Genomic DNA, 57,671 nt, shown 5'->3' on the forward strand with positions numbered 1-57,671 from the left:
CGGAGAAGCATGATCAAGTGGATGGGGATATTGTACTCACGGAAGAGTTGCATGCCATTCTTCCTCCGAATCATCCGTTAGCTGGTGAGGAGACGATCGCGCTCGAACAGCTCAAGGATGATAAGTTCGTATTATTTAGCAAAGGTTATTCTCTTCGTCCTATTGTGTGGCATGCATGTCTGGAAGCTGGTTTTACACCCAAGATCGCTTTTGAAGGTGAAGAGACCGACACGATTCGTGGATTGGTCGCTGCGGGCATGGGGGTCAGTCTGTTGCCTGAGATGGCGTTGTTCCAGACGAACCCGTTGCAACCGGCACATGTGGCCATTTCTCATCCCAAAGTAACACGCACCATCGGGTTGATTCACCGTGCAGATGATAAACTGCCGCTGGTTGCCCAATCCTTTCGTTCATTTTTGCTTCATTATTTCGGTTTACAACAAAACAATACCCCATCCGATTGACGGTGGGGTATTGTTTTTGTGTTATTAAGTTTGAAATTAATCGCGGCTATTGAAGATTCCGATGTAACGGATCAATTCAAGGAGTGAGATTAGCGCTGCAGCGACATAAGTCAAAGCTGCGGCATTCAGAACTTTAGCAACACCTTTTTCTTCTTCATTGCGGATGTAACCTTCGGATACCATAATCTCTCTTGCTCGATTACTGGCGTTGAACTCCACCGGCAATGTGATGAGTTGAAATGCAACTGTAGCAGAGAAGAAGAGGATACCGAGCCCGGCGAGGTTCATGGCGCCGAACATGAATCCTGCAATCAGTAAGAAAGGGGCTAATCCGGATGCGAAGTTCACAACTGGGAAGATCCGGTGACGGAGTACCAGCATGGGATAACTTTCTTTGTGCTGAATGGCATGACCAACTTCGTGACATGCTACCGAAACAGCTGAGATTGAGTTTTCATAATATACTGGTTCCGATAAGCGTACAACGCGGTTGATCGGATCATAGTGATCAGAGAGCGCGCCGCGTACAGGCTCAATAGGGACATCATGCAGGCCGTTAGCGTCAAGCATCTGGCGAGCGGCATCGTAGCCGGTGATTCCGTTCTGGTTCGGTACATTGGACCAGCGTTTAAAAGTACCTTTAACGCGAAATTGCGCCCACAAAGAGAGCAAAAAGGCGATAATGACCAATACGAACATACCGTTATTAAAACTCATATTCATTCCTCCGCTTTCTAATAATAAGCTACATCATGGTGTTCTCGAGCAAGATTTTCAGTGCCTCCATTGTACCGGCACTTTTGGTAAGTAGTCCTGCCATCATCTTGCGTGCTTGTACAGGTTTCATCTCCCCAAGTAGCGGTTTGAGTTCATTAACCTCTCGCTCAAGTTGTTGCACGTGAAGCTCCAAAGTTGTCAATTTGCTGGCAACTTGTTCTTCCGTGCTAACCAGACGCCACTTCTCAAGAGATTGCTTAATCTCGTCGAGACTATACTTCTCTTGTTTCATCTGTACAATACGTTCAAGCCTGGTTAAAGTTTCATTACTATAGAGACGATAATTTTTTTGTGTACGTTCTTCGGGAGAGATTAGTCCAAGCTTCGTGTAATAATCAATCGTCCGTTCACTAACACCAGCGGTCTTGGCAAGTTCGCCAATCCGAAAAAGTTTCATATCCCCAATGATATTCACCTCGCTTGCAAGTTCAAATGTAGGGAATTGTAGTTTCCGCTTGCGAATTTATATACTACGCCCAATTTTTCTTACTAATAAGTATGATACATGATCTTTAACCGTACAGTCAAACGTTATGCTTTCGGTAATCAGCATGCTTCATTTCTATATCTATGTGCTCATAGAATGTGATTATGTACTTAAGTGCAAGAAAAAGACGTATGACTTTATTCCCAGAAATAATTTTCAGTTTTGATGAAAATACTCTTGTCAACTTTCCTCTCTTCTGCTTATAATGACATTAAGAGTTTCACGATATGTGAAGAAACTTAACATAAGAGGGAGTGGGGTATATGAGAAAGAAATGGTTAGTTTCCGTGTTAGTAATGCTTACTTTATTCGCTTTTCCGGTCAGTGCATTCGCAGCTGCGGAGGGGCCGACTAACATTGAACTTCAAAGTGGTTTGAACTCAGCCTTTACGTTTCTGGCTGTTGTACTCGTGTTCTTGATGCAAGGGGGATTTGCTTTACTTGAAGCGGGTTCAACACGAATGAAGAATGCAGGACACATTGCGGGTAAGACCATCCTGACATTGGGAATTTCAGTTATTGCCTTCTGGGCTTTGGGCTTCGGTCTCGGTTTCGGTAACGGTAACAGCTTCTTTGGAACAACAGGATTCTTCCTGAGCGGTGACAAGATGGCTGCTTCCTTCGAATCACTGGCTTTCTCCGATGTTCCACTGACTGTTAAATTCGTATTCCACCTCGCTTTTGCGGCGGTATCTCTGGCCATTGCCTGCGGTGGTATGGCTGAACGTGCAAAGATGAGCGTATATATTGTTTTCGGTACACTTTATACCATTATCATGTATCCGGTTGTTGCTCACTGGGTATGGGGCGGCGGCTGGTTGGCTGAGCTGGGTATGCAAGACTTTGCAGGATCGACGGTTGTTCACTTGACTGGTGCGACTGCAGCCTTGGTAGCGACCATCTTGTTGAAACCACGTATTGGTAAATACAACAAAGACGGCAAACCTAACATCATTCCAGGTCATAACCAAGTGTATTCCGTACTCGGGGTAATTATCCTCTGGATCGGTTGGTTCGGATTTAACCCAGGTAGTACGTTAACTGCCTTGGACGATGGATTCTTTGGTTATGTTGCATTGACTACTAACGTAGCTGCTGCAGCTGGTGGTGTTGCTGCACTGTTGATTTCTTGGGCAGTTCTTGGCAAGTCCGATATTCCTAGCATGTTGAACGGTGTGCTTGCGGCACTCGTTGCAATTACAGGTGCTTGTGCCTTCGTTGAACCTTGGGCAGCTCTGGTTATCGGTGCTTTGGCTGGTGTTATCACATTCTTCACAGCACAGTACTTCGATCGTAAAGGAATTGACGATCCAATCTACGCTTTCTCCGTACACGGTGTTGCTGGTATGTGGGGAGCAATCTCCACAGGTTTGTTCGCTACACCAGAACTTGCTGAGCATGCGGGTGTAGGTCAAGCGGGTCTGTTCTATGGCGGTGGATTCCACCAATTGGGCGTACAGCTTCTCGGTCTGGTAGGTGCTTTTGCCTTCGTACTAGTAATGTCCTTCATTATTCTGGGCGGAATGAAAGCGATCATGGGCATCCGTGTTACTGAAGAAGAAGAAACAATGGGTCTGGATATCAGTGAGCACGGTACTTACGGATACCCTGAACAAATGAAAAATGTAGATTCTAAATCCAATGGTGGTACGTTCAGCTCCTGAGGTGAATGATGCTGAATCATGCTTCAAGGAGGCTGGACATGATGGAACCTATCTCGTATACAAACTATTCCTGGTCTTATCAGGGAATCGATGGTGCGGTGTCTTCTCAAGAACTGCGCCAGGCACGTGTGATATTACAGAACGAGCTCCAGGAATTGTTGTCCGCTTCCTTGTCGCCGATCGAGTGGTACCAAACGGTAAATGAACTGCATGACCGGATTGCACGGAAAGCAGTAGAGTTATGCATTCAGGGGATGGTTGAGGAGGGCTTCGGCCAACCTCCCGTCCCCTATGCCTTTATCGTATTTGGCAGTTCCGGCAGGGAAGAAGCAACGTTATGGAGTGATCAGGATAATGGCATGATCATTAGCGATACTCCGCATGAAGATAAAGAGAAATATTTTGCTCAGCTCGGACAGCGGATGACGGATATGTTGGAAGAGCTTGGTTACGCCAAGTGCGAAGGCAAAGTCATGTGCTCAGAGCCGCTCTGGAGAAAAACGCTGGCGTCATGGAAGCAACAATTAGCAGATTGGAGCTCGGATCTAAATTGGGAGCCCGTTCGTAATCTGATCATTGCTTCAGACATGCGTTTTGTTGCAGGGGAGCAAAGCCTGGCAGAGGAATGGATCACAAGTTTTTATGAACAGTTTAGACTGGTTGCTGAACTTTCGGATGCAGTTCTTCGCAATACGGTTAAACATAAAGCGACATTAAATGTACTTGGTCGTGTGGTCACAGAGCGATTCGGTGAACATGCAGGTGGATTTGATGTTAAGTATGGCTTGTATATTCCGCTGGTGAACAGTGCCCGTTATTTGGCTCTGCAACATGGGATTAAGGAGTCGTCTACGTTAAAAAGAATGGAGAGACTGACATCCCTTGAGGCTGTTCCGTTTACATTACTGGATGCATGCCAGCGGGCCTTCATTGCTGCTCTGAAATTCCGTAGAAGTACACCAGTTGTCATCCAACGTGACTTGCAGCATAGCAGTGGGTTCCTGGATGAGAAACAGATGAAACAAAAACAGATTCATTATGAGCTCAGGGATACGCTCGGGTTGGTACGACGAGTGCATCGTGCTTTGCAAAGACAGTTGCGTTTTGCAGAAAGGAGACGTCCATGAGAGAGCCGGTAAGGGGCAATACAGGATTCTGGAATTCGCTGCGTCAGGGAGGGGTTCCTTCCGCCATCGCTTCCATCATGGGAGCCCCTACGGCGCAACACATGGCGTTTATCCGCTCGATGATGAGAGAACAGCGCCGACCTGAGGTGCTGCATACGCCTCTAAATGAGTTGGACGCGGTTGTATTTGATCTCGAAACGACGGGTTTCTCTCCCCAGCATGGGGATGAGATTATCTCATTTGGTGCAGTCCGTATACATGGTGGTGTAGTGCTGGAAGGAGAACAGTTCTATACGGTGGTGCAGTCCAAGACTGCGGTTCCGGAACATATTACTGAACTGACGGGTATTACACAACAGATGACGCTGGACGCACCAACTTTGCTGGAGGGGCTGCATGATTTCATGTCTTTTGTAGGTGGAAATGTTCTGATTGCACACGCAAGTGCGCATGACCGAGCCTTTCTGAATGCAGCTCTGTGGCGGACTTCCAAGGTAAGGTTGACGCATCGTTTAATCGATACGATGATGCTGGCCCGCTGGCTTGAACCAAGCAGGCCGGGGTACGGTCTGGATGAATTGCTGGAATCCAGAGGTATTCCAATCTATGGACGTCACCATGCGTTGGAAGATTCGAAAATGACTGCGCAGTTATGGTCCTGCTACCTGGAGGACATGACTCGTAAAAATGTGGAGACCTTGGGGGATCTGTATACCCAATTAAGTCACGCATAATGGAACGGGAAGCAGATTGTATGAAGGAACAATGTGGTGTGACTGATCTTGTTGTACCTTGGAGGATTCAATCTGATAACCGTTCAGATGCATATGAGATCGTAATCCGGCTGTAAGGTCAGGTGAGCCGATGAGGTACATCTGGAGTAAACCGGCGAAAGCCGGAAGCGCTTGGATGTCCTCTACGGATGGAACGGGCCTTGTATGCGGATGAGAATGGAAGATGCCAATGAGCTTAGGTTCGGAGAATACGCACCGAATCCATTCGGCATCGTCCAATGCAAAATGGTGCAGCGGGTCAGGTGCTACGTTACGAATGGGCTGAAACCGACTGATTCGTATGCCGCCCGCTGCGGTTTCACCCAGCAAAACCCCGCAGGCTTCTTGCGGCAGCGAAAGGAACATGTGCTTTGACATCTCTTTTTCTATGGAAGAAGGGATGTAGAAGATGTTTTGCTGCCCGTGAAGTGCTGCCATTTGTATTCACCCCTCTCTCTTTGGCTCCTGCTTAGGCAGGAGTCCTTTTTCATTTTATTTTGTGTGCTTCCGATTGTAAAATTTTAAAGGAAAAGGGTACAATATTAAAGAGAACAGTTGGGAATCATGTTTTAATGAACTGTCATAGAGCGTGATCAACATTTAGCATGCACAGAAATTATGGTTTCAGTTTCAATAGGCTAATTATATAAAAGGGTGGCGGGTTATGAAACGAAACATATACATACTCCTTGGTGTTGTCTTGCTGGTTGGTATTGCACTGGCCCAGAATGCGGGTGACGGCATTGCAGCGGTCTTTAAGCAGGAAGAACCGATGCCTACAGAGACGGGACCACGTGCGGGTCTTCTGGCACCTGCTTTTTCTCTGACAGCAATGGATGGAAAGACGTACAGTGTGGGCGGTGCCAAAGATAAGGCCACGTTCGTCAGTTTCTGGGCATCCTGGTGTGAGCCATGTAAGCAGGAAGCTCCGGAACTGAATAGAATGGCTGCGAAATACAAGGATAAGCTTGATCTGTATGGCGTTAATGTAACATCTTACGATAAACTCAAGGATGCCAAAGCTTTTGTGGATGAGTACCAACTGACGTTCCCTATTCCCTTGGACGAGAAGGGGACTGTATATGCTCAATATAATGGAGTGGCTTTCCCGACGAATGTTCTAATTGACTCCAGAGGGGTTATACAGGAGGTAATCTTGGGCATTTTGCCTGAAAAAGAGTTGGAACGCAAGATTAAAGAGCTTGTCGCAAATTAATTTTTAGTAAAAAAGGAAGCCTTTGCATCCATGAAAAATGGATACAGAGGCTTCCTTTTATTTTCCGGGAAATAAGCTTTAGTGGTTGCTTAACCCGTGAGCAGGAATAGGGAGTGTACCCGGCTCATCCTGCAATTTTTCTTGGAGTAATGCATAGCGGAAACTGTGCACGAGAGCTTCCCAACTTGCTTCAATCACGTTCTCGGATACACCAACAGTGTTCCATGTGTTCTCTGTATTTTTGGATTCAATCAATACACGAACTTTGGCAGCTGTGGCATCCTTCTCATCCAATACACGCACTTTGTAGTCCGACAGATGCATGTTGGCAAGTGAAGGGAAGTATTGCACCAGCGCTTTCCGAAGCGCATTATCGAGTGCATTCACCGGACCGTTTCCTTCAGCAGCGGTATAGACACTTGTTCCAGCCACATTAAGTTTGACAAAAGCTTCAGAAACAACGGATTTTCCTGCCGTTTTCTCCACAAGCATTTTGAATGATTCGAAAGTGAACAATTCTTTCATGTCACCGTTCGCTTCACGAATTAACAATTCGAGCGATGCATCTGCACCTTCGAACTGGTAACCCTGATGCTCCAGATCTTTGATTTTCTCAATAATCTGACGTGAATTGGCACTGCTTGGATCGAACTCAAGACCCAATTCCTGTGCTTTGGACACAATATTACTTTGTCCAGCAAGTTCCGAAACCAGCACACGCTGTTTGTTACCGACAAGTTCAGGCACAATGTGTTCATAAGTACGGGAATCCCGGAGGATGGCAGAGACGTGAATGCCACCTTTGTGAGCAAAAGCAGCATTACCAACATAAGGCTGATTAATCGGCATATTCACATTAGCAATTTCGCTGACGTAACGGGCCACGTTTGTAAGCTGTCTCATTGAATCTTCTGTAACACATTCATAGCCTAGCTTCAGTTGCAAGTTCGGAATGATGGACGCGAGATTGGCGTTACCACAACGCTCTCCATACCCGTTCATCGTTCCTTGAACCTGACGAGCTCCGGCTTGTACAGCGCTGAGTGTATTAGCGACAGCCAGCTCACAATCATTATGTGTATGAATGCCGAGATGTGCATGAGGCAGGCTTCTGTGTAGTGTAGATACGATCTCATGTACCTCGTTCGGCATGGTCCCACCGTTCGTATCACACATGACAAGCCAGTCCGCTCCAGCCTCGTGAGCCTTGGTCAAGACAGCTTGAGCATACTCCGGATTATGTTTGAATCCGTCAAAGAAGTGTTCTGCATCAAAGATCACTTCCATACCATTCTGTTTCAGATAGGCAATGGAATCATAGATCATGGACAAGTTTTCTTCCAATGTAGTCTGCAAAGCGGTATGCACATGGAAGTCCCATGATTTACCGACCAGGGTGGCAGCCTGTGCCCCCGATTCGATCATGCGCTTCAGGTTGGCGTCTTCACTAGCGATGCTGCCTTTACGGCGTGTACTACCAAAAGCAACGACCTTTGCGTTCAGGTTCAATTCCTTGACTCTTTTGAAAAACTCAATGTCCTTGGTGTTGCTGCCGGGAATTCCGCCTTCAATATAATGGACACCCAGGTCATCAAGCTTTTTGGCAATTTTGAGTTTGTCGTCTGCCGATAAGCTGACACCCTCCCCTTGTGTGCCGTCACGTAAAGTCGTATCGAAGATGGAAATGGCCTTTGACATGAAGATCCTCCTTTGAGATAAAGCGCTTTTTTAAAAGTTTGGATTGTAAGTTGGGAAAAGCAGTTAAGTACGTTAATGGACGAATCCTTCGATTCGGCAACGCTACACTGTGTTAAACTCGATGCGCTGATTTGTCCTAAAGTCGTCAATTTGTATAATTAATTATTATAGCACCATTATAGCCAAATGCTACATAGAAATCGCAGTTTCATGTAACAATTATCGGATTTTAGAGCAAAACGAAGGATGTTATTCATAATCCGGATGTATGTTATAATCTATTATTGAATTTTAATTGGAATATATGGAAGAAAAGGAGGGTTGATTTTGACTTTTTTATGGGAAAATACGATTATTGCCCTGATCACTTTAATTCTTTTTGTGAGTGTTGGTTGGCTGATTATTCGATCTTTAATCAATTCTCGCAGAAAATAAAAGCCCGTGACTGAATTTACATAACGGGTTTGATATACTATAGAAGAAAGCGAATTAGGTTTCATTAATTAGTGTGCATGAAAGGGCGGGGGTTCATGATGTCTTCAGAGGGCAATCCTCCAGCGAATGTGGATCAATATTACCCTACTGCCGGACGGGTGATTCTGCATGTGGATATGAATGCTTTCTACTGCTCTGTACATGAAGCGGAGGAACCGGATCTATATAGAGGAAAAGCAACAGCCGTTGCGGGCAGCAGTGAACTGCGCAAGGGTGTAATCGTCACCTGCTCATATACCGCCCGTAACCGAGGGATCTCAACAGGTATGGTTGTAAACCAAGCCATGAAGAAGTGCCCTGATCTCATTGTGATTCGTCCTGATTTTCATTTATATCGCAAATATTCAAGAAACTTCATGCAAATTGCGTATAGTTATACCCCTCTACTTGAGGCGACGTCCATTGATGAGTGTTATCTTGATATTACAGGTTCGAGGCAATTCGGAAATCCAATGGAGATTGCGGAGAGCATTCAGCGTAGAATCAAGGATGAGTTGGGGCTTCCTTGTTCCATTGGCATTGCACCCAACAAGTTATTGGCGAAAATGGCTTCAGATCTGAAAAAACCGAACGGTATCTCCATTTTACGAATGAGGGATGTCCCCCGGATTCTTTGGCACAGGCCATGTAACGAAATGTTTGGCATTGGCAAAAAGACGGCTGAAAAGCTAAAAAAACTGGGCATTGAAACGATTGGGCAATTGGCCAAATCAGATGAGAACATGTTGACCGAACTATTCGGAGTCAATGGAGCGTGGCTCAAAAATTCTGCGAATGGCATTAACCATTCCGCGGTTCATGCTGAACGGGAAGCCAATAAATCCATTGGGCATACGACTACTTTACCGGCGGATGTATCAGATGTGAATGATATTCATCGGGTTTTCCTCAATATAAGTGACCAGGTAGCCAGAAGATTGCGCAAGCACGAAATGTTTAGCCAGGGTATTCAGATTACGATTCGGACACCGGATATGAAGACGATCACCCGATCACGTTTGATGGAAGTACCAACGGAGGATGCATCGGTCATCTATCGTGAAGCCTGTCAATTATTTGCGAAGCATTGGGGCAGTGGTAAGCCTGTACGCATGCTGGGCGTGACACTCCAAAACCTGATTCCAAGAGAAGAATCTGCTGTGCAGATGGACTTGTTCGAATATGAGCAGAAGCCCAAGAAGGACAATCTGATTCGCATTATGGATCAGTTACGTGATAAATTTGGTGAGAATGCTGTTGTGACCGCAGGCATGCTTGGAGATGATCCTTCCGTGCTGCTTCGCAATCATAAAGTGCGGGGCACTTCCCTGCAAAAAGATAACTTGCAAAGTCTTGATTAAATAAGGGATAATAGAGACTTGTGGTTGGAAAATGATTTGTAATTATTCTTACTTTGTATTAATATGTTTCTAGATAAAAACACTGTACGTTTCGAATTTTAGGAGGAGAGAATGTAAATGAGTAAATATACTTGGGTTGAAAAAGACACATGCATCGCATGTGGCGCTTGTGGAGCAACGGCTCCAGACATCTACGATTACGATGATGAAGGTTTGGCAGAAGTTATCTTTGACGGAGATGCTAACCATGGTGTCAAAGCTATTCCAGACGATTTGTTTGACGATATGCAGGATGCATGTGATGGCTGCCCTACAGATTCCATCAAAGTAGCGGACGAGCCTTTCAATAAAGAAGGCTAAGTATTTCTCCTATGAACACAGAGCACTTTCTTTTGTCTTAACGACAAGGGAGGGTGCTTTTTTTTATGACTCCATTACACTGTGAACATATGATCGATGATCAAGGACGAACATTGTCGAAAACTCATTTTTTCACCGGGTACTGAAGTCCTATGGATTTAACGCCTGATTATGCCGATATATAATGATATACGCAAAAGGCGAAATAGTGGAGGATCGGATGCAAAATACTCATCTAAGAACATATGTCAAGAAACATCCCGACAACAAAATGGCTTGGTACTTGCTTGGAAAGGAGTACTTGGGCGAAGGGCAGGAGGCGAAAGCCAACTATTGTTTCCAGCAAGCAGGAGAAGTTTACGAGGCATTTGAACGTAGTAAAGCACCTGCTGACATCTGGGTGGACTATCAGGAGAAATTGGTGGAGATGTCTGAGCAAAAAGAGAAAAAACAACGTAGACGCAAAATGTGGCTTACGTTGTTAATGCTGCTTGTGCTGGCAGGTCTGCCACCTGCGGATGCTCCGGGCTTCAGTCGTGAAGCAGCTGACGCACTGTCAGCAGCACTGGAATCCACAGATGACATCGCAGCGCCTGTAGAAGCGGATAAACAGACTGGGACTGCATCCATTGCGCCAAGTAATGTGTTCACCGCTGCGGCATTTGGTGGAGGCAACCATGGAGAAGCTGCGCTCGCAGCTGCCTGGTCCGGATCAGGCCCAAAAGTAGCGACTTCGGCTGTATTGGGTATGCAAACCTCAGATGACTGGTCTTTATGGAAGCGAAATATGCCTGTGAAATACATAGTACAAACCAATACGAGCGGGAAATTAACGGCACAGAGTTATGATGCCAAGCAATGTAACTGTGAACCTCCTGAAGTCACGCCGAAAATCAAAAAGATGGCCTTGGCGTGGACCGCCAAGCAGGAAGCCGCTGCATCATTATCAAGTGCAATCGTTGCCTATCGCAAAAAAAATAACGCTTGGCCCAAGAGCGTAACGCAAATGGCCCAGCCATTTCCGAATAATATTCTGGGGGAAACTGCGCCAGGAATGACCGAGATGTTTCCGAAGCTGTTAGCTTTGCATCAAGGAAAGGCACAGGAAGGAAAAAGCGATTCGAGTGGTCAAGAGAATGGTTCAACGACTTCGAATTCATCTCAAGGCAACAATACCGCTTTTGCAGATACGCTGGGAGGTCAGCCTTTTTTGCAGGAACCGCTTGAGATTGTCATTGATAAGGATAAACACAAACTTGCATTAATCAGTGGGGATACCATTGTTCGTATGTATGATGTGGGACTTGGCGGTGATCGAACACCGGAGGGTTCATTTGTTATTACAGATAAAGTGGTCAATCCAAATGGACGCTCGAACGGGGAGTTCGGAAGCAGAGGTATGCAACTCTCGAATACGAATTATGCCATCCATGGAACCAACGAGCCAGACAGCATCGGACTGGATGAGTCCCTTGGATGTGTGAGAATGCGTACAGGAGATGTAGAAGAGTTATTCGCTCTCGCTCCGCAAGGCACTCCGGTACGCATTGGAGAAGATGTGCTGCCAGATCTAACGCTTGTTCCAGAAGCGAAGCAGCGTTATCAGCATACGCTTGTTCCTAAGCAGAATAATCCGAACAAAACGTATCACTGGCTGAATTAATCTGCTGGATATGTAGAATCAGATGGAATCAGCCTGAATCATCTACATGTTGGCAATAATGATAAGAGCACCAATGATGATGATCAAGCCGCCTACACTGGCTGCTGTCCATGCAATGGCTTTGCGATTCACTTCTTCTTTCTTTTGCTGTAATGCAGGTGGTTTACGTTTGGGAGCCATGAGTTATTCCTCCTTATTGGAATAGAACTGGTGTAGAGTAACCATGCTCTCATTGTAAAGAATTCAACTCGTCATTTCCAGTAGGCGGGTGGATTTCTTGTGAGCATTTTGCATCATTCGATTTGTGCTGTCTATGCGCAAACTACTTTCCTTTTTAATAAGAAACAGATAGACTTGTGTGTAGAGTGTTTTTTTACATATGAAAAGACGGAAAACGGCTTTTTGGCGTACCGGACCAGAACGGAGTGAGTGATTTGTTATACAGAAGTCTTGCTAAACCTTTGTTGTTCAAAATGGACCCTGAACAGGCCCATCATCTGATTATTGGCGGCCTTAGTGGCGTGGGCAGTATCCGTCCGGTTCCTTCCGGGCTGCGTGTGATGTACGGCGTTCGTGAAACGTCTGATCTGGCTGTTGACATGTTTGGTTGTCATTTCCCTACACCTGTCGGTCTGGCTGCGGGTCTGGACAAAAACGGACAGGCCGTAACGGGCTTTTCTTCCATTGGCTTTGGATTCATGGAAGTGGGAACGGTGACGCCACTTGCACAACCAGGAAACGATCAGCCACGGTTGTTCCGTTTACCTCCAGATGAGGCTTTGGTGAACCGGATGGGCTTCAACAATCTGGGTGCGGAAGCCATGGCTGGTGAGTTGGCGCGTCTTCAGGATCGTCGCATTCCAGTGGCTGTTAACATCGGCAAGAATAAGGCAACTTCTAATGAAGAAGCTCACCTGGACTATTCGAAGTGCATTCAGGCGCTATACGATTATGCTGACCTGTTTGTGGTTAATATCAGTTCACCAAATACACCGGATTTGCGTAATCTGCAACATGGGAATGAATTGAAGGAACTGCTCGCTGCGGTCATGAACGAGATGAACGTGCAGCATGCACGAGCGGGTGGAGCGATCAAATCCGTGCTGGTGAAGATCGCACCAGATGTGAATGATCAGGAACTTGAATATATGGTTCGCACGATTGCAGACAGTGGTGTTGCAGGCATTATTGCAACGAACACAACCATCAGTCGCGCAGGACTTTCCCACCAACATGCGAAGGAAACGGGCGGTCTGAGCGGTAGACCTTTACGTGACCGTTCAACGGAGATTATTCGCCAGATCTATCGCCAGACCGAAGGCAAACTTCCGATCATCGGTTCAGGGGGCATTTTCACAAGTGAGGATGCATACGAGAAAATTAAAGCCGGAGCAAGTCTGGTCGAAATATATACAGCATTGATCTATGAAGGTCCTGAGGTGAATCGGCGCATTCATGCCGGACTGCGTGAGTTGCTGCGCAAAGACGGTTATGGTCATATCTCCGAAGCGGTTGGTGCGGAGCATCGTTAAGAAAGAATGTGAATCCCCAGAATGAAAATATAGAAGCATGGAAGAGCGTAAAATGGTTCGGGACTCTTCCCCCCACCAAACATCATGTATAATGGAATAGAACAGGGGACGCTATAGAGACAGGAGGCATAAGCATGGACGGTAGAGACTGGGGTACATTTTTACTTCCTTATGAACAAGCGGTAGAGGAATTGAAAGTCAAGTTTAAGACAATGCGGGCGGAGCTGAAGAAACGGGAAGAGTATGCCCCGATTGAATTCGTTACCGGTCGTGTCAAAAAAATATCCAGTATTCTGGAGAAATCCAGACGACTGAATGTGTCGCTTGATGACGTGGAAACAGGCATTGAGGATATTGCAGGTATCCGCATTATGTGCCAGTTCGTAGATGATATCCGTCGGGTTGCCGAGTATATTCGAGGCCGTAAGGATCTCACGGTATTAATTGAGAAAGATTATATTACGAATTTCAAGGAGAGCGGCTATCGCAGCTTCCATATGATTATTGAATATCCCGTTCAGACGGCTCTGGGACAAAAGATCGTATTGGCCGAGATTCAGATCCGGACGCTTGCCATGAACTTCTGGGCTACCATTGAACATTCTCTGAGTTACAAGTTTCGGGAAAGCTTGCCGGATGACATGCGTGCGAGGTTGAAAAAAACGGCTGAGGCCGCTTTTGTACTGGATAATGAGATGTCTGCGATTCGACTGCAGATTCTGGAGGCCCAGAAGGCCTTTGAGGATGATTCCAATATTGTATCAAGAACATTGAATATCATTCATCAACTGTACTTCTACCACCTTGTCAGTGAAGCGATTGAGGCACAGAAGCGTTTTAACGATTACTGGGAACGACATGACATGGAAGGGCTCAAAGACTTGCTGGATGATGTGAAAGAACTTCTGAACAACGCCAGAAAGGGCGAAAATCCGGATGAGCAACTATGAGCCACTTTACATTGACTACTTAATCTACTTCAATCGGGATCAGGATTATTTCGAGTGCCATGAGGTGCTGGAAGAATTGTGGCTTGAGCGGGATCGGGATTCTCTCTATAAGGGATTGTTGCAGATTGCTGTTGGTTTGTACCACTTCAGGAATGGCAATCTCCGCGGAGGCATCATGATGTTACAGAGTTCGGTTGATCTTCTGGAACCTTATCCTGATACGACTCTGGGAATTGAGCTTGGGATTTTGGTACAGGAAGTAAAGGAAATCGTGAAGCAACTGTCTGAGCCCGACGCTCAGTCTGTGACTTATAGGGATTTGTCCATACGTATTGTTGATGAGGCACTGGAACAGGAGATACTTACAAGATCGCTTGAGCTGAAGCCTAATATTCCTCAGCGCCGGAGTCCTACCAGAGGACGAATATATGAAGAGAAGATGAAGGCGATGGATCAGGGGGAAAGTTGAACCGTAATCAGCGTTAGCATTCAAATGAGCATTCCATGGATCTGAAGTTCCATGTATATGAAACACCCCGACGATTCCTGTAAAGGAAAAGGTCGGGGTGTTTTTGAATGTTGCGTCATATTTCTATCCGTTAGCTTGCCGAAGGAGCGGCACTGCCTTTATATTTTTGGAAGAATTGTTTGTAATCATCCAGTGTATAGCCTTGGTCACTGCCATTCTCTTGCAGTCCGCCAACCATACGATCCTTCTCGACACCAGCCTCATAATACACGAGTGTAGGCGTGAATTCGATGTTGTAATCAGTCCATCCCGCTTCGAATTCGCGCAGGTTGAACTGCGGAAGTTCGATACCTTCACTGTCAACTAGTGGCATCAACTGAGGTGTTGTGGCACGGCAGTGTGAGCAGTCGGAAGCGAAGAAATACACAAAGAAGCTATCTTTGTTATCAATTTTGGCTTTGAGATCAGTGGGTACAATAATTTGTTGATAGTTCGGATCACTAAGTAGCTCCCGAGTAGCTGGATTGAGCTTGGAAGCAGCGATGCCATAAGCATTTTCCACCGAATCCATCTGCTTCTTGGATTGCTGGTCTACGACAACCAATGCTGCAATCATAATGATTAAAATACCCAGGAAAATCAGGATGGCAGCACTTTTCTTTTTCTTCTTGGACTTCATTGGACATCCCCCATCGATCATATCGAAATATAGTTTTGGCAAAAATAGAGGTTGGGATAATATGCATAAACACCCGAATTTTTGCTCAGGAATCAATCTACTTGCCATTATACTACATTACACGCTGTAGTGGAATAGATACGATATGATAGGAAAGCAAAGCTTGGTTATGATAAAATAAAACGATAATGCAATCTTACCAAGACAGGATGAGTGGGAATATGGGTGTAAAGCTACCTTCAATATTTGCCGAGCGAATGAAAAGTTTGCTTGGCGATGAGTTTGAACAATTTATGAAATCTTATGAGCAGTCTCCACATGCGGGGTTGAGAGTGAATACGCTGAAGATATCGATGGAACAATTCGATGAGATTGCTCCATTTGATCTAAGATCTATTCCGTGGTGTGAGACAGGGTTCTATGTACCTCATGGTGTTAAGCCGGGTTTGCACCCTTATTATCATGCAGGCCTTTATTATATACAGGAACCAAGTGCTATGGCTCCAGTTGAATTATTGCAAGTGGCACCTGGGGATCGCGTGCTTGATCTCTGCGCTGCTCCGGGCGGGAAAACGACACAGATTGCAGCAAAGCTGCAGGGCAAGGGCGTGCTTGTCACGAATGATATCCATGCCGAACGCACGAAAGCGCTGGCTAAGAACGTGGAATTGTACGGGGTGCGGAACGCCGTTGTGTTGAATGAGTCGCCCGAGCGGATTGCGAATGCATTTCCTCATTATTTTGACAAAGTATTAATTGATGCGCCTTGCTCAGGTGAAGGCATGTTCCGCAAAGATGAGGACATGGTGAAATCGTGGGAACATCATTCGGTGGAAAAATGTGTGCTCATGCAGCGGGATATCTTGGAGACTGCGGCACGATTGCTGGCTCCGGGCGGCACAATCGTGTACTCGACATGTACCTTTGCACCGGAGGAAAATGAAGCAATGATTGCGGAGTTCTTGAATGTAAACCATGATTTCTTTGTCAGGGACATTCCTGAACAGAAAGGATTCGCTCCAGGACGTCCGGAATGGGTACGTCAGATGATGCCAGAGAAGGCAGAAGAGACGGAAGCTGTACTGGATCAAACGCGTGGCACCGCAAGATTGTGGCCTCACCTTTTGGAAGGAGAAGGGCATTTTGTCGCTGTACTACAGCATCGTGCAGGGCAAGGATTGGAAACAGATCAATCTGGAGTAGTTAAAGAAGGAGCAATGGAGTATGGACAGGTCGTGGATGTGTCCAGGATTGAAGTAGAGGGGAACAAGGATCACTCTATTGCTGCTTCTTCAATTGCTATGACCAAGGCTGATCGTAAAAAGGAACGTTTGTTGCGAATCGAATCCAGAGAGTCCCATGACCGACAGGCCGGTGGCGGCAAGAATTCGGGCAGACAGGGCAAAAAAGGTAAAGATTACGGTGGACGTAAATCGGAACGGGGTCAGGGACGCGGAGTTGATCCGGCAAGTATTGATCCGGTTGCGGTTTATACTCAGTTTATGAAAGAACAACTGGAGGTTGAGTTAGCCGGAGAAACGGTATGTTACGGAGACCGGGTATATCAATCATCGGTTGGTGCAGCTCGGTTGGAGGGACTAAAAGTCATTCGTCCAGGCTGGTTTATGGGTACGATCAAGAATGGACGATTTGTTCCGTCCCACCCGCTTGCGTGTGCTTTGAATGCATCTGAGGCACGGCGAAGCGTGAATCTGTCATCCGCTGATGGCGAAGCCGTGAGGTACCTCAAGGGTGAAACGTTGAATATTGAAGAAGAACGAGTGGTGCTCAAGGCGGACACAGTTGCCAAAGGGTACGTTCTTGTATGTGTAGATGGTTATGCTGCTGGCTGGGGAAAATGGCTGGATGGTGTGCTGAAGAATGAATATCCGGCAGGCTGGAGGTGGACATCGGTATGAGTGGAAAAGGCAAACAAACGCTGCGTCTGGACAAAATATTGAGTCATATGGGTGTGGGAACACGAAGTGAACTCAAAAAAATGGTGAAGCAAGGCAGAATCCATGTGGATGGCAAGGCAGTGAAGGACAGCGGCGTACAGGTGAATCCGGAGGTCAACGTCATCGAGGCTGATGGAGAGCGAATTGTGTACCGGGAGATGATCTACCTGATGCTGCATAAACCTCCAGGTGTCGTGTCTGCTACCGAGGATAACAGAGATAAGACGGTGCTGGATCTGTTGCGCAAAGAGGATCGGGTCTTTAATCCGTTTCCTGTGGGACGACTGGATAAGGATACAGAGGGACTACTCATTCTCACGAATGATGGTCCACTTGCCCATGATCTGTTATCTCCACGCAAGCATGTGCCCAAAACCTATGAAGCCCGTGTACTGGGTAACGTGGATGAGGAGGATGTACAACGTTTCAAAGCTGGGGTACAGCTGGATGACGGGTACGAAACACTGCCTGCCGAGCTGACTATACTTGGTCGGGAAGAGACAGAAGAAGGGACGATCTCGTCGATCTCACTTATTATTCACGAAGGAAAGTTTCATCAGGTCAAACGTATGTTTCAGGCTGTGGGCAAGCGAGTGATCTATCTGAAACGCGTAGCCATGGGTGAGCTTGGGCTGGCTTCGGATCTTGAGATCGGAAGCTATCGTGAATTAACCGCAGATGAGTTGAGCCTTCTGCGGAAGTAAAAGCTCCCGACCTTCGCGAAGCGGAGCAGGGAGTCGTGGAGGGAAGCGAAGCCCCGATACTAACGCCGAAGGCGAAAAGCTCCCGATCTTCACGAAGTGAAGCAGGGAGCCGGGCAGAGAGCGAAGCCCTGCCCGTAATGGTCCCGGTTAGCTTGGGCGGGAGCGCCGCTAACCAGCGGTGTGCCCGGCAACAAGCGTTCCTACGACAACCGTGACATAGCAAGACCCGACCTAACACCGTTGAGCAAGACGGGAGTCCAGAGGGCAGAGCCCTCTGGGGCCCTCCCTCGGAAGGGAGGGTTTGGGTGGGTGCGACTACTAACAGATGAGGATGAAGTCAAAATGACCTATAAATTAATAGCGCTTGATGTAGATGGAACACTGCTGAATGATCATCATGAACTTACCGAATGGACTCAGGAGACCTTGATCCGTGCTTCCCGTCAGGGAGCAGAGATCGTTCTATGTTCAGGCAGAGGTCCTGCGAACACGATTCCTTTTATGGAGCAGATGGGACTGGATGGATATGTGATTACACATAATGGTGCCGTAACGGCACAGGTGGATACACGTGAGGTGGTTCATCATTTTGCATTAGATGGACAAGGCCTGGAGCCGATCATCGATTACTGCCGGACTAATGGCGTGCATTTTGATATCAATACGGCTTTTGGTCTGTACGTGGATCAACCGGAAGGTTTGGGGTTGCAGGTGCGTGAGATGTACTACAACTTTTTGGCGGAGCCGCTGAAGCTACCCAAGTGGGTTGACATGACAGAGCCACTGGCCAAATTCACTGCATTTGGTCCGATTGAACAGATGGATGCAGTACTGCAGGAGTGGTCTACCTGGAATTTGCCTTATTATATGACACGGAGTGGTGACTTTTTTATTGATCTGATGCATCCCGAAGCGTCCAAAGGCGCTGCGCTCAAACGGCTTGCCGAATCCAAAGGAATCTTGCCTTCGGAGATCATGGCGATTGGCAACTATTTCAATGATATTACGATGTTGACCTTTGCTGGTAAAGGCATCGCCATGGATAACTCACCGGACGAGGTGAAAGCTGCTGCGGACGAGGTGACACTGTCCAATAACGAGCAGGGTGTGGCACACGCAATCCAAAAATATGTGTTATCCGTCTAACTTTACATCTTATATTTGAAATGCACACTTCCCTCATAATCTACCGTCCTCAGGGGTATCCTAAGAGAATAACGTTAGGAATGGAGGAGGACAGGTAATGAAACATGATGTGGAATTGGTTACTGACCTGCGTACATCAGGTGGAGAAGTACAGGATGTGATGGTCAATGGTCAATATGCAGGCTCACTGTTCCTTGTATATAGAGAAGGAGATCGCTTATCTGGTAGTCTTCAGATCGAGCAGGAGTCTCTGCCAGATGATACAGAACAACGTATCGTGGAGAAAGTGCATGCCTATGTCCGTTCTCTTGCAGATGCGTTGGAGGCTGCATATTATGAAGTGTTGGTCAGTTGTGGCTCACTACACTCGGTTCTGCACAAGCCTGAGTCAGAGAGCGCATGGTCGTCCGAAGACATGGTTCATGACGAGGAACGTTATGACGATATAGACAGCAGTGAAATTAAGGTAATCCCTGGTTCACAAGCCGAATCGTTTACATATGAAGATCGGGATCATGTTCTGGAGATGGAAATGGTAAGTGCCGGACGCAGCATATCAACGTATATATTCAATGATGCCGATGGGCAGGAACTTGCGGAAGCTTCCTTAAAACAATATGGCGCCGATGCGCAAGGTGAAATACACTGGTATGACGAGCCTGAAGAGAATCAATTGGAAGCCGCGGCAGAGTTGCTGGTCAGAGAGCTGGATGAGGATATCATCGATACGATTACGATCCGCATGTGGCATCAGGGCAACGAACTCGAGGCGTTAGAGTGGATACATCGCGATTTCTCCGAGGAGTTTGAGGATACGAATGAATCGCATCTGGATGAGTTGGAGGCTGCCGAAGAAGCAAGTTATGTCATGCTGAAACGTAAGGATCGGGAGTTCCGGGTATATGAGCTGTTTCTTCAGGAGCGTGGTGGATTGCCTGTGGGAACAGCAACCATAGACACTTCTCAATCCGATCTGACGGGATACATCGATTATGAGGTTCCTGGAACGAGCATACAGCGAAAGAGCCTGGTCGAAGTGCTAATGCAGGAGTTGGACAAGGAAATGGAGTTTGATACGCTGCACCTTACGATGTTATATCGAAATCAGATTATTGATGAAGCCAGAATAGATGGGTAAAAGGCAGTCGCCTTTTACCTTTTTTTTGTTTTCATTTTGACGAAAAATTCATTTCCCGGTATAGTACCATTAGTTTAATAGAGATCAGGAAGTGGAGGAGGACAATCATGCACTCATTCAGGATTAGTAGCGAATATATTAACGATGGTTTTCAAGCCGTTCAGGCGAAGCCTGAGGATACGGAGGATGTGATCTCACTGCTGGTGGAGACAGCCGAATGGCTACAGAGTCAAGGCTCTTCTCAGTGGAACGGCTTGCTTAAAGGAGAAGATTCACATGATACGGCAGGGGCAATTCGACGTGGGGACGTGTTTGTTTTCAAAAAAGGTGCGGACATAGCGGGCATGGTCATTCTCATGGTTCAGCCCAGCCCGTGGGATGTTCATCTCTGGGGTTCAAAAGCTCACGCTGAGGATGGCGCAATCTATCTGCATCGGCTGGCGATTCGAAGAAAATATGCTCAGGGCGGTCTGGGACGATCGATATTGCAATGGTCCAGTAGCGGCATACAGTTCGAAGGCAAACATACGGTCCGCTTGGACTGCGGAGCGAGCAACGCGACGTTGAACGCCTTTTATGCGCGGAACGGGTATACTTTTTTGGGGGAGACCGATGGTTTTAGCACATATGAGAAGCCAGTGGAGTTGCTGAACTAAATGCTGGGTATGGCTATCCGATGATTACGTTGCAGTCAACCGTGAGATTGATGGAGGGATTGCGGCTTTTGCTTCTGAGGGGCACAGTTCGTGAATATGTTGTATATACGACTTGGATGTTCCGGCTTCCCTATGTCATAATGGACAATAGAGCAGTACGTAGACAAAATAAAGGGATGAACATTCAACATGGGATAGGGTAATTGAGAGAGATTCTCATTTTAGATCTTTACTGAACATATGTTCTGATATATCATGGATGTAGATGCATTGAGAGAACTTAAGCTAGAAAGGGGGAAACTAACGGTGAAATTGCTGCAGGCGCTTTTCTTTCCTCCGGAGCAGCCCGGAGGTGTATCCTCTATGATTCCGTATATGCAGGAGAGGTTTACAACCCCGAGGTGGGAAATGGATCTGTTCTCGTTGCCGAAGCGAATTCGCAACAAGGGCAGAGAGGAAGTTCAATTTCAAACGTTTGATTGGACCGAATATCAGGATAGTCCTGTTGTCCAGAAATATATTCAAACCTATCGTGATTATCTATGGTGGACCAAACTGCGCATTCAGAAGCCCTATGATCTGATCCATGCCCACCACCCGATTGCAGGACTCGCGATGAAAACGGTTTTCCCGGATACCCCCCTCATTCAGACGATTCACTCCAGTTATGAACGAGAATTAATTCTTAATGGACGCATTGAACCGGATGGACCAGAGCATCGATTCCTGCTCGCGATATATGGGGAGTTGGAGCACCAGGCAGAGCGCCTCTTGACGGTGTCGGATTCGTTCCGTCGTTATTTGGCCCCCTACGTGAAGGAACCGGATGTCATCGGTGTGATTCCCAATGGATTCGATGAGAAGCGGTTTAAGCCGATTCCCCATGATAATGCCATACCACAGCTGGTCACGGTATGTCGGCTTGTTCCGGCGAAAGGACTGGATATTCTTTTCAAAGCCTGTGCGGAACTGAAGGGTCGAGGTCATGATTATGTGTTACACATTATTGGAGACGGACCGATTCGTCCTGATCTGGAAGAATTGGCGCAGCGGTTAGGGATCTACAATGAGACGATCTTTTATGGTTATACACTGCACCCTGAGGAATTCATGCCATTCTTTGATATTTTTGTACTTCCTTCACGGGCAGAAGCATTTGGTTCCGTCTTCGCTGAAGCGGCGCTGAGTTGTCTTGCCCTTGTGGGTACGGATGTAGGCGGTATACCGGAACAGATCGAGAACGGTAGCAATGGGTTGCTAGTACCGGCAGAAGATCCTTCTGCACTGGCTGAAGCTCTTGAAAAAGTGATGTTGGACCCGGCTTACCGTTATGAACTTGCCCGTTCGGCGTGTGAAAAAGCCAAAACACATTACTCGCTTGGCAGATCGGTGAATGAGCTGAAAAAGATGTATCTCCAGTTCCCTAGCCAAGCCTAAAACCGAGAGTAACAAGTGCAAGCCGCTGTGCTATACAGCGGCTTTTTTGTCATTTCTAAGGAAAGACTACGCGCGATAACTTGTGGTCATGAATCAAATGATGCTCATATTCATGAAATACATAACCGTAAAGTTATGTATTGTTGCGTCCACGAAAGGCACCCCAGCGGTTCAGCACCAATTTGGCAGCCCAGATTAGCGCCATACTTCCGAAGATGGGGTACAGGATGGATAGCAGAGAACTGAATCCAAACTGGCTGAGTGAGTAACACAACAGCATAATGGTTAATGTAATGAAACGGGGATGCACACGTATATGTTGTCTGAGTTGCAAGGTCATTCCATAGATATCGGCTACAAAAGTACTGAATATTTCCATGAAAATAAGGGATACATATACGGATTGCACTGCCCATCCAAGTTGAAAAGCAATGCTGCCCATCGGGATCTCGAATTGGATGATGCCGGGCATCTGTGCTGACATGGCAAAGTGAGCTGCCATCAGCATGAAGCCTACGCCAATGCCTCCCAGCACGCCGCCCCACTTCAATACACTCCGACTGCGGATTTGGTTACCTACAGGCACAAGGACGGCTTGAGCCAACACCAGATTGAACGAAGTGTACAGCAGTGGAGACAGCCACACCTGAATGGGGTTTGAGTCTGTCGTCAGTGTGATGAATCGCGAAGCACCTGGATGATGAATGGTGCTGGTAATCATGAGCAGGGATAACAGGAGCATCATGGGAACGACGATGCTATTCATTTGAAGGATGGCCTGGATGCCCCGACCAAGAAGCAGATAAGTCCCTACCAGTGTGACAATCAGACCCGTCTGATAATGTAAACCCAGATGTTCAACAAAAACGGAACCTGCTCCGGCAAGCATGACACTGTTCACGCCAATGAGAATGAGAAGGGTCACCCAGGTAATCCATTTGCCTGCCTTGTGGCCGAATAAATGTTTGTTCAGATCCTCATAAGAGCGGGAGCCGGTATCGTGAGCAATCAGCATCATTTTGGTACCTAACCAGACAAAGAGCATGGTGGATAAGCCTATGGTGATGGTGGCCCATTTGCCATACTGGGTAAAAAACTGCAAGATTTCCTGCCCTGTGGCGAAGCCGGCTCCGACAACCGTTCCGATGTATGTAAATGCGATCTGCAGCACCCGAAATGCCTGTTTCATGTGTTTCCCCTCTCAGGCCCCTGTATAGTTTGGACATGCGGGTACCATGGTACAAGGTATGCTTGACCCACGAAAGACATGACAATCGATAGCAAGCTCTGGCTTGAAATGCAGCTTAAGGACAGCCCTCGGGCAATTTCGCTTGAACTTATAGATAGATATATGATACTTTTACCTCATAGGATAGGCTTGGGAGGTCAAATCATGGAAGTATTGAAACAACGAATTTTACAAGAAGGTGTTGTCATCTCGGATCAGGTATTGAAGCTGGATGGTCTGTTGAACCACCAGATTGATCCTGCATTAACGATGGAGATGGGACGGGAGTTTGCTGCCCGGTTTCGTGAAAGTGGAGTAACTCGGGTAATTACGGTAGAATCCTCAGGGATTCCGGTTGCTTTTGCCGCAGCTCATGAACTTGGGGTGCCGCTTGTATTCGCCCGTCGCAAAAAAACGCTTCTGGCTGATCCTGATGCCTACTGTGAACGTGTGCCGTCCTTTACCAAAGGAATCGTAACAGACATTATGGTATCCCGCGAGTTCATTCATGAGAATGACCGTATTCTGTTCATTGATGATATCATTGCCAATGGGGATGCTGCTCGTGGAGTCATCAAAATTATTGAGCGTTCCGGTGCTGAACTCGTCGGATTTGGCGTTGTGGTCGAGAAAAGTTTTCAGGCAGGGGCACGCACGATTCGTGAACAGGGTATTCCGGTGGAAGCCTTGGTACGTATTCGTTCTCTGAACGATGGAACGGTACAATTTGACGATAACGAAATGTGACATTTTAAAGGAATAGGGCCTATTTTTTGAACTATGCCTTTGCATGACCGCGGATTTCATTTATAATGGGGTTATGTTAGGGAGAGGAGGCAACACCATGGGGAACCAACCGGCAACAGAACAATTTTTTATTGATAAGCTGGCGGAATCGAAAGTTCATTTTGAACGTGCCCTGGATTGTAAACATACGGAATTCGATGACCTTTATCCCTATATGATTGAACATCCTCAATTTTTCTGGTACAAACGCTATGTTGCCTGGTCAGAATTACTGACGATTGTAGGCTTGTGCGAAGAGTTGTCCTTCTCTTGGAAAGAACAATTTACACCGCATCAAGTGGAGTACCTTGAAGAACGTGTGATGTCCGCCAAAGTGCTTGATTTTTGGTTCGAGAAGAACGACAGCAAAGAGCACGCGCAGCGGTAACTTTCAGTCGGGACATAATTTCGAATGACATGACAGTCCAATACAGTCACGTGAGACCTAAATGACATTTCATTTAGGTCTCTTTTTGTAAATAAATTTGGAATATAGGAGCCAAGAACATGATCAGTGATACAGAATTGGATGCCCTGCGTCTGTCAGGTGAGAAAGTAAGAGTAGTACGGGACGAGCTGGAGTCAAACGATGTAACCGGGATTGTGGTTGCCTGGGATGGCGAGCAGGTACTTATCCGGCGGCAAAATCGACGTGTCGTCAAGCTGGATCGCAGTTACCGATATCAGCTGTTCAGCGAGCCGCGCCAGAGTCCACTTAGTGAGTAGCAATCGCTAATAATGTGGCAGAACCATGAGCGTTTATATGTTTGGAATTACCATGATTTCTTGGCATAATTGGCTCACTCGGGAGAGAAAATAGGTACAGTGAGAACGATCTGTAACTATAGCTGAGAGGGTGTGCTACAAGACATGACATTGATGAATGATAAAGTTCATGCCTACAAGGATCAGATTGGAGCATTAAGCGATGTGCTGCCAGGAGTGGTGAAGTCGTATCATGAGTTTACCGGAGAATGCTTTCAGCCTGGCGTGATTGATGCGAAGACAAAACAGCTAATTGCCCTCGGAATAGGACTGTTCGCCAACAATGAGGTGTGTACTTTCTACCATGTAGAAGAAGCTCGTGCCAAGGGTGCAACTGACCAGGAGATCATGGAGACCGTTGCCGTAGCCGGAGCTGTAGGAGGCGGACATGCCCTGTCTCAGGGTGCGATGCGAGTGCAGAAGGCGTTGCATTAAGTCTAGGTAAGGGTAGTACTAGGATTAGTCCATAAATGTCTAATCAAACAAAAGAGGAGGTTCCGGGTGATCCGGAGCCTCCTCTTTCTATATCATACTTACATTTTCCCCAACATTTTATCGTACATAAATTGTCCAGTTACCCGACGTGCTGTCACGTAACGATCATTGAAGTATGGATTCGATAACTTCGTAATACTTACACCTTTACTACTGGAAGCATGTGCAAATTGTCCGCCGCCAATATATACACCTGTATGTGAAATGCCTTTGCCCATCGTATTGAAGAACACCAGATCACCTGTGCGAATGTTACTTTTGGATACCGGAGTACCTGCTTTGGCTTGCTGCTGCGAAGTACGTGGCAATTCAATGCTGTATTTGTTGAAAAGATATCTCATAAACCCGGAACAGTCGAAGCCGGCCAAAGTCGTGCCACCCCACTTGTAAGGTATACCTGTCATGTTGTTCACTACGGAGTTGATACTGCTTGCCTCTGTGCTTGTTGCCCCGGATGTAAATAGTACAGCTGCTCCAAAAATGGAGATTATCAGTTTTTTCAAAATCAATGTTCTCCCTTCGATGCCTACGGAGTTAGCTAAGGGTTCGGTAGAAGGTTCCCTATATTTCCTATGTATAAGAATAATTCACCCAAAATGGTTCCCCCGTTTTCAAACATGAAACTCGGCAATGAATAATTAAGTTTTTGTAACTATTTGAAACTATATTGCATAAATGCGTAATTGTCAAACCCATTTAAACCCCTTCGTAATACCTCAATGTTAGCGGAATTACGGTTTTTATATGAAAGAAGGGATCAAGTTTGGGTATCATTCATGACAAAAACGTCATTATTGATTCGTTTAAGACGATTTTGGACAAATAAATAGGTTTGTCATGAGTTAAAAGAACTATTCCGTAATGTTCAATTTGAGAGATTATATTCATTAAGTTGCATATATTGACAAAAATCGATTTTTTGCATATCATCTTCTTATCCAATCCACATATTGGATGAAAATTGATTTTATTGTGTTATAAATTCAAATAAAGGAGGTTAAGGGACTAATTTTATAAGTAAGGTAGAAGTGGGAGATTTATAAAAACAAACATAGGAGAGTGTTATCTTTGAAAGCAAAAAAAATAGTTACTTTTATTCTGGCATGTACGATGGTCTTCTCAGCAGTTGGTATAGCTGTTCTTCCTGTAACAACGGTATCAGCCGCTGATGCAACAGGTACAACAGCAAGTATATCTGATATTCTGAAGAACCAGCTGCCAGATGGAGGTTGGAGAAAAGACTATAAACAAACAAGTGGAGAATGGGCGAAGTCCACCATTGACAACAAGGCTACATACTCAGAAATTAGAAGATTGGCGAAGGAATTCAAAAAGACCAATGATCCGCGTTACTCCACAGCTGCAATCAAAGGAATTAACTTTTTGATCAACATGCAGTATTCAAACGGCGGATGGCCACAAGTCTATCAAAGCTCGGGATATCACAAACACATCACTTACAATGATGATGCGATGATTAATGTAATGATCATGTTGGATGAAGTAGCAACGCGCAAAGGTGACTTCTCGTTTATCGACAGCACACTTGCTAACCGCAGTAAAAATTCAGTTGCCAAAGGTGTGGATGCGATTCTGAATACACAGGTCGTTTCAGGCGGTAAGCTGACAGCATGGGGACAACAACATGATTCCAGTTCCCTTAAACCAGCAAGCGCAAGAATCTATGAAGTACCATCGCTGACGGCTGGAGAGAGTGTAACGATTGTTAAATTCCTGAAAACCAGACCTGCTAACGCTAAAATTACAGCATCCATTAAAGGAGCTGAAGCTTGGTTTAACAAAGTCAAAATTACGGGTTACAAGTATGAAAGAGCAAACGGAGACAGCAAAATTATCGCTGATTCCAAAGCTGCACCGATCTGGGCTCGCTTCTATGAAGTGGGAACAGATAAACCGATCTTTATTGGTCGTGACGGGGTAGTTAAATACAAACTAAGTGATATTGATAAAGAAAGAAGAGGCGGTTATGCATGGTATGGCAACTGGCCTTCCAAGCTGTAACTCGTAACATGCCTAAGGTTTCATAGAGTTAATCCCTAGTAACGATAAGTAAAGCCCGAATCAGACATGGACGTCTGGCTCGGGCTTTATTGTTATTATTTTCAGTGTTGACATGATAGATTGCACATGATATATTATTTCTTGTCGCCGAGATATATATCACGGAGATATACAATATGCGGTCGTGGCGGAATTGGCAGACGCGCACGGTTCAGGTCCGTGTGGGCTAACCCCCCGTGGAGGTTCGAGTCCTCTCGACCGCATCAAACAAAGGTTCCTCGTTAGGCTAACGCCTTTCGGGGAACCTTTTTGTTTTGTACCATAAAATCGTCTAATAGGTTACTGAGCGGACACGTGGATACTATCGATATTCGGACCTTCAGTACCGGTCGTTACCACTTTAATGGTATTGGTTCCCGAGTTCATGGGCATCTGAATTGTTTTTTCACCCCAGGTAGACCAGCTTCCCGTTGCAGTAAATGGGGTATTGCTGATTACTTTGGTCCCATTTACGAATACATCGAGGTTACGGGTGCCACTTTCCAACGCATAACGAAACTTTACGTTTTTGGTGCCACTTATCGTATTGTTGATGTTATTCCATTGAATGCCCGAGTTCGTCAACGCATTGAAATTAACATATCCTGAGCCTGTGTAGCCAGGATAGATCGTCTCAATTGCAGCATCGGAGAGAGTCGTTCCTGTCTCTGCTTCGTACGTAGTGCCACTCCCCGTATTACCTCCACCGCTGCCCGTAATATTAGCGACAAACGTAGTTACACTTTGAGCAGGGAGTTGAGCAGTAAAGGTTGCATTGGACACCGTAATTGGTGCTCCGCTTGCCAGATTGCGACTGCTATCGGTTACCCATGAGGATACCGTGGAAGCATTACCGTTTTGCAAAACAAATTTCTGACTCGTTGCAGAAGTGCTTCTGTTAATCGCCACAATGACAACCTTGTTATCCCCTTTGTAGGCAGAAACGAATGTGTTCGTATCCGGGTTCTTGGTTGCATCTACTCTAAGATAGCCTGGACGTACAAATTTGGAGAAGTGAGCCATATTATAACCGCGTTTACTAATCGTTCCGTCTTCTTTCATCGGACCATACTGTCTGCGGATGTACCACCATACATAAGCCTGGAAATCACCCTCGACCATAGCACTGTGCATGTGATAGGAAACGTCAAGCGCTTCGGGCCAGCGGTCTGCTGAGTTACTATCGCTATTCGGATAATAGACTTCAGTCATCCAGAGTTCTTTACCGGCTCCTTTTTGCTTGAAGAGCGGATATGCGAAATCTTTGATCTGGGTCCCGTACGTGTGTGCTCCCAGAATGTCCATATTAGCGAGCGCCTGCGGGTCATTCAGAATTGGGTCAGATATGTTTTTGAGATACTGGAAGGATTCGGGTGCCATCACTTTTGTGCCTTGAATGGAGCCTGCATTTTCTTTCATAAAACGGAGGATTTCCTGAGGCGTCCACCAGGTCCAGTCATGTGCATAGTCCGGCTCATTTTGTACCGAAATGGCATACAGGTCCACGCCGTTATTTTTCATGTAGGTTACAAAGTCATTAAGATGCTGTGCATATGCAGTATACTTGTCGTACTTTAGGCGTTTTGCATTGGTATCTCCATTGCGGTTAAAGGTTTCAACCATGTCGCTCGGAGGATTCCATGGGGATGCAAATACGATAGCACCCTTTTCAATAGCACGTTTGGCTGTGGCAACCTCACGTGACCAGTTATTTCGGTCTGGATCAACGTAGATTCTGAGTACAGAAAAGCCTAACTGGTTCTGATCATTGCCAAAAGCAGTTTCTCGTTGCGCTGCTGTCAAGTCACCGATCCATGCCGGATGGTTGATACCACCAAAACCGCGAATGAGTTGTTTTTCAGAAGATAAATTAATGGTGGCATCACTTGCTGCCGAAACTTGTGTAGGACTGAGCATGAGAGGTAGAGCTGTTAAGCAGGCCAATAAAACGTTAATCGTCTTTTTTAATTTGAATTTCACTACTTTCATCCTCCTCAAATAGCAAATAGTAAAATAGCTGATGGTCTGGCATTTTATTTATGTAAACCCTTTCAAAACCTCCTTCCTTAAATCATAGGAAAATATAAAGCACTTTAGCTTCTTTCAATTGTTGATTCTACTAAATTATTCCTGAACTGAAAACCTGACAAATTACAGTATTTTTTCTAATTTATTTCTATTATCGATATATTCAATGACGGTTCTTGTCTGAAAAGAAGAAGGCCGAATGGAAAAACGATGCTCATTTGAAAGTGGAGTTGTCCAGTGGGGGATGTCGATATTTAAGGAAGGCTTTGGCTTACATATAACTCCCTTCATTATCAAACAATGAGAACACAGATCTACGGGGAGGGAATCATGATGAAGGAAAAGAGAAAGCATTATCGATTTTTGGCCAGTTGCATGACATTTTTGATTGTGATCTACGTCGGTGTTTCGGCAGGAGGGTCTACAGCCGCAGCTTCTGAGTCCCCATCGAATCATAAACGGTTAGCGATCATCATTGATGACGTTGGTAACGATATGAAGGGAACGACAGAGATTCTGGCAATGCCAGTCAAACTGACGGTAGCGGTGATGCCATTTTTGCCAACAACGAAGAAAGATGCGATCGCTGCACATGAAAAGGGAATGGATGTGATCGTACACATGCCCATGGAACCCAAGAAAGGAAGACCTGAGTGGCTGGGCCCGGGTGCAATCACATCCAATCTAACCGATGAAGAAGTACGGGAACGCGTGGAGAAAGCGATTGATGATGTACCCCACGCCATTGGCATGAACAATCATATGGGTTCTAAAATCACTTCCGACAAACGCATCATGTCGATTGTGCTTGATGTATGCAAGGAGCGAGGCCTCTTTTTTGTAGACAGCCGTACGAATTTTCGCTCCGTGGTAGGAGAACTTGCGATATCCAAAAATATGCCACCTGTAGGTAATGACGTTTTTCTGGATGATCAAAACTCCAAGCAGCACATTCGCAAGCAAATGGATCTGGCTGTTCAGCGCGCAATTGACAAGAATATTTGTGTTGTCATTGGTCATGTGGGCCAAACGGGGTTAAACACATCTGCTGTGGTTCGTGATTCCGTTTCCCGTCTCCAGGGTCAGGTTGAGTTTGTGGGTATAGGTGATCTGGTACGCGAAGTGTGGAACTGGCATGCTGCTCCTACACTACCGACAGGTAATAAATAATGCCGTTGGCAATGGATTGGGCGATTCGTTTTTGCTCAGCGGGATCACTCATTCTGGCACGATCTGCCGCATTACTCAAAAATCCGGTTTCGACAATGACGGCAGGTTGCTTCACGTAATTCAATAAATAAAAGGGCTTGCCCCATACGACACCATGTCCAGTCCGATACAATTCGTTCATGGCGTTCTGAATGGATTGGGCTAGCAAGTAGCTCCTGCCTTCCTTCTGGTGCAGTACCACGGGGCCGTGTGCAGATGATCTGGGACTCCAGTTCGCATGAATACTGACTACGATATCTGTACTCACTTCTTCGCTGAGGCTTTTACGCTGGGCAAGATCCCGGGTATGACGGGAGCGGCTGTTCAGCCAGCGGTTCTCATCACTAAGTGCATAATCCCCAAGTCGGTTGATGATAACGGCATAACCTTTGCTGCGAAGCAGGAGATACACCTTTTGGCTAATGGCGAGGTTAATATCTTTTTCCAGCACACCTTGGGCTGACGTTCCACCGTCAATTCCTCCATGGCCTACGTCAAGCAGGATAACCGGGGCTGCAAAGGCATGATGGCTGGAACGATAAGCATCTCCATCGGTCACCGGCAGCATGGATGGACTGTTCTGGGACGGAGTGGACTGAGCTGAACTTTGAGATACGGCAAAATCAAGATAGGCTGCTTTTCCATGAGCGACATGGTGGGGCAGGATGGGGAGGCAATGGAAGCTGATTAGCAACGCCACCGAAGCGGTCAGCAGCTTATACATGGGAATACACACTCCTTCATGAAATAGGTATCGGATGCAGTTTAATGACTGTATGGATACCTTTGGCATTAGACTGTGCATTCTGAGGGTTTTCATACTTCTTTCAACAAAAAAATGTTTAACCATTGCACATCCTGCACACAATAGAACTATCGTAAGCTCCGTGAATGAGCAGGAGCGAAGGAGGCAGAGGTTATGGCCAAAAGTGATGAGTTGGTAAAATACATTACGCAGCGTGTTGTTCATTATATCGATACACCCAAGGATGAGCGGAAAGGCCGCGCCAAAAAGAAAGAGCCGTGGGCAATGAAATGGTTCGGTATGATTCCGTTTGCTGTATCCCTGTGGGTGGGGAAAAAGGAAAAAGCATTGGAGTCACAGCCTCATAAACGAAGTTCTTCGGGCAAAGGGTGACTACCGCTAACCTGATTTCGCTAATGTAAAACCAAAAGAAAGACGCAGTCCCTTTGAAACATGGGAAGGCGTCTTATTTGTTGTTGTCTTAAGAATTTCCTGTTGATCAAGGCTTCACGATGTAAAAATGACCATCTTGTTGCAATGTGCTCAAAGGCACAAAGCGTTGAATGGACGTATTGCCGCCAATCGCTATATACGGAATGGACTCTGAATCCTGATCGCTATGCCATAGCTGATAACCGCTAACCGGTAAAGGACCGCCGTACATGACATTACGATGATCTGCTGAGAAAACAATCTCTTGATTCTTTTCATGCTGTATCACATCTTGTACACGGTCAGTAGGAATAGGCTTGGATGTAATCCACAACAGATTGTCAGCTGGATTGAATACAGGTCGCAGATGCAGTGGATCAACTGATAAAGATGAAGTTGTGGATAAATCAGTTATGCTGGCAGAGACCTGTTTGGACTCAGTCTCTAGCCGGTCCAGGAACTCTGACGGTAATACATCTCCGTTCGTAGCATCAATATAAAGTGCCTGATGATTCCGTTGTTCCACTTTCCAATAAGCCAGCAGGGGGAGAGCATAACGAAGATGAAGCTCTCCTCCGCTAGCAAGTAACGTCTCAAGGTTGACAGCTTGTCGATCCAAGGCTTGTCCAAGAAGTTCACTGTTGTACGGTGAGGACTCTCCTTGACCATATTCACTAAGCAGCAGCTGTCCCTGATCTGTGGCGGTGATAATCATATAACCGATCGGTTTGCCTTCAAACTCAGCTTGCACGAGCCAGCTATGTGTACCCGGACCCAGAGGGTAGAAGTCCAGTTCGGCGTTCTTCCAATGTGCTTCGGCGTTAGCCGTACCAAGTGCAACAGCTTGTTGCTCTGCAAACCGTTGTACAGCTGTGGGAGCTAATTTGTCATTCGCAGAGGCAAGATGTTTGGTACTGTCACCTGTTGGCGATGCGAGCACGAGTGAGGTTATTTTTTGTTGTTCAGCATTTGCAATCGACCATAAGGAGAATAGGGCAACACAACTGAGTAAGCCCAAGGTCATACATGTTGTTCTCCGAACACTGTTCCATCGTATATGAGAGAATCGTTTCAAGTTAACACCTTCTTTTCCATTATCCATTGCCTGGTCGGTCCTAATTTCATTCTAGGGGACAGGCTATGCAAAGGTTGCTGCAACCTGTCGGGCGGCTGATCATGAATAAACACTACTTTTGCCAGCATTTGCAGGAAAAGTAGTGTCTTCGTCTATCTTTCGTCTATCTTAAGTGAAACATGCCGCTACTAATCGCAGTCACTTTCACTTTGGGCTCATATTGCCAGATCATTTCGGTTCGGCGTGTCTCATATTGCAGTTTCATGGCTTCACGATCGATAACCGCCTGTTTCGCTTTCTCTTCTTCGGCATCTGTCTCGGTGTCGATCTGTAATGCGGCCTCTGCCGCCAGTTCTACATCTGCTCCAATGGGTTCAGCGTTAGTTAATGCAATAACGGGTCTCAGGGGTACAGGTGTCGTGCGATCAGAATGTCCGGTCTCTGTGCCGGAGGTTAAGTTCTCCGTGGATTCTACTTCAGGCATATCTTCCCGGAGTACCGCTTCATAGTATGTGTCCAACACGTCCAGCTCCAGATCAAGTCGCTCTTGAGCTTTCTCTGCCCAGCTGTAATCGAGTTTCTGCAAGCGATTCGTCAAATGAGATTCCAAAGCAGCCCCTGCATCGGATAACGAAACTTTAGCTGTCTGCACATGCATGTTCTCCGCGAGCCTCGGACTGAGGTCACGTCGATTCAGCTTCGTGCCGAATTTCTCTATAATTTCACCTGAGCGAAGGGAGATGCCGAGAAAATGCAGTTCCTCCCGTTTCAAGTCACAGGCAAATTCAACTTTGAAACAGACACCGAGCCAAGGTTCATATACGGCTGGCGCTGTAGCGCGCAATTGCCGTTGGGCTGCCTGTTCGAACAGATTTACGAAGGCACCGCCTTCACGGGCTGCACCGAAAATCTGTTGAAGCCTGCGACTGCCGTACACCACATCTTCACGCAATATACGCCCTGGTCCCAGCTGGGGCAGAGATGGCGTGATGCCGAAGTAACGACCCAGAATGGTATCCTTCGGTGGCTCACTTGGGGTATTTCCGTTGGTTGCACCATTCGTACCCGCAGGTGATGTTTGCGCCGCTTTGGCTTCTACTGCTTCAATGGCCTGCTGATAGCTGTCAGGATCGAATATAAATGTGAAAGACATGGTCTCAGCTGGTGCTCCGGTTCGCTCCACAAACCCCCAATAATAGGGGCGGTTCGTCAACGCTTTGTCCGCTTCAGGCGAGAGTTTGACCGTCACATGGGCAGGGGAACGCTCCATAATCTGACAATCAAGTGATTCCAGATAGGTCAGAACATAAGCCTGCACTTCATGGGGGGACATGGTCATGGATCAGCTACCTCCTTTGCGAAGATCTAACCCGGATACAGCAGGGCCCTCATCCGCGACTTCACGCTGAATGGAGCTCAGCGATTGTCCAAGTGAATCCATCTTGCGGCGAATATCTTCTTCATTTTGTGATTCCAGCATGATTTTGTACAAACTTTTCTCAATAGACTCCTTTTTCTCCAGCCGTTCCAGAATGACATCCAGCCCGCCGATCACCATCTCGAACATATTGATCTTCTCATGCAGCAGATTCAGAATGTGTTCCTCTATGGTTCCGGTTGTGGACAGGTTGAAAATGTTCACGTCATTCTGCTGTCCCAGCCGATGCACCCGACCGATCCGCTGCTCTACCCTCATAGGGTTCCAAGGCAGATCGAAGTTGATCATATGGTGACAAAATTGCAGATTAATGCCCTCACCACCCGCTTCGGTTGCAATCATGGCCTGCACACGCCCGCGGAAGAGATCCATCATCCAGTCTTTTTTGCCCCGATTCATGCCACCCCGATAGGGGACAGCCGTAAGCCCGTTGTTGCGGAAATAGTTTAGCAGATACTCCTGCGTGGCCCGATATTCGGTGAAGATAATCACTTTCTCATTCATGTTCCGAACCAGTTCCATCGTTTTCTCGGCTTTGGTATTCTCCTTGATCGCTTTAATATGGGCAACGAGTTCCCAAATCTTGTCCCGAAGGGGCGAATCCAGCGGAAGTTTCTTCGACAGATTCACCAGTGTTACGAATACAGCATCCCGACTGCTGCACACTTCCCGTTGTAATGTGACAAGGGAGAGCATGCTGCTCAGGTTGCCTCCGGCTTCCTGGTACTGGTCTTTAACAAAGGAAGTCACGCCATCGTACAACGCCTGTTCTTCAGGCGATAGTTGCAGATTCACATTGGAGACGTTTCGTTTGGTAAATTGAACGGGGCCTTCGCCTCGGCGGTTGCGAATCATGACTTTGGATAACTCGTTCTTAAGCTGTTCCTGATTTTTCGGAACCCGCTTGTCGACGACAAAGTTGGCTGCAAAGTCACCCTGACGACCCAGCTGACCCGGCTTCAGCAGGTTGATCAGATTGAACAACTCACTCATATCGTTCTGCACAGGTGTAGCTGTGAGCAGCAGGCAATACTTTTTGCGCAATTTCAGCATGAATTGATAGTTGGTTGTTTTCTTATTTTTGAGCTTGTGGGCCTCATCAATAATGATCATGTCGTAATCGGTATTTAGCAGCATATCTTTATGCGGATCACGTTTGGCTGTATCCATGGAAGCAACAACTACTTCATTCTGCCAGGAGTAGGCCTTTTTCTGGGCAATGGCAGGGATGCCGAATTTCGAATTCAACTCTCGTACCCATTGCAACACAAGAGAGGCTGGCACGAGAATGAGTACCTTGGATACGAGACCCCGAACCATATATTCTTTCAGAATGAGACCGGCTTCAATGGTTTTGCCCAGACCCACCTCATCGGCGAGAATGGCCCGGCCTGACATTTCAAATAATACTCTGCGAGCAGTGTCCATCTGGTGAGGGAGTGGGGTAAGGCCTTGTAGATGCTTGAGACATTGGATCTCGTCAAAATTGGGAATCAGGTTGGTCTCTTCGGCTTGAATGCCCAGTTGGAAGAGTCGATAATCTCCCCAAGGACCTCCTTTATCCAGTCGTGATTCCAACTGATTGATCCAGCTCCGATCAAATTCCAACGGAACAGGCAGCTCGGCTACAGGTTGATTTGTGTGGTGCGGGTTTTTCCGGTTCATGTTGCTTCCTCCCCTGCCATACGTGATGACGTTTTATTCGTAGGTAATAGTATGGACGAATGAGAGTCAGTTCATAACTCAACCTTCCGATCGCTGTTATCCCCAGATTTTTTCTGTCCCAAAAAATTCACAGATGTCGTATTCATGCGTATGAGGGTGTGTGAAGAAGTTTGTCCGAGCAGGGGAGTCTATGAAGATGGACTATGATAAAAGTTGCATGGAAAATCAATATATGGTGTTATATACTGATTTAATATCACTATATGTGGTGTTTCATCATATTTTAGTTGTATAGTGAAAATGTAGCTGTTATTCCGGGGAGGTTGAATGTAGCGATGAAATCAAACCAACGATCGTACCAATTAGAAGGACTCAGCGAAAAAATATTTCTGGACCGATACGCCTGGAAGGACGCTGATTCGAATCATGCCAAGGTCGGGGATGTTGTATTGGTATTAACGAAGGATGATCCCAAGTTCCCAACCAAGGAAGTGGGCGAAATCATTGAACGTCAGGGTCAGCTCGTACAAGTGAGGACTCGAAGCGGAGAGTTGATCGAGACAAACGTGGAGAAACTGACACTCAATATAGAGAAAACACCGGAAGAGATGTGGAGCCGTCTTGCCAAAGCGATGGCTTCTGTCGAATCCACAGCTGATCAGCGTGCAACGTGGGAGTCCAAGTTCCGCTCCGTGTTGGAAGATTGGAAGTTAGTACCCGGAGGCCGCATTGCTGCGGGTGCGGGGGCAAGCGATGAGCTGACACTCTTCAATTGTTATGTCATTCCGTCTCCGCAAGACAGTCGGGGTGGCATCATGAGAACCTTGACCGAAATGACGGAGATTATGGCACGAGGGGGAGGCGTTGGCATTAATTTGTCCTCTTTGCGTCCTCGCCGGGCGGTGGTCAAAGGTGTCAACGGATCATCCAGCGGTTCCGTATCGTGGGGTGGCTTGTTCAGTTATACGACTGGACTGATTGAACAGGGAGGAAGCCGCCGGGGTGCGCTCATGCTCATGATGAATGACTGGCATCCGGATGTGCTTGATTTTATTACCGTGAAACAAACGATGGGGCAGGTGACCAATGCCAATCTGTCTGTATGTGTGAGCAACGCATTTATGGAGGCTGTCAAGCACGACGGAGACTGGGATTTGGTTTTCCCCGATACGAACGATCCGGATTATGACACTGATTGGAACGGGGATATGCAGCAATGGAAAGCCGCAGGTCATTCGGTGGTGCACTATCGTACACTGAAGGCTCGCGAAATCTGGCATACCATTATTGAATCAGCCTGGAAATCGGCAGAGCCTGGTGTGGTATTTATGGAGTACTATAACCAGATGTCCAACAGCTGGTACTTCAATCCGATCATCTGTACTAATCCTTGCGCGGAACAAGGCCTGCCTGGCTGGGGTGTATGTAATCTGTCAGCAATTAATTTGTCCAAATTCTACGATGAAACAAATCATGATGTGGCATGGGATGAACTGGCAGAAACCACTCGTATCTCGGCTAGATTTTTGGACAATGTCATCGATGCAACACCATATCATTTTGAGGAAAATAGACTGAATCAGCAGCGTGAACGCCGGGTTGGGCTTGGCACAATGGGACTGGCAGAGCTGATGATTAAGCTGCGTATACGATACGGCAGTCCTGAATCCCTTGAATTTCTGGATAAACTGTATGGATTCATGGCAAAGGAGGCCTATCTGGCATCAGTAGAGATTGCAGCAGAGAAGGGTGCTTTCCCAGCATTTGAAGCTGAACCGTACTTACAGAGTGGATTTATGAAAAACATGGTTGCGACCTACCCTGAAGTGGGGGAGGCCATTCGTAAAAAGGGCATTCGAAATGTCACACTGATCACACAAGCGCCAACGGGCAGTACAGGTACGATGGTGGGCACATCAACAGGTATTGAGCCGTATTTCGCCTTCAAGTATTTCCGTCAAAGCCGTCTAGGTTATGATGAACAGTTCGTACCGATTGCACAAGATTGGCTGGATGAACATCCGGGTGAAGCTTTACCCGACTATTATGTGACGGCGATGGATCTGTCGGCTGAGAATCATATCCGCGTGCAGGCAACGATTCAGCAATGGGTGGATAGCTCCATCTCGAAGACGGCCAACTGTCCGGCTGATTTTACGGTAGAGGATACAGCTGAGCTGTACGAACTGGCCTTCGATCTTGGCTGCAAGGGAGTAACGATATATCGCGACGGCAGCAGGGATGTGCAGGTGTTGTCCACGTCGAAGAAGGAAGAGACCAAGGCTGGAGAGCAGAACACGGCGGAAGCTGAAGAGAAGACAGTCGTATCTGCAATAGAAAACCCGAATAATGCGGAAGGGCAGGCAAGTGATGGAACTTCCAATAGCCAGGTTGGGGTTAGAACGCATTCTTCCGATCAAATCCCTTCCTCTTCTACAGTGCTGGATAAGCAATACAGAAGCCGTCCTCAGGTACTGCGCGGTGCGACATACAAAATCAATACGCCATTCGGGATGGCTTACATTACGATCAATGATCTGGAGGGAACGCCGGGAGAAATCTTCCTGAACGTGGGCAAAGCAGGATCGGACGTATTTGCCATGGCTGAGGCCCTCGGTCGGGTATGCTCACTGTTTCTGCGATACGGAGATCATGGGCACAAGGTGGAACTGCTGATCAAACATCTCAAGGGTATCGGCGGTACGGGTGCGATTGGTTTCGGAGCTAACCGGGTGGAATCGATTGCTGATGCAGTCGCCAAAGCATTGGAAAGTCATGTACAGAGCAATGTGCAGGAGAATGAAACTGGAGCTTTACAAGAACAGAACCAAGTGAAGAGCGCATATCCACAAGTGGAGGATCAGAAAAACTTTACCGAATCGAGAGATTTATGTCCTTCATGCGGCTCGGCATCCCTGATGAATGTGGAAGGATGCAAAACATGCAGCAACTGTGGGTACAGTAAATGCAATTAAATCTCAACTAGAACGACAATTAACGACATATATTTTGTTTTGGTTATGGTACTGTAGTTTGGTAATTAATCGAAATACAGTACCATAACTTGATATTTTACATAATGGTCTAATATTTTATTGGGTTATAAATAAAGGTTAGCTAATCTCAAATACTTAATGGGATAAATACAACTTACTTAGTTATTCTCGTGTATCAACTCTGTAAATCACGTTGATACAACTATTCTATATGAACCATTTAAATATGAAGCTCGTTTGATATTGAAGTTTTAGGAGGATTTTATGTTTGAAGTAAACTGGAACAAATTTAATATTAAAAATGCTGATAAAGAAGAGGCGTTTGAAAGAATGTGTAGGCACTTATTTATGCGTAAATTTAAAATAAGCGGGTATGAATTTTCTGTAAATTATAATCAGACAGGTCTTGAAACAGAACCTGTAAAATCAGGTGAAAAATTCTATGGGTTTCAATGTAAATATTCTACAAGTCATAATTCGACTTTATTTTATGACCAAGTATATAATTCATTGAAAAAAGCTTTCACTCTCTATGAGGGAAAACTAGATGAGATCTATATCTATTCGAATCTAAATATTAAACCAGAATGTACAAGCGAAGAACTGTCAAATGATAAATTAACAACATCAAGAGTTATGATTCAAAAGGAAGCTAGAAGAATGAATATAACTATACATTGGATAAAGGAAGAAAACTTTACCCATATACTTAATGAAGTTGAGAATCATGATATATATCGTATGTATTTTTCTTCGCAAAATGAAATTGCATTTATTGATTCTTCCGTAACAGTTGAAGAAAAAACTTTTTTGAAATCAAACTCTTTTTTGGAAATATCTATTAATGGCTTTGAGTATACACAGATTGAGAAGGAAATTCTAAAAAACAATTTCAGTGTTATTCTGGGATATGCCGGTACTGGAAAGACAGAAATATTAAAGAAAATTTATGTGTGTAGTTCGGAAAAATTTTTAGAAAACTACTCCCAAAATAATAAAGTTTCAATTGAATCTATTCCTATACCTATATATATCAGATTAAGAGAATGTGTAATGGGTGATTTAGAATCACTTATTAGAAACAGATTGAAAGATTATTCAATTCCTTTTGGTGATAATGGACAAAAATGCTTATATATTTTTGACGGGCTAGATGAAATTAGTATTTCAGATGTTGATAAAACTATTTCTTTTATTAAAATGTTAAAAAGAAGAAAAAATACTGAAAATATCATTGTGTCTTCAAGACTAAATTCTCCTAACTTGACGTTCTTATATAGGGAAATGGATCCGAAAGTTTACCAAATTGATGCTTTAAATCATGAATTTATTGATAAATACTTTGTTGCTAAAGCAGTACAGTCTAAAAGCGAAAAATATGAAAGTGTCAAAAGTAAGATCAAGAGTTTGCTAATAGAGATTGATGACATATTTTCAGTGAATTTATTATGGGAGTATATTGAAAATGTTGATGACTCTACAACTAAAATTGATTTGATTTCTCATACTTTTTATAGCTTATTGAATAGTTCTAAAAAAATAAAAAATTTGAATTTGCCTGAAGTGAAGATTACTAGTATAGAGGAAATACTTCAAGAAGTCTCCTATTTTTTACAGTTAAATAACAGCCTCAATTTAACCGTAAATGATTTTCAGAATATTATTAGTACGTTGTATAGCAAGCTCACATACTATGAAATAGATTCGATAATTAATTCTCTAACTGAATTGTTTTTTGATGTAGCCCATGGTGAGAAAATTCAAATTAGATATTCATTTAAGCATAAACGTTTTCATGAGTACTTTCTGTATAAGAAAATAAAACATAATTTTTATAATGATCCATTTTTATTGAGAGATTTGGGCTTGTTTCCAGACAAAGACTTTGTACTCAATATTTTTCTTTTCCAAGAATTGAAAGAAAGCATTCGAAATAGAGATATTCTCAAGAACTTGTCTCTACGTTTCTTTGAAGCTTACTTAGGGAGAGATTACTGGTACTATTTTGAAAATGGATTAATTGGCCAGAGGAGTGATTATGGTGTTGGTGATGAAAGCTATCTACAATCAGACAAATTAGTAGATGTCATTTGCACTAAAGAATACAAAGATCTAAAATCGTTTATCAATAACCAAGGAATCGGGATTAAATCATTTCTTTCTCAAAATAATTATTGGGATTTCATTAAAAAATATATTCTTCGTCAGAATGTAGATATTCGTTTATTCCTAAAAGCGGAATACAATTTAAGTGATGATTTTGAAGAAGAGGCTTATAAATTGAATCCTTGTGCATTTTGGTTTTACAAATGCAAACAAGATAAAGCTTCATTCAAAAAAATATATACTAATGTGATTAGTAAATTTAATCTTGAAAATGTTGACTCTGAGCTAAATTATCTATATAGACAAAATAGTGCGATGAAAACTTCTGGTTATTTCGAAATAGGTCTCGAATTTTACGTGGATCAATTGGAGAAAATTATACCTGAACTAGGTAACGATCTTCTAGAGGTATTATGCTTTACACTTCTAAGAACCCAAAATATATACTATTTATATGGAGAAACGCTTCAAAAACTAAGGAACATTTTGAAAGAGAGACTCAATAGTTCTACAAAACCAAGCTATAAGCTCAATTCAATTATTGTTCATAATTTGTTAGCTGGAAGTAGAACTGAAGATAATAAATTTTTGATGGAAAGATTCAATGAAGTAAATAAAAATCATTACGGAACATGGGAACGTAATCTTGAGGCTAATAGCTATATTACGATTTTGTTAGAGAATGAGGAGAGACTATGTTCTCGTGAATATGCTCTCGGTGTTGAGATCAGAAAAACTATTATTGATTTTCATACAACCAAATCGGGTGCTCTGGAATTAATCATAGATTGTGTGAAAAAATATAATTTCATTTATGATAATAGGTTTTCTTATAACAATTCTCAACTGATAGGAGAGATAATATCTAGATTTGAGTTTGATGAGAATCAGCTTAAAAAATTCATAAAAAATTTGCTGGACTATAAAAGTGTGATTTCTATAACAACAGTTCTATACAATGTATTTCTAAGGAATAAAACCTTGTTTAAAAGTATAACCAACATCAAAATGTTAGTTAATATCAATGAAGAAGAACTAAAGAACCTATCCTATTATGATATTAACACCGATAGTAATTATCTTTTTGCAGCAATGATGTCCTGCTTCGATATGTCAAAAGCTGACGAGTTTTTGCTAAAAGCAATCAATAACAGTATCTATAGACCTGCTTTCAGAAAAGACGATATCATATCATATTTACTACCAAGGTGTATTTTTTTAGGACATCAAAGTAATTGGTTTGATGAGTATGAATTAAAAGTTTTGCTAAATGACACGTATTCAATGTTAACGATTATGAAATCAACAACTGATCAAGGAGGAAATCTTGAATATTTTAAATACGTTTTAGAACTATGTATTCCCGATTCGCCTATATTAAATGATATTTATAACGTAATATCAGTTGATATATTTAGTCATTTTGAAACAGATTCACCTACAGTAGATTTGAAAAACATCTCGCTTAGTGAGTTGAATGAGTACTATAGTTGTAAAATTCATGGGATAAATTATTCTAAAATTAACACATGGAAAACTCTTGTGGAGATTGAAAAATCTGTGGATAGTGAATTGACACAGATCTTTGAAGTATTGAAAAAAGCGTCTTTCCCTGAACAACATGGTGGTAAAATTAATAACTATTTTCACATAGTCACATCTGCACTATTAGATGATGATAGTACAAAAGAGCAAATTATTACTTTTATATTAAAACAAGGTGGAAGATATGGTCTAATCAATATGATTTCTGCATTTTCCATCCTTGGAAAAGATGATCTGGCTCGAAAATATATCCATCAATTATTTTTATTATGTAAGGCGCTAGTATATCCTAACAAGGACTATTATTTAGTTAATCAGCTTCAAGAAAACGAAATATCTGAAATAAACAATTTAGTTGTCAATAGTAAGAAACTTGAATGGATATCACATGATGAGAAACAAGAAATGATTTATCTAAAAAATCCAAATATCAAAATTATTTGGTTCGAAATTGATAAAGATTACCCATTTGATGAGCCGTGGGCAACAAAGCACCCTGATTCTAATGCATTTAAAGTTGATTATACAATAGTGAACAATGGAATAAATATAGACAGTTTTTCATTAGTTTATGTGGATGGATATCGTGCGTTATTACCTCTGCCACAAAACAATACTAATGTAATCCGGAGAAAAAATTATCGACTTAGCCTTTTGTTTAACGATGAGAAAATTCTGCATAATTATATTAAAAGAAGTGGGTTAATTGTCGAATAATGAATATTTTAATTAATTTTTTATACCAAGAGATGAAAATAACTATATTTTATTATCCTGTTATTTTTCTCATCCAAATTAAAAAGGAGGGGATTAGATGCGTCAGCCGATAGAAGAACCTATATTTTATTCTTATCCTGGAATGGTAGCGGTGGTGACTTCACGTCATGAGGGAGTCCAGAATGTGATGGCGTCCGGATGGCATACATACATCGGATCATCACCAGGCGTATATGGCATCTCCCTTCGTAAGGAAACATACTCCTATGAACTCATCGAGAAGAGTGGCGTATTCGGTGTTCATTTCCTGCCGGGTCATCGATCGGAGTGGATTCAAGCTGCAGGAACGTTCAGTGGAAGAGATACGGATAAATTCACAAGATTCGGCATTCCATATGAGGAAGGAATCATGGTAAGTGTACCCATTTTGACAGACGCTTATTTTGCTTATGAATGCAAGGTTATGGACATGACGACATATGGTGACCATGAATGGATTGCAGGCGAAGTGTTGCAGCGATATCAGGATCAGAAATACATTCTGGAGAATGGAATGGTTGATCTGGAGAAGTTGCAAATCCCAATGTACACAGGGCGTTCAGCATACCGGATCATGGATGCGAGGACAGAAGAAAAGATTCACCCGTTCCACCTCTAGGGTCCTAGGCAAGAAGAAGCAATTATGAGCAAAACTTTCAATCCGGTCTGACATAGGTTTATAATGGATATTGGCTGCTGAGCAAGTCGGCAGCCTTTTGTTATGAATTCAATTGTTTCAATCGATGTGTGCGTGGGTATGCTGGTTTGCGCAAGCGGGACAGGTAATTTTAGCCACTCGATGAAAAGTACTATATTTAACGACAAAATTAGAGTATGATTTTACAGCTATATGAGCTGGCAGGAAAGGTTACATCGGTTTAATCGTTTGTAACTATTGCTGTAAAGTATGAGGCTTATTTCGGGCGTATAATGCTAAACGTGAACTCACGAATGAATATAAAGAATATTTTAATAATTAAACTTAATGGACAGGCAACTCGTCTTCTTTAAGATGATAGAATTCACACAGAATGTAGCATCATCGGATAGTGCTTCGAACAGAAGCTTTTCTTATGTTGTAAATGAAAGATGGAAGGTGCAATACGTATGTTAATGACAACCAGAACGATCAGGAGTTCCTTTATGCCCCCAACACCAATGTTGTTGACTCACAGTAACAAGGAGGGGCATGCATGTCACAATCTTTAAATAGTAAGAGACATATGAACGGACTTGACGGCTTGCGAGCCATCGCGGTACTTGCGGTAATCGCGTATCATCTGAATTTGGATTTTATTCCGGGCGGACTGCTCGGTGTAGGTATATTCTTTGTTCTATCGGGATATTTGATTACAGATATTCTCGTGTCACAGTGGCAGGAACATGGACGCATTTCTCTCGGTGATTTCTGGGTAAGACGGGTAAGACGTCTGCTTCCAGGCATGCTGACCATGACAGCTGTGGTGATGATCTGGTTGGCCTGTTCAGATCCATCCCGGCTCGCTGCGCTTCGTGGTGATATCGTTTCGGGTGTATTATACATAAGCAATTGGTGGTATATCTTTCACAACGTTTCCTATTTCGAAAGTTTTGGCCCTCCATCTCCGTTTGGACATTTCTGGTCACTGGCTGTGGAAGAGCAATTTTATCTCTTATGGCCTCTTCTACTGATCGCAGCAATCGTAGTGTTCAAAAGAAAGGGATGGTTGGTCGTCTTCATTGTCGTCGCAGCTGAATTGTCTGCTGGCGCAATGGCCATCATGTATAATCCGGATCTGGACCCGAGCCGTGTATATTATGGAACAGACACGCGGGCATTTGCACTGCTGGCAGGTGCTGCTCTTGCCGTGGTGTGGCCTAGTCGCAAGCTGTCGAGCTCTCTGCCTGGCATGAACCGGATTGTGCTTGATGTATCGGGGCTGGCTGCACTCGCATTGTTGATTTACATGATGCTGAATAGCAGTGAATATGATCCGTTTCTGTATCAAGGGGGTATGGTGCTTCAGGCTATCGCAACAACGTTGCTGGTAGCGGTGTTGGCTCACCCTTCGTCTTTCCTGGCACGTATTATTGGAGCGAAGCCGATGCGCTGGATCGGAGAGCGATCCTACGGATTATATCTGTGGCATTATCCGATTATTATTTTAACGAATCCCGCGGTGGATACGGGAGGAGCGCATCCTGTACGGATCATTTTACAGGTTGCTGCAACGGTTGTACTGGCCTCATTGTCCCTTAAATATATTGAAAATCCGATTCGGTACAACGGATTCCGCGATTCTTGGTCCCGTTTATGGGGAAGAGGGCGGTCATCGATCGGTATACGTAATGTATGGTGGAAGCGAGCGGGTCTGTTGGTGACGATTCTGCTGTTGTCTTATACGGTATCTCAGATGATGGTCTCCCATGCAGCCAATTCCGACTCCCATTCGGTATCGATGTCCAACACATTGAATGGAGAGAATTCTGTAGCAGAGGAACAGGGCCAGGATGTTGTACCAGCAATTACAGCGACGTCAGGCTCTGGCCAAAAGAACGATGCTCAGAGCCATAAACCGGAAGCGGGAACGAAAGATGATCCGGGGAAAAATGAAAAGCCGACAGGAGAGTCTACTCCAGAATCGAAACCTGGCGACCAGAACGCTTCTGCAAATCCGGGCAAGGATGGTCAGTCTGATGATAAGCCGGCTGGTGACTCTGTGACCAACGAGAATGATGCTCCGGACGACGCTGAAGTGAACCAATCTGATGGTACGGATGATGCACCTGATTCAGCTCAGGCAAATGAAGAAACAGCTCCTCCTGCCGAGGATGGAAAGGTTCATTATACGGTCATTGGAGATTCCGTGATTTTGGATGCAAAACCGTATCTGGAGCAAAGCATATCGGGAGTATACGTGGATGGACATGTCGGCCGTCAAATGTGGCAGGCTGGCGATGTATTGGAAGGCTTGAAGCGAAACAACCAAATGGGCAGCAAAGTGGTGCTGGAGCTTGGGACAAATGGTTCTTTTAACTCCAAAAACTTGAATGCTGTGCTTGATTATCTGAAGGATGAAGATCAGGTATATCTGGTTACTGTGCGCGTACCTCGTCCGTGGGAACGAACGGTGAACAGGGCTTTGAATGAGGCTGCATCCAAATACAGCAATGTCTCGCTGATTGACTGGAACAGTGCAAGTGAAGGACATGACGAATATTTTGAAAAAGATGGCGTGCATCTCACTACGCAAGGCTCCGAAGCTTTTGCAGAACTGGTGAAAAACAGTATCCAATAATCACTATCACTAATCCATTTACAATAAGATTTAGCACTTATACATTATATATGGCCTGGGTGTAAGCTACCGATGGCTGCAACAAGAAAGAGCTCTCATGGTGAGGGCTCTTTTTATATGTTATGAACAATAAATCGGCAAAGCAAGTTCTAACAGGGGAACCGATATTTTTCACCCCTGCATCCGTGTATCGTCACCTTACGATATGATAGCGTTACCATTTACAATAAGTGTAATCAAATCGCCAAGGGGGAATATAGAGATGTTGAAAAAATGGCTTTCGGGTTTCCTGGCAATCACATTGTTCTCCATTGTTCTTGCTGGCTGTGCTGGCGGGGATACTTCAGAAGGAGGCAGCGGCAATGACAAAGTAACCGTCACTCTCTGGCACAACTGGACTGGACAGGATGCAAAGGCGGTTGCGATGCGCAAAATTATTGAAGATTTTCGCGCGGCGCATCCTGATATTGAAGTCGTGGATGAAGGCCTTCCAACCGATGGTCTCAAAACCCGGCTTCGCACGGTGGCAGCTGCCAACGAGATGCCAGATCTGTTCGTGATGTGGCCGGATGCCATGACCAAGGAATTTGTGAAAGGTGACCTGTTACAGCCTATTAATGCAGAGCTGGACGCGAAGCCGGAGTGGAAAGACAACTTTATCCCGAATGCACTGGATGGATACACCCTGGACGGGAACATCTACTCCGTGCCCATGAATCTGGCACCAAGTTCCTTCATTTATTACAATGAAGCACTCTTCAAACAGTACAACGTGAAAGTACCTGAGACGTGGGCGGAATTGGAACAGGCGATCGCCACATTTAATCAAAATAAAGTCATTCCCATGGCACTTGGTAACAAGGCCAACTGGGTAGCGCAATCGACGATATTCAGTACACTGGCTGACCGGATCACCGGCACAGACTGGTTCTTGAAAGCGGCAGCACAAGAGGGTGCAAGCTTTACCGATCCACAATTTGTTGAAGCCCTGAACAAGATGCAGGAGCTGGGCAACACCAAAGCATTCCAGGATGGATTCAATAGTATCGATGAGACGCAGATGATGCAGCTTTATTTCCAAGGTAAGGCAGCGATGGTCATGAACGGTGGATGGGCGTTGGCGAACTTGGTGAACAATGCACCTGAAGAGGTGTTGAACAACACCCATATTACGATTCTTCCTCCAGTGGACGGAGGTCAGGGTGAACCAAGAACAACATCTGGTGTTGTAGGAACCGGGTTGGGTGTAAGTAAAAAGCTGAGCGGTGCACAAAAAGAGGCAGCGATGGAGTTATTCTACGCGCTCGCAGGACCGGACGGTCAGAAGGCCACATTGGATAGCAGCACATTGGTGAGTTACAAGATTGATCTGGACAAAACCAAGGCGCATCCATTGTTCGTTGAATTATATGATCTGATGCAGGAAGTGAAGATTACGCCAGTATACGATTCCAAGCTGGGATCGGCAACGGTTGAGGTGATTAATAATGCTTTGCAAGAGTTGCTTATGGGAGGTAAGGCCGAAGATATTGCGGCCAAAATACAGGCGGCTCAAGCCAATGCTGTTAGTCAGTGACATTCGTTAAACTAGACAGCGATTGCGATTGTACATCTTGACGATGAATTAACAATGAACTTATAACATCACATAAGTGGCTGGTTAATCGTTAAAACCCCTTCCCGGCAGGGGAGGGGTTTTAAGTATAGATGTAACTAGCTCGTCGCAGGTTGGGAAAGGCATTCATGGAGGGGAAGTGAACAGATGAACGCACTGCGCAGTCGGCGTTTTATTATGCTGGGGCTGGCCCCGGCAGTCATCATTTATGCATTGTTTGTATTTGTACCGGTCGTGTGGTCAGCGTACTACGGGTTCTTCAATTGGTCGGGCATCGGGGCATCCAAATATATCGGTGTGGATAATTACATTGAGATCTGGCATGATCCTGTATTTTGGCGGGCACTGAAAAATAACGTTATTTTTGTGCTGGCATCTGTATTTGGACAAATTCCGCTAGCGCTGATGCTGGCGGTCATCTTACACAAAAGCAATCCATTACAGCGGTTTCTGCGCTCAGCGGTATTTCTGCCGATGGTGTTATCCACTGTAGTTATCGGTATGATCTGGCAGTATATCTATCATCCACAGATCGGGATATTGAACTTTCTGCTGGACGCTTTGGGGCTGGAAAGTTGGAAGCTGCAATGGCTGTCCGCTGACAAAATTGCAATTTTCTCGTTGGTACCGCCGCTGCTCTGGAGCTTTGTGGGGTTGTATCTGATTATCTTCATCTCGGCGCTGCAAAATATTCCTGGTGAAATTCATGATGCTGCCAAAATAGACGGTGCTTCAGGAATAAGGAAGCTGGTTTCGGTCTCTTTGCCCATGATCTGGGGGACGGTTCAGGTTGCGATCATTCTATGTATTTCAGGCAGTCTGAAATCATTCGATCTGGTCTACATCATGACCAAGGGTGGGCCGGCTCATGCGACAGAACTGCTCGCTACGTATATGTATAATTCGACCTTTACAACATACCGTTATGGTTTTGGTAGTGCCATCTCCACAACCATCGTACTGATCTCCCTGCTGCTGATCGGAACAAGCCAGTGGGTGACCAGTCGCAAACGAAAAGAGAATCAATAGAGAGGAGGAGCTATCATGCGTGTGACACCTGTATCCATGCCATCACCACGAAGTGGCTCCGGCCATCCGATTCGCCGCCTGCGCAGCGGAATTGTTTGGACGCTGCTGACGGTCTATGGTATTTTAACATTGTATCCGTTCTATTGGCTCGTGATTAGTGCATTCAAAACGAATGAAGATTTCTATAGCAGGCCCTTTGGTCTGCCGGAAAACTGGAACGTCGCCAATTTCAGCAATGCATGGGAAAGTTCCAAGCTGGGAACCGCTTTTGGCAATTCACTCATTGTATCGGTTGGATCACTTATTCTGACGCTGTTTATTGCAGCGCTGGCTTCATTCATCCTGGCCCGTTTCCAGTTTCGCTGGAAAGGGTTAATCATGACGTTTTTCGTTGTAGGCATGCTCATTCCGATCCATAGTACACTTGTCCCTTTATTTATTCTAATGAAACAAATGTCCCTGCTAAATACGTACTGGGCATTAATCTTACCGTATACGGCCTTTGCCTTGCCTACGGCTATCTTCGTGCTTACTGCCTATCTGACAAGTGTTCCACGTGATATTGAAGAGGCGGCTTTCATTGATGGAACGGGACTGTGGGGGCTGTTTACCCGAATCATGCTGCCTATGTCTGTCCCTGCGTTGTCGACGGTTACGATCCTGAGTTTCCTGCATGCGTGGAATGACTTTTCGTTTGCGCTTGTGTTCATCAACAAAACTGGATTGAAAACGCTACCGCTGGCAATTGCGAACTTTGCGGATGGATATCAGACCGATTATGGATTAACGCTTGCTGCCATGACCCTGTCGGTCATTCCAACCATTATCTTGTATCTCATATTCCAGGAACAGGTCATGAAAGGCATGACAGCCGGAGCAGTCAAAGGGTAAACGAAAGCGCATCCAGAGGAGGAGAAACGTTTGGCACGCTGGCTCACATCTTCGTTACAAAGGAAGCTATCGGTCGTCGTGACGGCTTCAATGATTGTGCCATTGTTGGCCTTGGGCCTGTTCGCCTTTCTGATCTCTTCCCGCATCACAGAGCAAAAAACAAAACTGTCCGGCATGGATACGCTGAAGCAGGTGGAAGCGAATCTTCGTTATATGCTGCAGGATGCCGAGAACCTGTCCATTTTCCTGATTGGAGAACGGGATATTCAGCACTATCTTAGCCAAAATGAGGACCATGAGCTGGACCGGGTGGATATCCTGGGCAGGATGACCAATCTGGCTGCTTCCAAGAAATATATCGCCAACATCGCCATATATCCAAGCCGATTCGATGCCACATTGTCTACTGCTACCTGGTACGAATCCAATAATTCAAACTTATCTTATCCACCTGTACCGAGCGGAGAAGAGGTAAAAAAATGGACGGGGGTATATCCGGTTCAGAATTATGCGGGGATACAAAATGTGATCACATTGGTTCGACCGATCCGTAGTATTCATGATTATCGACCTATCGGCTGGCTGGCCATTAGTCTAGACGAGAAGGCAATATCCAAAGGATGGGCCGCTCTGGGATTGGGTAGAGGAGTAGGCAGACTGGAACTCATCGGCAATACGGGAGAGATCTTGTCCTCGATGGACAAATCACGGCTTGGGCTTAAGGTGGAGGATGTTGAACCAGGGGTCACACCTTTAATTCAGGATGTTGGTAGCGGGACAACCACGTATGGCAGTGGTGAGGATAAACGGACATTGCTCTATTATCCGGAAGAACTGACGGGTTGGACGTTGGTTGGAACGGTTCCATACGACCAGTACAAGTCCGAGAATCGCTACATCCTTATTCTAACCGGGTGTGCCGTTGCTATGTCTGCTGCGATCAGCGCTGGACTGGTCTGGTTTACCGTGCGGCGTGTGACGAGGCCGCTTCGTGTACTTACCCGGCATCTGTCCCGAATTGATCCGGAGCGCCCACTTCCTTTGTTTCGGTCTGAAAGTGATGACGAGATCGGCAGGCTTGGGGAGAGTTACAATTTGCTGGGTGCACATATTCAGCTGTTGAAGGAAGAGGTTATTCGAGGTGAAGCTCGCAAAAAAGAAGCGGATCTTCGAGTGCTTCAGGCGCAGATTAACCCACACTTTCTGTATAACACCCTTTCTTCGATTCACTGGATTGCCCTGATGTCTGAAGAGAAGAGAATCGCGGATATGGTTGAGGGCCTGAGTGATTTTCTGCGCATCAGTTTGAATAATGGTCAGGATTACTGTCCTGTGGAACAGGAGATTGCTCATATCCGTCATTATGTGCGTGTGCAGTCGATTCGTTTTCCGGATCAATTCGTGTTGCATTATATCGTAGATCCAGCGCTTGAGCAGCGAATGATGTTGAAGCTGTTGCTGCAACCGCTCGTTGAGAATGCGATGATTCATGGCATTCAGCCCAAAGCAGGCATGGGCACGATCACCGTTATGATTCGCAAGGATCCGGATAATGAACGGATGAATGTGCTGGTGCTGGATGATGGTATGGGCATGGAGTCGAACAGGCTGGACCAATTAAGGATAAGCATTAGGGAATGGAAAGGAAAACAGCCGGAAAGACACCTAAACCAAGGAGGTTATGGACTCTGCAATGTCAATGAGAGACTGCTGCTCCATTATGGACCGGATGCACAGCTCGAAGTGGACAGCAGGGTTGGTGGAGGTACCCGGATTTCGTTTTCCATTCCAATCTTGGAGGGATCGCCATGAGACTATTAATTGTTGATGATGAAGTGATTATTCGTACAGGGCTTGCCAGCGTCATCGCTTGGCCTGAACTTGGAATTGAACTTCTTCAACCTGCTGCCTCGGCAGAGGAGGCCTTAACACGCATGGCTGAAGAACGCCCACATATCCTGATGACGGATATCCGGATGACAGGCAGATCAGGTCTGGAACTGGCAGAAGAGGGTCTGCAATTGCTACCTGAGCTGGAGGTCATTATTTTATCCGGATACGATGACTTTTCTTATGCCCAGCAGGCAATTCGCCAAGGTGTTACAGATTATCTGCTCAAAACAAGCAAGCCGGAAGAGATCATCAAGACGGTGTTACAGGCCAAACAGCGGATCACGGAACGTTGGGCAGAGAAATCCAGAGAGGGACAGCTTATGCGGGAGAATCGAGAACGGCTGTTTGCCGGATGGATCATTGATGGTGATATCGCATCTGGTGCTTGTCCTTCATTTTTGCAGCCTGATGCTCTGAAGGCAACAGTTGATGGTCTGCATGATGCACAGATGCTCAGACAAGTCCTTGTTCTTCGCGCAGAGGGTTGGGATCGATCCTCGGATGCACTATTACGATTTGCGGTGCAAAATACCCTGGAGGATGTGCTGCCTGGTGCCATTGCTCATGTAGAGAAACAGCAAATTATCTGTGTAGTCTCATGGCCGCCTGTAGAACAGGAGTATCTGTTCAGGCTGGAGAGTGCATTACGTCGGGTGGAGCAATTATTGAAGTGCACCCTGCGCGCAGCAATAGGTTTGTCTGTTTGTGGATCTGCAGATCTTCACGAGAGCTACAGAACCGCTTCAGCTGCATTCCGATATCGAGGTTTAATAGACTATAAAATGTGGCATTATGAGCACGTTCAAGATCGCCAAGGTGGTAAAACCATACTTACGCACGAAGAGGAGACCACACTTGGTACCTTGCTGCTGGATAATGATTCGGTCACGTTAACGACATGGACGCGGGAACTTGTGGCTAATCTTATGGCAGAACCGGAAGTCACGCCAGAATCGTTCAGTGCCTGTCTGCACTCTGCCGTCATTGCAGGTCATCGCTGGCTGACCCGCACGATGCGAGCCATAGGGCGGGAAGAATCCGCAAGGCTCGAACCTTGGCAGCCGGAACCGGATGCCGAAGCTGTGGACCTCGGGGATATGCTATTCCACCATCTGTATGGTCTGATGCATGTCTATCATAGCCGAATGGGGCAGGGACAGGCTGCACATGTGCAAAAGGCCATTGGTTATATTGGATCTTCATTGGCACAGGATATTAATCTACAGCAGGTAGCTGGACATGTTCATTTGCATCCAGGCCACCTCAGTGAACTGTTTAAAAAAGAAATGGGTGTGACCTTCGGTGATTTTGTCACCGATATGCGTATACGCAGAGCGATGGATATGCTCGCGGTGTCTCCAGCGAAGGTCAGTGAAGTCGCTGCCATCAGCGGCTATGAAGACGTAAAATATTTTAGCAGGCTGTTCAAAAAACATACTGGCAAGACCCCGAGTGAATATCGCGAGGAGGCATTGTCGTTCAAGCCTTCCGGAAGTTAGAAGTGAGCAGATAGCGAAGCCTGTTTTGTATTTCTGCAAACGTTTTCGATGTGACATTACTCAGGGCTCTTGGGGAGCGAGGGCATAAAGATGAAGATCCATAGTTCAAGTCAGGATTTATCGGGACAATGGAAGATACAGCATTTTGAAATTGGGGAAAAGCGGGCAATGGATGTGGCAGCTGCTGCGCTGGATGATCGTTTCTGGATCGGGGCTGAGGTGCCCGGCGATGTACATTCCGCACTGGTGGAGCGCAGTATCATCGACCCGCCCTACTACGGTCATAATGATGCCAAAAGTCGCTGGATTGAGCAGAAGGAATGGTGGTACCGTACAACCTTTAATCTGGTCAGAGATGCAGAGACGGAGGAGCATTTTGAACTGGTGTTCGAAGGATTGGATACGTTTGCAACGGTCTACGTGAACGGCCATGAAGTTGGAAAAACGGCCAATATGCTTATGTCACATGCATTTGATGTAACGTCTCTGGTACGCAGCGGCTGGAATGCAATTGCTGTCAAGTTTGATCCGCTTCACCTGCATCACCGGGACAAAGAGACCTTCGACTGGTCCTCGTATACCAAGGAACGGCCATGGTTGCGCAAAGCGGCGATGAATTTTGGCTGGGACTGGGGTCCACGTATGGTTACGGTGGGTATTTGGGGTACGGTAAGGCTGGAAAAACGAACGATCGCCAAACTGGAAAGTGTGTATGCTCGAACGGAGTCAGTCAGTACAGATCTGGCTGTCTTACGTGTCACGGCGGATGTGAAGTCGGTCTTGTCTTACCGTAGCAGACAGAAACGTGAGCAGGCTGTGGTTGCGTCCTGTAAGGTTCGTCTGCTGGATCGCAGCGGAAACGAGGTGGCAGGTGCCACTGAGCTGCCTGTAGAAGGTGGCAAGGCGGATACCACATTGAACGTTACGTCACCAGAGTTATGGTGGACTCATGATCTGGGTGAGCCATATCTGTATACGCTGGAGGTTACATTGTATGCAGATGGCGTTGAGGTGGATCGGTATAGCGAGCCTTATGGTTTACGAACGATTGAGTTGGCTCTTCACAATGAACGGGGTGAAGATGCATTTGCTTTTATTCTGAACGGAGTCAAAGTATACGCCAAGGGTGCCAACTGGATTCCGGCTGATCATCTGATCGGGGCCATCCCGAATTCACGGTATCGTGAGCTTGTCGAGCTGTCGGTGGAGGGGCATATGAACATGCTGCGTGTCTGGGCCGGTGGCATATATGAGAAGGATGTTTTCTACGATGAGTGTGATCGGCAAGGGGTGTTGGTGTGGCAGGATTTTGCATTCGCCAATGCGCTGTTCCCGGATTTCAATCGTGATTTCATGGACAATGTAAGGCAAGAGGTTGAAAATAATGTCCTGCGCCTGCGCAATCGTGCCTCTCTTGCCCTCTGGTGTGGGAATAATGAGATAGACTGGCTCTATGATATGAAGTCTGCAAGTGGAGATATTACCAGTCCGTTCTACGGTGAGCTGATCTATCATGAGCTGATCCCTGAGATGCTGGAACGACTGGATCTGTCTCGTCCGTATTGGCCTTCTTCTCCGTTCGGGGACAGCAATGGTCAGGATGCCAATGATCCGGATGTCGGGGATCGTCACAACTGGCAGGTATGGCACGGTTCGGTCTATCCGAGGAAGCACGGAGAGGTACCACTGCTTGACTACAGTATCGAAGGTGTGACGTTCAAAAATTATAAAAACGATCATGCGCTGTTCAGCAGTGAATTCGGTATGCACGCCTCGGCGAATCGTTACACGCTGGAGAAAAATATGCCCACAGGGCAGTTTTACTGGGGCAGTCCGGAGATGGCCTACCGTAACAAGGATACCAACCACCAGAAAGGCATTCTGCTGATGGAAGGTTACACAGGCATTCCGCAAAATATAGAGGAGTACATGAACTATTCCATGCTGACTCAAGCAGAAGGATTGCGCTATGGGATTGAACATTTCCGACGCATCAATCACCGTAACAGCGGAGCGCTCGTGTGGCAATTAAACGACAGCTGGCCGGGAACAAGCTGGTCCATGATCGACTATGAACTGCTGCCGAAGGCATCCTTTTATTATGGGAAAATATTCTTTCATCCTATCCTTTTATCATTGGAGCATGAGCCAAGTGAGCCGCTTGCGTTGTGGGTTGTGAACGATACACGGGACGTCTTGAAAGGCCAGTTACTGCTCAATGTCTATGCATTGCATGGAGAGAAGATCTATTCGAGCACACATGCTGTTGAAGTAAATTCACAATCCTCACTGTGTATTGCTGAATTAACTGAAGCAGAGGTGCTACAGGGCAGACGTGCGGAGGAAGTAATGGTTGAGTTGGTATCTGAAGGGTTTGCGGCGCCGAACAATCGGTACTTCTTGCGTGATCCTAAGGATGTGACTTTGCCTGAGTCTCAATTGAGTGTACATGTGAACGAAGAGGAACAGTCTGTAACGGTTACAGCCAGTGGTGCGATAGCACGATTGGTGAAGCTGGAGCTTCCCCTTGGGCGTGTCCGCTTCAGTGACAACTATTTCGATCTGCTCCCTGGTGAGAGCCGGACAGTGAGACTCCGTCATCCGGAGCGGTCGTCTCTGCCGCTGACGGAACTTCGAGTTAGTGCCATGAACGGCAGAGAAGGGTGAGAAAACAGACTTTGATTCTTTTTCCAGGTTTAAGGTGGTATTCCTGATCAGGGATGCCACCTTTTTTGCTTTTGTATCAGGTGAGATGATACTGTCCTCGTTTCAGGCGCTTTTCCCTACTCCATAAGCGAAACTTCCAGTCGGGTTCACAACTTGGTACATTAAGGTTAGAATAATATAGAGAAATCGTTTTCAAAGGAGGTGGATTCATGTCATTTATCTTTTTTCCGGAGATGATTATATTCATTCTGATGTTAATCTTGTTGATCATTGGTATTGTATATATCGTTCGTAAAAGCAAACAAGTCCTGCGCCGCTTAAGCAATTTGGAGAAAGCGATCTATGAAAAAGATAACATGTCTTCCTATCCGAAGGACGTTGATGGTAATCAAGAAGGGGCATCCCGAGAGGACTCATTTGCTCCACGCAAACGTAAATGAAGAAGGATACGGATTACATAAAAAAGAGTTTCAACAAGCCAAACAGCCGATTCTTCCCCACCAGGGAGTGATCGGCTGTTTGGGCATTTGGGAGGTATTTGTATCCCATCTGAAGCTTTATAGGTTATTTTATCTGGTTTAACGGGTTTTAAAGAAAGGATTCATAGCGTTGCTGGAAAGAAGATTCCATCTCCACTTGTCGTGCAAGTTGCTGTTGTACCTTTGCTCCGCGGATTGCCTGAAGTTCCTGAAGTTGTGCAGTGGACCCGAATTGATCGGCAGCCATTCGAACAAGC

Annotated in this window: 49 protein-coding genes, 1 tRNA gene and 1 riboswitch (2 of these 51 running past the window's edge); of the genes, 36 read left to right on the forward strand and 14 right to left on the reverse strand. The window is 45.5% G+C overall.

From position 1 onward, the window contains the following. Positions 1–464, forward strand: partial view of a LysR family transcriptional regulator gene (locus NYE45_RS09970; RefSeq protein WP_062833647.1) — the 3' portion only. It extends 448 nt beyond the left edge of the window; only the last 464 of its 912 coding nucleotides appear in the window; the start codon falls outside the window, past its left edge; the stop codon is at positions 462–464. A gap of 36 nt (positions 465–500) precedes the next feature. On the opposite strand, the gene NYE45_RS09975 is transcribed toward NYE45_RS09970, so the two are convergent. After that, the gene (locus NYE45_RS09975; RefSeq protein ID WP_340016539.1) at positions 501–1,181 is read right to left on the reverse strand and encodes a zinc metallopeptidase; all 681 of its coding nucleotides are present in this window, start codon (positions 1,179–1,181) and stop codon (positions 501–503) included. Positions 1,182–1,209: 28 nt separating this feature from the next. Continuing rightward, positions 1,210–1,638, reverse strand: coding sequence for a MerR family transcriptional regulator (locus tag NYE45_RS09980; protein ID WP_076209500.1), 429 nt, complete (start codon positions 1,636–1,638; stop codon positions 1,210–1,212). Between the two features lie 353 nt (positions 1,639–1,991). Between NYE45_RS09980 and NYE45_RS09985 the strand changes: the two genes are divergently transcribed. Genes NYE45_RS09985 through NYE45_RS09995 form a run of 3 tightly spaced genes read left to right on the forward strand, consistent with a single transcriptional unit; the run spans position 1,992 to position 5,253 of the window. Beyond that, positions 1,992–3,392, forward strand: coding sequence for an ammonium transporter (locus NYE45_RS09985; RefSeq protein WP_340016540.1), 1,401 nt, complete (start codon positions 1,992–1,994; stop codon positions 3,390–3,392). Positions 3,393–3,430: 38 nt separating this feature from the next. Then, positions 3,431–4,519, forward strand: a complete 1,089-nt coding sequence (locus NYE45_RS09990) for a DUF294 nucleotidyltransferase-like domain-containing protein (protein ID WP_340016541.1) — start codon at positions 3,431–3,433, stop codon at positions 4,517–4,519. Beyond that, complete coding sequence (locus NYE45_RS09995; protein ID WP_062833651.1) at positions 4,516–5,253, forward strand: exonuclease domain-containing protein; 738 nt, start codon at positions 4,516–4,518, stop codon at positions 5,251–5,253. Before NYE45_RS09990 ends, NYE45_RS09995 begins: the two co-directional genes overlap by 4 nt. Here NYE45_RS09995 and NYE45_RS10000 read toward each other — a convergent pair. Continuing rightward, on the reverse strand, positions 5,239–5,730 hold the full coding sequence (locus NYE45_RS10000; protein WP_340016542.1) for a M67 family metallopeptidase: 492 nt from the start codon (positions 5,728–5,730) through the stop codon (positions 5,239–5,241). The genes NYE45_RS09995 and NYE45_RS10000 overlap by 15 nt on opposite strands. A 226-nt stretch (positions 5,731–5,956) precedes the next feature. Here NYE45_RS10000 and NYE45_RS10005 point away from each other — a divergent pair, with 226 nt between their 5' ends. Further along, positions 5,957–6,508 (forward strand): TlpA disulfide reductase family protein, encoded by a 552-nt coding sequence (locus NYE45_RS10005; RefSeq protein WP_340016543.1) that lies wholly within the window; start codon positions 5,957–5,959, stop codon positions 6,506–6,508. A 78-nt stretch (positions 6,509–6,586) separates the two neighbouring features. Here the strand turns inward: NYE45_RS10005 and cimA are convergent, their stop codons facing one another. Then, entirely contained in the window at positions 6,587–8,206 is a 1,620-nt protein-coding gene (gene cimA / locus NYE45_RS10010) for a citramalate synthase (protein WP_340016544.1), read from the reverse strand. Positions 8,207–8,739: 533 nt separating this feature from the next. On the opposite strand from cimA, the gene NYE45_RS10015 reads away from it, so the two are divergent. The 3 genes from NYE45_RS10015 (at position 8,740) to NYE45_RS10025 (ending at position 12,064) form a co-directional block, all read left to right on the forward strand. Next, entirely contained in the window at positions 8,740–10,041 is a 1,302-nt protein-coding gene (locus NYE45_RS10015; protein ID WP_260986575.1) for a DNA polymerase IV, read from the forward strand. 117 nt (positions 10,042–10,158) lie between these two features. Further along, positions 10,159–10,401, forward strand: a complete 243-nt coding sequence (locus NYE45_RS10020) for a ferredoxin (RefSeq protein WP_017689369.1) — start codon at positions 10,159–10,161, stop codon at positions 10,399–10,401. Between the two features lie 220 nt (positions 10,402–10,621). Further along, complete coding sequence (locus NYE45_RS10025) at positions 10,622–12,064, forward strand: L,D-transpeptidase (protein WP_340016545.1); 1,443 nt, start codon at positions 10,622–10,624, stop codon at positions 12,062–12,064. A 42-nt stretch (positions 12,065–12,106) separates the two neighbouring features. Here the strand turns inward: NYE45_RS10025 and NYE45_RS10030 are convergent, their stop codons facing one another. Then, positions 12,107–12,244 (reverse strand): hypothetical protein, encoded by a 138-nt coding sequence (locus tag NYE45_RS10030; protein WP_017689367.1) that lies wholly within the window; start codon positions 12,242–12,244, stop codon positions 12,107–12,109. Between the two features lie 254 nt (positions 12,245–12,498). On the opposite strand from NYE45_RS10030, the gene NYE45_RS10035 reads away from it, so the two are divergent. The 3 genes from NYE45_RS10035 (at position 12,499) to NYE45_RS10045 (ending at position 15,015) form a co-directional block, all read left to right on the forward strand. Then, entirely contained in the window at positions 12,499–13,596 is a 1,098-nt protein-coding gene (locus NYE45_RS10035) for a quinone-dependent dihydroorotate dehydrogenase (protein ID WP_340017347.1), read from the forward strand. A gap of 134 nt (positions 13,597–13,730) precedes the next feature. Then, a complete protein-coding gene (locus NYE45_RS10040) occupies positions 13,731–14,546 on the forward strand; it encodes a GTP pyrophosphokinase family protein (RefSeq protein ID WP_062833658.1) in 816 nt (271 codons plus the stop codon). Further along, positions 14,533–15,015: a DUF309 domain-containing protein gene (locus NYE45_RS10045; protein ID WP_340016546.1), complete on the forward strand. Its 483-nt coding sequence runs from the start codon at positions 14,533–14,535 to the stop codon at positions 15,013–15,015. The genes NYE45_RS10040 and NYE45_RS10045 overlap by 14 nt, the downstream gene beginning before the upstream one ends. 130 nt (positions 15,016–15,145) lie before the next feature. On the opposite strand, the gene NYE45_RS10050 is transcribed toward NYE45_RS10045, so the two are convergent. Then, positions 15,146–15,694, reverse strand: a complete 549-nt coding sequence (locus tag NYE45_RS10050; RefSeq protein ID WP_047842389.1) for a thioredoxin family protein — start codon at positions 15,692–15,694, stop codon at positions 15,146–15,148. A gap of 221 nt (positions 15,695–15,915) precedes the next feature. Between NYE45_RS10050 and NYE45_RS10055 the strand changes: the two genes are divergently transcribed. The 6 genes from NYE45_RS10055 (at position 15,916) to NYE45_RS10080 (ending at position 22,733) form a co-directional block, all read left to right on the forward strand. Then, positions 15,916–17,613, forward strand: a complete 1,698-nt coding sequence (locus NYE45_RS10055) for an RsmB/NOP family class I SAM-dependent RNA methyltransferase (protein ID WP_340016547.1) — start codon at positions 15,916–15,918, stop codon at positions 17,611–17,613. Next, complete coding sequence (locus NYE45_RS10060; RefSeq protein WP_340016548.1) at positions 17,610–18,356, forward strand: pseudouridine synthase; 747 nt, start codon at positions 17,610–17,612, stop codon at positions 18,354–18,356. The genes NYE45_RS10055 and NYE45_RS10060 overlap by 4 nt, the downstream gene beginning before the upstream one ends. Before the next feature lie 342 nt (positions 18,357–18,698). Next, a complete protein-coding gene (locus NYE45_RS10065; protein ID WP_062833662.1) occupies positions 18,699–19,502 on the forward strand; it encodes a Cof-type HAD-IIB family hydrolase in 804 nt (267 codons plus the stop codon). A 97-nt stretch (positions 19,503–19,599) separates the two neighbouring features. Next, entirely contained in the window at positions 19,600–20,640 is a 1,041-nt protein-coding gene (locus NYE45_RS10070; RefSeq protein WP_340016549.1) for a hypothetical protein, read from the forward strand. Between the two features lie 107 nt (positions 20,641–20,747). Continuing rightward, a complete protein-coding gene (locus tag NYE45_RS10075; protein ID WP_340016550.1) occupies positions 20,748–21,296 on the forward strand; it encodes a GNAT family N-acetyltransferase in 549 nt (182 codons plus the stop codon). Between the two features lie 306 nt (positions 21,297–21,602). Beyond that, entirely contained in the window at positions 21,603–22,733 is a 1,131-nt protein-coding gene (locus tag NYE45_RS10080) for a glycosyltransferase family 4 protein (RefSeq protein ID WP_062833665.1), read from the forward strand. A gap of 133 nt (positions 22,734–22,866) precedes the next feature. Here NYE45_RS10080 and NYE45_RS10085 read toward each other — a convergent pair whose 3' ends face one another. After that, positions 22,867–23,922 (reverse strand): hypothetical protein, encoded by a 1,056-nt coding sequence (locus tag NYE45_RS10085; RefSeq protein WP_340016551.1) that lies wholly within the window; start codon positions 23,920–23,922, stop codon positions 22,867–22,869. Positions 23,923–24,126: 204 nt separating this feature from the next. On the opposite strand from NYE45_RS10085, the gene NYE45_RS10090 reads away from it, so the two are divergent. From NYE45_RS10090 to NYE45_RS10105, 4 genes are all read left to right on the forward strand, one after another. Continuing rightward, positions 24,127–24,708, forward strand: a complete 582-nt coding sequence (locus NYE45_RS10090; protein WP_062833667.1) for a xanthine phosphoribosyltransferase — start codon at positions 24,127–24,129, stop codon at positions 24,706–24,708. A gap of 97 nt (positions 24,709–24,805) precedes the next feature. Then, positions 24,806–25,135 (forward strand): hypothetical protein, encoded by a 330-nt coding sequence (locus NYE45_RS10095; protein WP_024629266.1) that lies wholly within the window; start codon positions 24,806–24,808, stop codon positions 25,133–25,135. A 119-nt stretch (positions 25,136–25,254) separates the two neighbouring features. Then, positions 25,255–25,473 carry a hypothetical protein gene (locus tag NYE45_RS10100; protein ID WP_056700334.1) on the forward strand — a complete coding sequence of 73 codons (219 nt, stop codon included), beginning with the start codon at positions 25,255–25,257 and terminating at the stop codon, positions 25,471–25,473. A 144-nt stretch (positions 25,474–25,617) separates the two neighbouring features. Then, positions 25,618–25,947: a carboxymuconolactone decarboxylase family protein gene (locus NYE45_RS10105; RefSeq protein ID WP_017689352.1), complete on the forward strand. Its 330-nt coding sequence runs from the start codon at positions 25,618–25,620 to the stop codon at positions 25,945–25,947. Between the two features lie 98 nt (positions 25,948–26,045). Here the strand turns inward: NYE45_RS10105 and NYE45_RS10110 are convergent, their stop codons facing one another. After that, positions 26,046–26,510: a C40 family peptidase gene (locus NYE45_RS10110; RefSeq protein WP_062833670.1), complete on the reverse strand. Its 465-nt coding sequence runs from the start codon at positions 26,508–26,510 to the stop codon at positions 26,046–26,048. Between the two features lie 5 nt (positions 26,511–26,515). Beyond that, positions 26,516–26,647: riboswitch (cyclic di-AMP (ydaO/yuaA leader) on the reverse strand. A 419-nt stretch (positions 26,648–27,066) separates the two neighbouring features. Here NYE45_RS10110 and pelA point away from each other — a divergent pair. Then, a complete protein-coding gene (gene pelA, locus NYE45_RS10115) occupies positions 27,067–28,029 on the forward strand; it encodes a pectate lyase (RefSeq protein ID WP_340016552.1) in 963 nt (320 codons plus the stop codon). Positions 28,030–28,207: 178 nt separating this feature from the next. After that, positions 28,208–28,292: transfer RNA gene (locus tag NYE45_RS10120), tRNA-Leu, on the forward strand. A 76-nt stretch (positions 28,293–28,368) separates the two neighbouring features. Here the strand turns inward: NYE45_RS10120 and NYE45_RS10125 are convergent. Next, positions 28,369–30,048, reverse strand: coding sequence for a carbohydrate-binding protein (locus NYE45_RS10125; protein ID WP_340016553.1), 1,680 nt, complete (start codon positions 30,046–30,048; stop codon positions 28,369–28,371). A 423-nt stretch (positions 30,049–30,471) separates the two neighbouring features. On the opposite strand from NYE45_RS10125, the gene NYE45_RS10130 reads away from it, so the two are divergent. Further along, complete coding sequence (locus NYE45_RS10130) at positions 30,472–31,266, forward strand: divergent polysaccharide deacetylase family protein (RefSeq protein ID WP_340016554.1); 795 nt, start codon at positions 30,472–30,474, stop codon at positions 31,264–31,266. On the opposite strand, the gene NYE45_RS10135 is transcribed toward NYE45_RS10130, so the two are convergent. Next, complete coding sequence (locus tag NYE45_RS10135; RefSeq protein ID WP_340016555.1) at positions 31,241–32,029, reverse strand: N-acetylmuramoyl-L-alanine amidase; 789 nt, start codon at positions 32,027–32,029, stop codon at positions 31,241–31,243. The genes NYE45_RS10130 and NYE45_RS10135 overlap by 26 nt on opposite strands. Before the next feature lie 195 nt (positions 32,030–32,224). Here NYE45_RS10135 and NYE45_RS10140 point away from each other — a divergent pair, with 195 nt between their 5' ends. After that, positions 32,225–32,443 carry a YqzE family protein gene (locus tag NYE45_RS10140; RefSeq protein ID WP_340016556.1) on the forward strand — a complete coding sequence of 73 codons (219 nt, stop codon included), beginning with the start codon at positions 32,225–32,227 and terminating at the stop codon, positions 32,441–32,443. A 106-nt stretch (positions 32,444–32,549) separates the two neighbouring features. Here the strand turns inward: NYE45_RS10140 and NYE45_RS10145 are convergent, their stop codons facing one another. The 3 genes from NYE45_RS10145 to NYE45_RS10155 all read right to left on the reverse strand — a co-directional run bounded on the left by NYE45_RS10145 (position 32,550) and on the right by NYE45_RS10155 (position 36,660). Further along, positions 32,550–33,506, reverse strand: coding sequence for a hypothetical protein (locus NYE45_RS10145; RefSeq protein ID WP_340016557.1), 957 nt, complete (start codon positions 33,504–33,506; stop codon positions 32,550–32,552). A 214-nt stretch (positions 33,507–33,720) separates the two neighbouring features. Continuing rightward, positions 33,721–34,896, reverse strand: coding sequence for a YqhG family protein (locus NYE45_RS10150; protein WP_340016558.1), 1,176 nt, complete (start codon positions 34,894–34,896; stop codon positions 33,721–33,723). 3 nt (positions 34,897–34,899) lie between these two features. Then, positions 34,900–36,660, reverse strand: a complete 1,761-nt coding sequence (locus tag NYE45_RS10155; RefSeq protein WP_340016559.1) for an SNF2-related protein — start codon at positions 36,658–36,660, stop codon at positions 34,900–34,902. Positions 36,661–36,995: 335 nt separating this feature from the next. On the opposite strand from NYE45_RS10155, the gene NYE45_RS10160 reads away from it, so the two are divergent. The 11 genes from NYE45_RS10160 (at position 36,996) to NYE45_RS10210 (ending at position 57,375) form a co-directional block, all read left to right on the forward strand. Then, the gene (locus tag NYE45_RS10160; RefSeq protein ID WP_340016560.1) at positions 36,996–39,635 is read left to right on the forward strand and encodes an adenosylcobalamin-dependent ribonucleoside-diphosphate reductase; all 2,640 of its coding nucleotides are present in this window, start codon (positions 36,996–36,998) and stop codon (positions 39,633–39,635) included. Positions 39,636–39,920: 285 nt separating this feature from the next. Continuing rightward, complete coding sequence (locus NYE45_RS10165) at positions 39,921–44,024, forward strand: hypothetical protein (protein WP_340016561.1); 4,104 nt, start codon at positions 39,921–39,923, stop codon at positions 44,022–44,024. Between the two features lie 97 nt (positions 44,025–44,121). Next, positions 44,122–44,682 carry a flavin reductase family protein gene (locus tag NYE45_RS10170; RefSeq protein ID WP_340016562.1) on the forward strand — a complete coding sequence of 187 codons (561 nt, stop codon included), beginning with the start codon at positions 44,122–44,124 and terminating at the stop codon, positions 44,680–44,682. Between the two features lie 574 nt (positions 44,683–45,256). Beyond that, positions 45,257–47,341 carry an acyltransferase family protein gene (locus tag NYE45_RS10175; protein WP_340016563.1) on the forward strand — a complete coding sequence of 695 codons (2,085 nt, stop codon included), beginning with the start codon at positions 45,257–45,259 and terminating at the stop codon, positions 47,339–47,341. Positions 47,342–47,603: 262 nt separating this feature from the next. Further along, on the forward strand, positions 47,604–48,917 hold the full coding sequence (locus NYE45_RS10180; protein WP_340016564.1) for an extracellular solute-binding protein: 1,314 nt from the start codon (positions 47,604–47,606) through the stop codon (positions 48,915–48,917). Positions 48,918–49,103: 186 nt separating this feature from the next. Further along, the gene (locus NYE45_RS10185) at positions 49,104–49,985 is read left to right on the forward strand and encodes a sugar ABC transporter permease (protein ID WP_340016565.1); all 882 of its coding nucleotides are present in this window, start codon (positions 49,104–49,106) and stop codon (positions 49,983–49,985) included. 36 nt (positions 49,986–50,021) lie between these two features. Continuing rightward, positions 50,022–50,876 carry a carbohydrate ABC transporter permease gene (locus tag NYE45_RS10190; protein WP_264930707.1) on the forward strand — a complete coding sequence of 285 codons (855 nt, stop codon included), beginning with the start codon at positions 50,022–50,024 and terminating at the stop codon, positions 50,874–50,876. A 30-nt stretch (positions 50,877–50,906) separates the two neighbouring features. Then, positions 50,907–52,688 carry a sensor histidine kinase gene (locus tag NYE45_RS10195; protein ID WP_340016566.1) on the forward strand — a complete coding sequence of 594 codons (1,782 nt, stop codon included), beginning with the start codon at positions 50,907–50,909 and terminating at the stop codon, positions 52,686–52,688. Further along, a complete protein-coding gene (locus tag NYE45_RS10200) occupies positions 52,685–54,268 on the forward strand; it encodes a helix-turn-helix domain-containing protein (protein ID WP_340016567.1) in 1,584 nt (527 codons plus the stop codon). Before NYE45_RS10195 ends, NYE45_RS10200 begins: the two co-directional genes overlap by 4 nt. 90 nt (positions 54,269–54,358) lie before the next feature. After that, positions 54,359–56,935: a glycoside hydrolase family 2 protein gene (locus NYE45_RS10205; protein ID WP_340016568.1), complete on the forward strand. Its 2,577-nt coding sequence runs from the start codon at positions 54,359–54,361 to the stop codon at positions 56,933–56,935. Between the two features lie 209 nt (positions 56,936–57,144). Then, on the forward strand, positions 57,145–57,375 hold the full coding sequence (locus NYE45_RS10210; RefSeq protein WP_339169497.1) for a hypothetical protein: 231 nt from the start codon (positions 57,145–57,147) through the stop codon (positions 57,373–57,375). Positions 57,376–57,523: 148 nt separating this feature from the next. Here NYE45_RS10210 and NYE45_RS10215 read toward each other — a convergent pair whose 3' ends face one another. Then, positions 57,524–57,671, reverse strand: partial view of an FAD-dependent monooxygenase gene (locus tag NYE45_RS10215; protein WP_340016569.1) — the 3' portion only. 968 nt of this gene lie beyond the right edge of the window; the window shows 148 of its 1,116 coding nt (coding positions 969–1,116); its start codon lies off the right edge, out of view; the stop codon is at positions 57,524–57,526.

This window comes from Paenibacillus sp. FSL K6-1318 (genome assembly GCF_037976905.1).
Classification (GTDB): Bacteria; Bacillota; Bacilli; order Paenibacillales; family Paenibacillaceae; genus Paenibacillus; species Paenibacillus amylolyticus_A.

What these genes read in the sequence shown, in the direction of transcription:
- NYE45_RS09975 (WP_340016539.1), bottom strand. Translation starts at nt 1,181, where the DNA reads ATGAGTTTTAATAACGGTATGTTCGTATTGGTCATTATCGCCTTTTTG.
- NYE45_RS09980 (WP_076209500.1), bottom strand. Translation starts at nt 1,638, where the DNA reads ATGAAACTTTTTCGGATTGGCGAACTTGCCAAGACCGCTGGTGTTAGT.
- NYE45_RS09985 (WP_340016540.1), top strand. Translation starts at nt 1,992, where the DNA reads ATGAGAAAGAAATGGTTAGTTTCCGTGTTAGTAATGCTTACTTTATTC.
- NYE45_RS09990 (WP_340016541.1), top strand. Translation starts at nt 3,431, where the DNA reads ATGATGGAACCTATCTCGTATACAAACTATTCCTGGTCTTATCAGGGA.
- NYE45_RS09995 (WP_062833651.1), top strand. Translation starts at nt 4,516, where the DNA reads ATGAGAGAGCCGGTAAGGGGCAATACAGGATTCTGGAATTCGCTGCGT.
- NYE45_RS10000 (WP_340016542.1), bottom strand. Translation starts at nt 5,730, where the DNA reads ATGGCAGCACTTCACGGGCAGCAAAACATCTTCTACATCCCTTCTTCC.
- NYE45_RS10005 (WP_340016543.1), top strand. Translation starts at nt 5,957, where the DNA reads ATGAAACGAAACATATACATACTCCTTGGTGTTGTCTTGCTGGTTGGT.
- cimA (WP_340016544.1), bottom strand. Translation starts at nt 8,206, where the DNA reads ATGTCAAAGGCCATTTCCATCTTCGATACGACTTTACGTGACGGCACA.
- NYE45_RS10015 (WP_260986575.1), top strand. Translation starts at nt 8,740, where the DNA reads ATGTCTTCAGAGGGCAATCCTCCAGCGAATGTGGATCAATATTACCCT.
- NYE45_RS10020 (WP_017689369.1), top strand. Translation starts at nt 10,159, where the DNA reads ATGAGTAAATATACTTGGGTTGAAAAAGACACATGCATCGCATGTGGC.
- NYE45_RS10025 (WP_340016545.1), top strand. Translation starts at nt 10,622, where the DNA reads ATGCAAAATACTCATCTAAGAACATATGTCAAGAAACATCCCGACAAC.
- NYE45_RS10030 (WP_017689367.1), bottom strand. Translation starts at nt 12,244, where the DNA reads ATGGCTCCCAAACGTAAACCACCTGCATTACAGCAAAAGAAAGAAGAA.
- NYE45_RS10040 (WP_062833658.1), top strand. Translation starts at nt 13,731, where the DNA reads ATGGACGGTAGAGACTGGGGTACATTTTTACTTCCTTATGAACAAGCG.
- NYE45_RS10045 (WP_340016546.1), top strand. Translation starts at nt 14,533, where the DNA reads ATGAGCAACTATGAGCCACTTTACATTGACTACTTAATCTACTTCAAT.
- NYE45_RS10050 (WP_047842389.1), bottom strand. Translation starts at nt 15,694, where the DNA reads ATGAAGTCCAAGAAGAAAAAGAAAAGTGCTGCCATCCTGATTTTCCTG.
- NYE45_RS10055 (WP_340016547.1), top strand. Translation starts at nt 15,916, where the DNA reads ATGGGTGTAAAGCTACCTTCAATATTTGCCGAGCGAATGAAAAGTTTG.
- NYE45_RS10060 (WP_340016548.1), top strand. Translation starts at nt 17,610, where the DNA reads ATGAGTGGAAAAGGCAAACAAACGCTGCGTCTGGACAAAATATTGAGT.
- NYE45_RS10065 (WP_062833662.1), top strand. Translation starts at nt 18,699, where the DNA reads ATGACCTATAAATTAATAGCGCTTGATGTAGATGGAACACTGCTGAAT.
- NYE45_RS10070 (WP_340016549.1), top strand. Translation starts at nt 19,600, where the DNA reads ATGAAACATGATGTGGAATTGGTTACTGACCTGCGTACATCAGGTGGA.
- NYE45_RS10075 (WP_340016550.1), top strand. Translation starts at nt 20,748, where the DNA reads ATGCACTCATTCAGGATTAGTAGCGAATATATTAACGATGGTTTTCAA.
- NYE45_RS10085 (WP_340016551.1), bottom strand. Translation starts at nt 23,922, where the DNA reads ATGAAACAGGCATTTCGGGTGCTGCAGATCGCATTTACATACATCGGA.
- NYE45_RS10090 (WP_062833667.1), top strand. Translation starts at nt 24,127, where the DNA reads ATGGAAGTATTGAAACAACGAATTTTACAAGAAGGTGTTGTCATCTCG.
- NYE45_RS10095 (WP_024629266.1), top strand. Translation starts at nt 24,806, where the DNA reads ATGGGGAACCAACCGGCAACAGAACAATTTTTTATTGATAAGCTGGCG.
- NYE45_RS10100 (WP_056700334.1), top strand. Translation starts at nt 25,255, where the DNA reads ATGATCAGTGATACAGAATTGGATGCCCTGCGTCTGTCAGGTGAGAAA.
- NYE45_RS10105 (WP_017689352.1), top strand. Translation starts at nt 25,618, where the DNA reads ATGACATTGATGAATGATAAAGTTCATGCCTACAAGGATCAGATTGGA.
- NYE45_RS10130 (WP_340016554.1), top strand. Translation starts at nt 30,472, where the DNA reads ATGACATTTTTGATTGTGATCTACGTCGGTGTTTCGGCAGGAGGGTCT.
- NYE45_RS10135 (WP_340016555.1), bottom strand. Translation starts at nt 32,029, where the DNA reads ATGTATAAGCTGCTGACCGCTTCGGTGGCGTTGCTAATCAGCTTCCAT.
- NYE45_RS10140 (WP_340016556.1), top strand. Translation starts at nt 32,225, where the DNA reads ATGGCCAAAAGTGATGAGTTGGTAAAATACATTACGCAGCGTGTTGTT.
- NYE45_RS10145 (WP_340016557.1), bottom strand. Translation starts at nt 33,506, where the DNA reads ATGACCTTGGGCTTACTCAGTTGTGTTGCCCTATTCTCCTTATGGTCG.
- NYE45_RS10150 (WP_340016558.1), bottom strand. Translation starts at nt 34,896, where the DNA reads ATGACCATGTCCCCCCATGAAGTGCAGGCTTATGTTCTGACCTATCTG.
- NYE45_RS10155 (WP_340016559.1), bottom strand. Translation starts at nt 36,660, where the DNA reads ATGAACCGGAAAAACCCGCACCACACAAATCAACCTGTAGCCGAGCTG.
- NYE45_RS10160 (WP_340016560.1), top strand. Translation starts at nt 36,996, where the DNA reads ATGAAATCAAACCAACGATCGTACCAATTAGAAGGACTCAGCGAAAAA.
- NYE45_RS10165 (WP_340016561.1), top strand. Translation starts at nt 39,921, where the DNA reads ATGTTTGAAGTAAACTGGAACAAATTTAATATTAAAAATGCTGATAAA.
- NYE45_RS10170 (WP_340016562.1), top strand. Translation starts at nt 44,122, where the DNA reads ATGCGTCAGCCGATAGAAGAACCTATATTTTATTCTTATCCTGGAATG.
- NYE45_RS10175 (WP_340016563.1), top strand. Translation starts at nt 45,257, where the DNA reads ATGTCACAATCTTTAAATAGTAAGAGACATATGAACGGACTTGACGGC.
- NYE45_RS10180 (WP_340016564.1), top strand. Translation starts at nt 47,604, where the DNA reads ATGTTGAAAAAATGGCTTTCGGGTTTCCTGGCAATCACATTGTTCTCC.
- NYE45_RS10185 (WP_340016565.1), top strand. Translation starts at nt 49,104, where the DNA reads ATGAACGCACTGCGCAGTCGGCGTTTTATTATGCTGGGGCTGGCCCCG.
- NYE45_RS10190 (WP_264930707.1), top strand. Translation starts at nt 50,022, where the DNA reads ATGCCATCACCACGAAGTGGCTCCGGCCATCCGATTCGCCGCCTGCGC.
- NYE45_RS10200 (WP_340016567.1), top strand. Translation starts at nt 52,685, where the DNA reads ATGAGACTATTAATTGTTGATGATGAAGTGATTATTCGTACAGGGCTT.
- NYE45_RS10205 (WP_340016568.1), top strand. Translation starts at nt 54,359, where the DNA reads ATGAAGATCCATAGTTCAAGTCAGGATTTATCGGGACAATGGAAGATA.
- NYE45_RS10210 (WP_339169497.1), top strand. Translation starts at nt 57,145, where the DNA reads ATGTCATTTATCTTTTTTCCGGAGATGATTATATTCATTCTGATGTTA.